The organism is Pseudomonas reactans (genome assembly GCF_013385825.1).
In the GTDB taxonomy this organism is placed as follows: Bacteria; Pseudomonadota; Gammaproteobacteria; order Pseudomonadales; family Pseudomonadaceae; genus Aquipseudomonas; species Aquipseudomonas reactans.
In genome coordinates this window covers 285,997-342,709 of the sequence record NZ_JACAPG010000018.1, presented here as the reverse complement: position 1 = coordinate 342,709, position 56,713 = coordinate 285,997, and the positions used below count along the sequence as shown (strand labels likewise).

The following is a 56,713-nucleotide window of genomic DNA, read 5'->3' as shown; positions in this document are numbered from 1 at the left end:
CTTCATCTACCAGCACCTGTGCCAGGTCTTCATCGACTTCCAACTCTTCGATGAAGTTGCGCAGGATGTCACCGGTTTCAGCTTGCTGCTTAGCCTGGATGTCCGATTCGGTCATCACGTTCAGGGTCCAGCCGGTCAGTTGGCTGGCCAGACGCACGTTCTGACCACCACGACCAATGGCCTGAGCCAGATTGTCTGCGCCAACGGCGATGTCCATTGCATGGGCATCCTCGTCAACGATAATTGCCGCCACTTCAGCCGGCGACATGGCGTTGATTACGAACTGCGCCGGGTTATCGTCCCACAGGACGATGTCCACACGCTCACCACCCAATTCGCCCGACACTGCCTGGACGCGCGAACCGCGCATACCGATGCAAGCGCCTTGCGGATCGATGCGTTTGTCCTTGGAGCGGACCGCAATCTTGGCACGCGAACCCGGATCGCGGGACGCAGCCATGACTTCGATCAGGCCTTCGGCGATTTCAGGCACTTCGATACGGAACAGCTCGATCAGCATTTCCGGCGCAGTACGCGACAGGATCAACTGAGGGCCGCGGTTCTCGGTGCGGATTTCCTTGAGCAGCGCACGCAGACGCACGCCGACACGGAAGGTTTCGCGCGAAATGATGTCTTCGCGGGCCAGCAACGCTTCGGCGTTGTTGCCCAGGTCGACGATCACGTTGTCGCGGGTGACTTTTTTCACGGTGCCGGAGATGATTTCACCCAGGCGCTCGCGATAAGCGTCAACGACTTGAGCGCGCTCAGCTTCGCGAACCTTCTGCACGATGACCTGCTTGGCGGTCTGTGCAGCAATACGGCCGAATTCGATCGATTCGATCTTTTCTTCGACGACATCACCGACCTTGGCACCAGGATGCGTTTCGGCAACCTTGCTTGGCCAGGTTTCGATGGCCGGATCATCAAGATCGGCTTCTTCGACGACCGTCCAGCGACGGAAAGTCTCATAGGCACCGGTGTGGCGGTTGATTTCCACACGCAGATCAACTTCGTCTTCAAAACGCTTTTTGGTAGCAGTGGCCAGGGCCAGCTCCAGCGCTTCAAAAATCACGTTTGCCGGTACGCCCTTTTCATTGGATACCGACTCAACAACCAGCAGTACTTCTTTGCTCATCGTACGCCTCGCCTTTCGCAAGCCATTGGATCCGCGGGATCCGCGTCTCAGTCAAAACTGGGAATAATGTTGGCCTTGTCGATCATATCGATCGGCAACAGGAACTCATGGTCTTCTACCTGCACCACGACATCCTGTTCTTCTACACCGCGCAGAAGGCCCTGAAAGTTGCGTCGCCCTTCAAAGGGAGATCGCAGCTTGATCTTCACTTGTTCACCGGCAAATTTTGCAAACTGCTCAATAGTGAACAGTGGGCGTTCCATGCCTGGCGAGGAAACTTCGAGGGTGTATTCAACGGAGATCGGATCTTCAACATCCAGCACACCGCTGATCTGACGGCTGACAATGGCACAATCGTCCACCAGCACGCCGCCCTCTTTATCGATATAAACGCGCAACATTGAGTGGCGACCTTGAGCCGAAAACTCAATACCCCAGCATTCATAGCCTAGGGCCACGACCACCGGGGCCAGCAAGGCCTGCAACTCTTCTAGCTTGCTCGACACCTGAACCCCCTCGTGCATGTATGTGCATGCTGTGCAAAATAAAAAAATGGGCGAAACGCCCATCCTTGAAACGCCGTCGAACAGCGGCGTTGAAAGTGTCCAGCTAACAAAAAGCCCCTTAAAAGGGGCTCCGCTAAAACTGGTTGCGGGGGCCGGATTTGAACCGACGACCTTCGGGTTATGAGCCCGACGAGCTACCAGACTGCTCCACCCCGCGACAAAGCTGGGGCGGAAGTATACGACCGATCCCTTACAGGGTCAATGTAACCTTCCACCTACAAGAAAGCCCGCAACAGCGGGCTCTCCTGATAATTGGTACCGAGAAGGGGACTCGAACCCCTACACCCTATGGGCACAACCACCTCAAGGTTGCGTGTCTACCAATTCCACCACCTCGGCAATACAGCGATTACAACCCTTCTTACTTCTGCTCTTGAGCTGGAGGTACGTCAGTCGCTGGAGTAGCCGACTTTTGCTCTTGAAGCACCGGGACATCATCAGAAGCCGGTTTTGCTTTTGGTACTTCCAACACTGCTGGATTTGGGAGACCTACTTGAGTCAGCACATGAGCTTTCTCTTTAGCAAAGTAACCTAACCCCAAGCTGGTTATGAAGAAACCTGCGGCAAGTATAGCAGTAAACTTACTAAGAAAGGTAGAGGAACCTTGGCTTCCGAACACAGTATTTGAAGCACCTGCACCGAAAGACGCACCAGCATCCGCACCTTTACCCTGTTGCAGCAAAACCAGAGCAACTACGCTCAGAGCAGCCAACAGATGAAAAACGACTACGACTGTTTCCAGCATTTTTTCAGTTTCCCGCGGCGCGACAGATCGCACCGAACTCATCTGCATTCAGGGAAGCTCCACCAATGAGCCCCCCATCGATATCCGGCATGCCGAACAGTTCGACCGCATTGGCCGCCTTCACGCTGCCGCCGTATAGAAGACGCACACCTTGTGCGACCTCAGAATTCTCTGCCGCCAACTGCGCGCGGATGGCTGCGTGCACATCCTGCGCCTGTTGCGGTGTAGCAGTCAGCCCGGTACCAATGGCCCAGACCGGCTCGTAAGCAATCACTGCCTTTGCAAACGCACCAACACCCAGCTCCTCGATGATGCTGCCCAGCTGACGCGAGACAACTTCAAGAGTCTTGCCCGATTCTCGCTGCTCCAGGGTCTCCCCTATGCACAACACCGGAATCAAGCCACAAGCCTGTGCCGCTGCGAACTTGCGATTGAGTGTCCCATCACGCTCGCCCATCATCTGACGGCGCTCGGAGTGCCCGACAAGCACATAAGAACAACCCGCATCGACCAGCTGACTCGGCGAGATCTCACCGGTCAACGCACCTTGCATTGGCTCCACTGCAGAGTTCTGCGCGCCGACCTGGATCGACTTGCCTTTCAAGCCATCAACCACTTGGTTGATATGCAAGCAAGGCGGGAACACCGCAACATCAACACCGCTCGGCAAGGCCAAGTGACGAAGGCCATTGATCAGCTCAGCGACACTGGCGCGGGTACCGTGCATCTTCCAGTTACCAGCTACCATAGTGCGACGCATGCTGTACCTCGTCGGTCAAAGTGGGCGCAGATGTTACCCAACCACATCATCACTGGCAAGCCGAATTCAGGCGCAAACTTCAGTTACCAGTTTTGCCAGGTCTTCGGCATGGCCGCGAACCTGTGTTTCATCATCACCTTCGACCATGACGCGCACCAGAGGCTCTGTGCCGGACTTGCGCAACAACACACGACCGCGCCCCGCCATAGCAAGGGTCACGCGCTCGCACGCCTCTTTGACAGCCGGGTGCTCGATCGGGTTTTCGCCCCCAGAGAAGCGCACGTTGAGCAGAACCTGAGGGCACTTACGCAGCGCCTGACGCGCTTGAGCCAAGCTCTCTCCGCGAGCCCGCAGAGCCATCAATACCTGCAACGCTGCAATGATCGCATCGCCGGTCGTGGTGTGCTGGAAACAAACCACGTGCCCGGAGTTCTCGCCACCGATCAGCCAATTGCGCTCAAGCAACTCTGCGATAACGTAACGATCACCTACATTGGCGCGGACAAAGGGAATGCCCAAATCCGCAAGAGCCAGTTCCAGCCCCAGGTTACTCATCAAGGTTCCGACAACACCGCCTTGCAGCCTGTCACGCTCATGCATGTCACGCGCAATGATGAACAACAACTCATCACCGTCTACGATGGCGCCCGTATGATCAACCATCAGCACCCGATCACCATCGCCATCGAAAGCAATACCCAGGTCAGCATGCTCAGCCAAGACAGCGGCCTGCAATTGCTCCATATGGGTTGAGCCGCAGTTTTCGTTGATGTTCAAACCATCAGGCTGAGCCGACAAGACAGTCACCTGGGCACCCAGCTCTTTGAACACGCTCGGCGCCACCTTGTAGGTCGCCCCATGAGCACAGTCGACCACCAGCTTCAGACCGGCAAAACTGGTACTGCTCGGAACGCTGCTTTTGCAGAATTCGATATATCGGCCTGAGGCGTCATTGATACGCGACACCTTGCCCAGCTTGCTGGACTCAACCACTGTCATCGGTGCATCCAGCAGCTCTTCGATCATCAACTCGATCTCGTCCGGCAGCTTGGTGCCTTGGCCCGAGAAGAATTTGATGCCATTGTCATCATGCGGGTTATGCGAGGCGCTGATCACGATACCGGCTTCAGCGTGGAAAGTACGCGTCAGGTAAGCGATCGCTGGCGTCGGCATGGGCCCCAGTAACATGACATCAGCGCCCGCAGCGGACAGACCCGCCTCCAGCGCAGACTCAAACATATAGCCGGAGATGCGGGTGTCCTTGCCCACCAGGATGCGGCACGCGCCCATGCTGCGGAACGCCATACCCGCCGCCCAACCAAGCTTAAGCATAAAATCAGGAGTGATCGGAAATTCGCCGACCCGACCACGGATACCGTCGGTACCAAAGTATTTTTTAGTCATAAGTGCTCCATCATTCTTATTCGGCGGATTCTACCGCGGCAATCATACGCACTACATCCACCGTCTCGGCAACATCATGCACACGTAATATTCGCGCCCCCTTGGTGACGGCAAGCGCCGCCAGCGCAAGACCACCGTACAAGCGCTCACCTACGGGTCGATTCAGGGCCATGCCAATCATGCTCTTGCGCGAAACACCGACCAACAGGGGCCGACCAAGGGCATGCAGAGAGTCCATATGTTTGAACAGGCTTAGGTTGTGCTGCAGGGTCTTGGCGAAGCCGAAACCAGGATCAAGGATGATCTTGTCCGCAGCAATTCCCGCGACAGCGCACTGAGCGACTCGCTCAGCGAGAAAACCACTCACGTCACCGACAAGATCGTCATAGTGAGGATTGTCCTGCATATTGCCGGGCTCTCCCAGCATATGCATCAGGCACACCGGCAGCCCCGTTGCTGCAGCAGCATCAAGGGCGCCGTCACGCTGAAGGGAACGCACATCGTTGATCAGCCCAGCCCCCAGGCGCGCGGTTTCGCGCATCACGGCAGGCGTCGAGGTATCAACCGAAATGATCACATCCAGTTCACGCGCGATACGCTCGACGATGGGCGCCACCCTCTCCAGCTCCTCCAAGGGAGAGACAACGCGAGCGCCAGGACGAGTCGATTCGCCACCGACATCAATCAGGGTCGCGCCCGCTGCAACCATTGCTTCAGCATGACGCAATGCTGCATCAAGCTGGCTGAAGCGGCCGCCATCGGAAAAGGAGTCGGGAGTTACATTGAGGATGCCCATGACATGCGTATGGGCCAAATCAAGAACCCGGTTGCCGCAAGGCAACCGGGTGGAGGACAACACAGAAGTCATTTCAAACCTTAGACGTCAGCTGCCGGGCCGCCGATCGGAGTTTCCGGGCGTTCATTCTGAACCACTGGCGGAGTACCAGAGGTGCCTGAACCGCCTTCCCAATCGCGAGGCTCACGAGGCGCGCGGCCGGCCATGATGTCGTCGATCTGGTCGGCATCAATGGTCTCGTACTTCATCAGCGCATCCGCCATGGCATCCAGCTTGTCGCGGTTATCCGTGAGAATCTGCTTGGCCGTGCCGTAGCACTGGTCAATGATACTGCGCACTTCGGAGTCGATCAGCTTGGCTGTCTCGCCGGAGAAGCTGGCATTTTGACCGCCACCACCACGCCCCAGGAACACTTCGCCTTCTTCCTCGGCATACATCAGCGGGCCGAGTTTTTCCGACAAGCCCCACTTGGTCACCATGTTCCGTGCAATCTGGCTGGCACGCATGATGTCGTTGGACGCACCGGTGGTCACACCGTCGAAGCCCAAGGTCATTTCTTCAGCAATCCGGCCACCGTACAGCGAGCAGATCTGACTGATCAACGCACGCTTGGAGAGGCTGTAACGATCCTCTTCCGGCAGGAACATCGTGACGCCCAGCGCCCGACCACGAGGAATGATCGACACTTTGTAGACCGGGTCGTGCTCAGGCACAACGCGACCGACAATGGCGTGACCGGCTTCGTGATAAGCCGTGTTCTGTTTCTCTTTCTCGGACATGACCATGGACTTGCGCTCGGCGCCCATCATGATCTTGTCTTTCGCCAGCTCGAACTCTTTCATTTCAACGATGCGCTTGCCGGTACGAGCCGCAAACAGCGAAGCCTCGTTGACCAGGTTGGCCAGGTCAGCACCGGAGAAGCCTGGCGTGCCACGGGCAATCACAGCCGGAGCCACATCGTCACCCATTGGCACTTTGCGCATGTGTACTTTCAAGATCTGTTCGCGACCACGGATATCCGGCAAGCCGACCACCACCTGGCGGTCGAAACGACCCGGACGCAGCAACGCAGGGTCCAGTACATCCGGACGGTTGGTTGCAGCAATCACGATGATGCCGTCGTTCATTTCGAAGCCATCCATCTCAACCAGCAACTGGTTAAGGGTCTGCTCACGCTCATCATGACCGCCGCCCATGCCGGCGCCACGATGGCGACCAACGGCGTCGATTTCGTCGATGAAGATGATGCAAGGCGCATGCTTTTTAGCCTGCTCGAACATATCGCGAACACGGCTGGCACCGACACCGACAAACATTTCGACGAAGTCAGAACCGGAAATGGTGAAGAAAGGCACCTTGGCTTCGCCGGCAATCGCCTTGGCCAGCAAGGTTTTACCAGTACCCGGAGGACCAACCATCAGTACGCCGCGAGGAATGCGGCCACCCAGGCGCTGGAACTTGCCCGGATCACGCAGGAACTCGACCAACTCGCCCACTTCTTCCTTGGCTTCGTCGCAACCGGCAACGTCAGCCAGGGTGGTTTTCACCTGATCTTCGGAGAGCAGACGTGCCTTGCTCTTGCCGAAGCTCATCGGCCCGCCCTTGCCTCCCGCACCGCCTTGCATCTGGCGCATGAAGAACATGAACACGGCGATGATCACCAGGATCGGGAAGCTGGCTACCAGCAATTGTGTCCAGATGCTCTGCTGCTCAGGCTGCTTGCCTTCGACAACCACATGGTTATCCACGAGGTCGCCGATCAGACCGTTGTCCTGGATCGCCGGACGAATGGTCTTGAAGCTGTCGCCGTCGTTGCGTTTGCCGGTGATCACGTAGCCATCAACCGCTACGCGCTCGACCTTGCCATCCTTAACTTGCTGGATGAAGTCGGAATAGTTGAGGGTCTGCGGCTCGTTAGGGCTGGAGAAGTTGTTCATCACCGTCACCAGGACAGCCGCGATGATCAACCACAGGATCAGATTCTTTGCCATATCGTTCAATTAACTACCCTCTGAAGCAAGCTCCGCTACTGGCGCGCGCTTCGCATGATATTCACCAGCCTAACTTACTACATTACCTACAACTCTGGCAGGCGCCGTCTGTAACCCTTTGTGAAACTTTGACTACACAATATTCGTAAAGCTTCGTGACGAAAGCGATATAAAAAAACCTATCGCCCTCCTCGAATTCCTCAAAAACGCTCTTCACTCGCAGCGCCTTCAACCCCGCGGAAGCCGCGGCAGAGCAGGTACTGCTCCCGAGACCTGTCTCGGGAAGAGTCAGGCTTACGCGTTTGCACCTTCTCGAACAACTTGCGGATGTTCTTGTGGTACTCATCGAAACCCTCGCCCTGGAAGACTTTCACCAGAAAATCACCACCAGGACGCAAAACCCGACCCGCCAAATCCAGCGCCAGCTCACATAGGAACATTGCGCGCGGCATATCAACGGCCGGTAATCCACTCATATTGGGGGCCATGTCGGAAATCACAAGGTCTACCTGCGAATTTCCCACAGCCTCAAGGATCTGTGCGAGTACGGCATCCTGAGTAAAGTCACCATGAACAAAGGTCACATCCGGGATACTGTCCATTTCCAGGATGTCGGAAGCGATCAAGCGGCCCTGCCCACCAATCAGACGACTGGTCACCTGGGACCAACCACCTGGGGCGGCCCCCAGATCGATAACGCTCATGCCTGGACGAATCAACTTGTCCTTGTCCTGGATCTCCAACAGCTTGTAGCTGGCCCGGGAACGGTAGCCGTCCTTTTGCGCCTTTTTGACGTAAGGATCGTTGAAATGTTCTTGTAGCCACTTAAGGCTGGTTTTGGAACGGGCCACGGGCCACCTCGAAAAATAAAACGGGTCGTGATTAACTGGGCGGTCCCGGACTCGCTCGGGTAAACTGGCCGCCGCTTTTTACAAGATCAGACGCAGGGGTCAGATTATGCCGCTCACTCAAGAGCAGAAGAAACAGTACAAATCCATTGGCCACCATCTGAAACCAGTTCTGATTGTGGCAGATAACGGTTTGACTGAAGGTGTGTTAGCCGAATTCGAACGTGCGCTGAACGATCATGAACTGATCAAGATCAAGGTCAACATCCTTGACCGCGAAGCGCGCCTGGCTGCCATTGCAGAACTGTGCAAGGTAGGCAAAGCGGACCTGGTTCAGGTCATCGGCAAGATGGCGCTGCTGTATCGCAAGAACTTCAGCGTCAACAAGCAACTGTCAAACGTACACCGCTTCAAGTAATACAAAAGGGTCACGGGCGTGCTTCGCGCGCCCTGCCACTCCATCCTGGCGCCGGCTGCATCACCAGCACCAGACCGGAAAACCCTAGCACAAGATAGCTGAATAGCTGCCAGCGCAACGCTTCCGGCAGCCAGACATGCACAATGCAATACATTGCACACGCATACAGCGCCATCAACAGCAGTTGCCCGCGAATATCCCGCCACAAACTTCCCAAGCCCTCGGCCTTGACCAGCACCAATGCCTGGAGCGTCACGCACGCCGCTGCAAAACCCACCAGCAACGCACTCAGTAATCCATCGATCTCATCGATCAGCAACGGTGCCAGGCCAATCAGGCCCAGCGCCGGCAACACGCCAATGTGCAACAACCACAGGCCACCCACCCAAAGCATCTGGGAGAGCTGCCAAAGCATGGCGCCCGCACGAAGCGGGCGCCGTCTTTCAGACGTGACGAACTTCAACAATCTCGTACTCGGTCACGCCGCCAGGCGTTTTAACAGAAACCACATCGCCCTCTTCCTTGGCAATCAAGGCGCGGGCCAGCGGAGAACCGACAGAGATCTTGCCGAGCTTAAAGTCAGCTTCGTCTTCGCCAACGATGTGGTAGACCACGCTTTCATCAGTCTCGACGTTGGCGATTTCCACGGTCGTGCCGAAAATCACCTTGCCGGTCTTCGGAATGGTCGTCACGTCGATGACCACCGAGTTCTGCAGGCGGCCTTCGATATCACGGATCCGCGCCTCGACCATACCTTGCTGCTCGCGAGCAGCGTGGTATTCGGCGTTTTCCTTCAAGTCACCCAGCTCGCGGGCCGTACCGATGTCCTGGCTCAGCTTTGGACGTACGACCTTGGTCAGGTGGGCGTGTTCCTCTTCCAGGGCCTTGAAGCCCTGGACGGTCATTGGGTATTTGGTCATGCCTTCAATCCTGCGTGTAGATCCTGCAAGCGACGCACGGTCTTTTCCGGACCGAACTTGAGCGCTTCGCAGATGGCTTCGCCAGCAGCAATGGTGGTGGTGCAGTAGATCTTGTGCTGCAAGGCGTTACGACGAATGGAGTAGGAGTCCGCGATCGACTGGCGACCCTCGGTGGTGTTGATGATCAGGGTGACTTCGTCATTCTTGATCATGTCGACCACGTGCGGACGGCCTTCCGTCACCTTGTTCACGCGACGCACTTTCAGGCCGGCAGCCTCGATCAGCTTGGCGGTCCCGGCGGTGGCCACGACTTCGAAGCCCAAGTTGATCAGATCACGGGCCACGCCTGCAACAAGTGGCTTGTCATCATCACGCACACTGATGAACGCTGTACCGCCGGTCGGCAGCACTTCGCTGGCGCCCATCTGGGCTTTGGCGAAGGCTTCGCCGAAGGTATCGCCCACACCCATGACTTCACCGGTGGACTTCATCTCTGGGCCCAGGATCGGGTCCACACCAGGGAACTTGGCGAATGGGAACACCGCCTCTTTCACGCTGTAGAAGTTAGGAATGATTTCCTTGGTGAAGCCAATTTCCTTCAGGGTCTTACCAGCCATCACGCGGGCAGCGATCATGGCCAGGGACACACCGATGCACTTGGAAACAAATGGCACGGTACGCGAAGCGCGCGGGTTGACTTCGATGACGTAGATGTCCTCGCCTTGCAGCGCCAACTGTACGTTCATCAGGCCGACCACACCCAGTTCCAGGGCCATTTTCTTGACCTGTTCGCGCATCTCGTCCTGGATGTGCGCCGGCAGCGAGTACGGCGGCAGCGAGCATGCGGAGTCACCGGAGTGAACACCCGCCTGCTCAATGTGCTGCATGATCGCGCCGATCACCACATCGGTGCCGTCGCAAACCGCGTCCACGTCCATTTCGATGGCGCAGTTGAGGAAGTGATCCAGCAGCACTGGGCTGTCGTTGGACACTTTCACCGCGTCACGCAGGTAGCGCTTCAGCTCTTCTTCTTCGTAGACAATTTCCATCGCACGGCCGCCCAGTACGTAGGACGGACGCACCACCAGCGGGTAGCCGATCTTGCTGGCTGCACGGATGGCTTCGTCTTCGCTGCGCACGGTGGCGTTTGGCGGCTGACGCAGGTTCAGGCGCTCAACCATTTGCTGGAAGCGCTCACGGTCTTCGGCACGGTCGATGGCGTCCGGGCTGGTGCCGATGATCGGCACACCAGCGGCTTCCAGGGCACGCGCCAGTTTCAACGGGGTTTGGCCGCCGTACTGGACGATCACACCTTTTGGCTTCTCGACGCGCACGATTTCCAGCACGTCTTCCAGGGTTACTGGCTCGAAGTACAGGCGATCGGAGGTGTCGTAGTCTGTGGAAACGGTTTCCGGGTTGCAGTTGACCATGATGGTCTCGTACCCGTCTTCGCGCAGGGCAAGAGCGGCGTGTACGCAGCAGTAATCGAACTCGATGCCTTGGCCGATACGGTTCGGACCGCCACCCAGGATCATGATCTTGTCGCGACCCGACGGCGCAGCTTCGCACTCTTCCTCGTAGGTGGAGTACAGGTAGGCGGTATCGGTGGAGAACTCGGCCGCGCAGGTATCAACACGCTTGTAGACCGGGAAGATCTCCAGCTTGTGGCGATGCGTACGCAGGTTCTTCTCGGTTACACCCAGCAGCTTGGCCAGACGCTGGTCGGAGAAACCTTTGCGCTTGAGGCGGAACATCATGTCGCGGTCGATGCTGGCCAGACCCAGGGTCTTGACCTTTTCTTCTTCCTTGATCAGATCTTCGATCTGTACCAGGAACCACGGGTCGATCATGTTCATGCCGAAGATGTCTTCGACGGTCATGCCGGCGCGGAAAGCATCAGCCACGTACCAGATACGCTCGGCGCCCGGCACAGTCAGCTCGCGCTTGAGCACGCTCATGCTTTCCGGGTTGCTCAGGTCGAGTTTCTCGTCCAGACCGCAAACACCTACTTCCAGGCCACGCAGGGCTTTCTGCAGGGATTCCTGGAAAGTACGGCCGATGGCCATGACTTCACCCACAGACTTCATCTGGGTGGTCAGGCGCGCGTCAGCCTTGGCGAATTTTTCGAAGGCAAAGCGTGGCAGCTTGGTGACGACGTAGTCGATCGACGGTTCGAAGGACGCCGGGGTCTTGCCGCCGGTGATGTCGTTCGACAGCTCGTCCAGGGTGTAACCCACAGCCAGCTTGGCAGCGACCTTGGCGATCGGGAAACCGGTGGCTTTCGAGGCCAGGGCCGACGAACGGGAAACGCGCGGGTTCATCTCGATCACGACCATGCGGCCGGTGTCCGGGCAGATGCCGAACTGAACGTTGGAGCCGCCGGTTTCCACGCCGATCTCGCGCAGTACCGCCAGGGAGGCGTTACGCAGGATCTGGTATTCCTTGTCGGTCAGGGTCTGTGCTGGAGCAACCGTGATCGAGTCACCGGTGTGCACGCCCATCGGGTCGAAGTTTTCGATGGAGCAGACGATGATGCAGTTATCCTTCTTATCGCGGACAACCTCCATCTCGTATTCTTTCCAGCCGATCAGGGATTCGTCGATCAGCAGCTCTTTGGTCGGCGACAGGTCCAGACCGCGGGCGCAGATTTCTTCGAACTCTTCGCGGTTGTAAGCAATACCGCCACCGGTGCCGCCCATGGTGAAGGACGGACGGATGATGCACGGGAAGCCCAGCGTCTCGAGGACCGCATTGGCTTCCTCCATGCTGTGGGCGATACCGGAACGCGGGCACGCCAGGCCGATGGACTTCATGGCCTTGTCGAAACGCGAACGGTCTTCAGCCTTGTCGATGGTGTCGGCGTTGGCGCCGATCATCTCTACGCCGAATTTTTCCAGGACGCCTTCGCGCTCCAGGTCCAGGGCGCAGTTCAGTGCAGTCTGGCCACCCATGGTTGGCAGCAGCGCGTCCGGACGCTCTTTCTCGATGATCTTGGCAACGGTCTGCCACTTGATCGGCTCGATGTAAGTGGCGTCGGCCATGGCCGGGTCGGTCATGATGGTGGCCGGGTTGGAGTTCACCAGGATGACGCGGTAGCCCTCTTCGCGCAGGGCTTTACAGGCCTGGGCGCCGGAGTAGTCGAATTCGCAGGCCTGGCCGATCACGATCGGGCCAGCGCCGAGAATCAGGATGCTTTTTATGTCTGTACGTTTTGGCATGGGTTTGTCACTCAAATCCGCAGGTCAGTCGGCAAGCCGTCTTGAACAATCTTTGATAAGCCTGCGGGGGCCACCGACATTCGGGGCCGCCCGCAGGCCGCTCAGTCAGCGTCGCTTGGCCATCTCATTGATGAAACGGTCGAACAGCGGCGCTACGTCGTTCGGGCCCGGGCTCGCTTCAGGGTGACCCTGGAAGCTGAACGCGCTCTTGTCGGTGCGCTCGATGCCCTGCAGGGAACCATCGAACAGCGACTTGTGAATGGCGCGCACGTTGCTCGGCAGGGTGGCTTCATCCACCGCAAAACCGTGGTTCTGGCTGGTGATCATCACGACGCCAGTGTCCAGGTCTTGTACCGGGTGGTTGGCACCGTGGTGGCCGTGGCCCATTTTCAGGGTCTTGGCGCCGGAGGCCAGGGCCAGCAGTTGGTGACCGAGGCAGATACCGAATACCGGAATCTCGGTTTCCAGCACGTCCTTGATCGCCTGGATGGCATAGTCGCATGGCTCAGGGTCACCTGGGCCGTTGGACAGGAATACGCCATCCGGCTGCAAGGCGAGCACGTCGCTGGCAGGCGTTTGCGCCGGCACGACGGTCACGCGGCAGCCGCGCTCGACCAGCATGCGCAGGATGTTGTACTTGACGCCGTAGTCGTAGGCCACAACGTGATAAGGCAGGTCAGCAGCTTCGATGGTCGCATGGCTGTCGGTCTTCAAGTCCCAGACAGTCGAGCGCCATTCGTACTTCTCTTTGACGCTGACGACTTTCGCCAGGTCCATGCCTTTCAGGCCTGGAAAACCCTGCGCTGCGGCAATCGCCGCCTCTTCGGAGATATTGTCACCGACCATGATGCAGCCGTTCTGCGAGCCTTTTTCACGCAGGATGCGCGTGAGGCGGCGGGTATCGATACCGGCGATCGCCACAACATTGTTGGCTTTCAGGTAATCGGACAGCGACATCGTGTTACGCCAGTTGCTCGCAACCAGTGGCAGGTCACGAATCACCAGACCGGCCGACCAGACACGATCAGACTCGACGTCTTCCGGTGTAGTACCGGTGTTGCCGATGTGCGGATAGGTCAGGGTAACGATCTGTTGGGCGTAGGAAGGATCGGTAAGGATTTCCTGATAGCCGGTCATGGCAGTGTTAAACACTACCTCTCCAACGGTCTGACCGTCGGCTCCAATGGCTTCGCCGCGAAAAATGCTGCCATCAGCAAGGGCGAGTATGGCTGGCTTAGTCAAGAAGACCTCCCGTAAATAAAGCCTGAAAGGGCGATCGCAGGTTGTAAAAAAGCGGAGTGACGTATGGACACGTCACCCCGCTTCTTCACTGAATTATTCTGCGCGCTTTTAGTGGACACACTAAAGCTGTAGCTTACAGAAAAAGGCTTTTTTGGTCCACCGCTAAAGAGCCTTAAAGGCAGGGGAATGCGACAGGACGTCGCTTAGCGGGTAAAAACGGGGCCTAAGCATAAGCTTGAGGCCCCGTTTTAGCTACTGATTAGTGCAGATCCAGCACATCGCGCATGTCGTACAGACCAGGCGTACGACCTTCCAACCACAGCGCAGCACGTACCGCGCCTTTGGCAAACGTCATGCGGCTGGAGGCTTTGTGCGTGATTTCCAGGCGCTCACCTTCAGTGGCGAACAACACGGTGTGATCACCCACGACATCGCCACCGCGCACGGTCGCAAAACCAATGGTGTCACGCGCCCGCGCACCGGTATGGCCTTCGCGGCCGTACACCGCCACTTTCGACAGGTCACGACCCAGCGCATCGGCAATCGCCTCACCCATGCGTAGCGCAGTGCCCGACGGCGCGTCGATCTTGTGACGATGGTGAGTCTCGATGATCTCGATATCCGCCTCATCGCCCAGCACGCGCGCCGCCAGATCCAGCAGTTTGAGCGACAGGTTCACACCGACGCTGAAGTTGGCGGCGAAGACGATCGGGATATCCTTGCCCGCTTCTACCAGCAACTGCTTCTGCTCAGCCGTCAAGCCGGTGGTGCCGATCACCATGGCCTTGCCCGCCTTGCGGCAGAAGGCCAGGTTTTTCAGCATTACGTCCGGCAGCGTGAAGTCGATCAGCACGTCAAACTCGTCCGCCACCTGCTCCAGGTTGCCGGACAACGACACACCGATACGCCCCAGCGAGGCCAACTCACCCGCGTCCGCACCAATCAAGGTGCTGCCCGGACGAACGATCGCCGCGGTCAGCCCGGAGGCCGGCGAACGCTGCTGCACCGCTTCGACCAGCGTCTTGCCCATGCGCCCGGCAGCGCCCATTACGGCTATACGTCGCATACTCAATTCCTTACAGGTCGCCGAAGAAACGCTTCACACCATCGAAAAAGCCCGCGGTTTTCGGCGAGTGAGAGTCATCACCTTCCATCGAGCTGCGGAACTCTTCAAGCAGTTCGCGCTGACGGCGATTCAGGTTGACCGGTGTTTCCACCGCCACACGGCACATCAGGTCGCCAGCACCGCCACCACGCACCGGCGCAACGCCTTTGCCACGGATACGGAACTGCTTGCCGGTCTGGGTACCCTCAGGAATCTTGAGCTTGACCCGACCGTCGAGAGTCGGAATCTCAAGCTCGCCGCCCAAGGCAGCATCGACAAAGCTGATCGGCACTTCGCAGAACAGGTGCTTGCCGTCACGCTGGAAGATCGAGTGCTCGCGCACATTGATCACCACGTACAGGTCACCCGTCGGACCGCCCTGAGTACCGGCCTCGCCTTCACCCGACAGACGAATGCGATCACCGGTATCCACGCCCGCCGGCACTTTCACCGACAAGGTCTTGTACTCTTCGACGCGACCTTCACCGTGGCAGGAATCGCACGGGTCGGAAATGATCTTGCCCTGGCCATGGCAGCGCGGGCAGGTCTGCTGCACCGAGAAGAAGCCCTGCTGCATACGGACCTGGCCGATACCGCCACAGGTCGGACAGGTGATCGGCGAGGAACCTTTCTTGGCACCCGAGCCATCACACGGCTTGCAGTTGACCAGCGTCGGCACACGGATATTGACGCTGGTACCGCGCACGGCTTCTTCCAGATTCAATTCCAGGGTGTAGCGCAAATCGCTGCCACGCTGGGCGCCGCCACGCTGACCGCCCCGGCCACCGCCGAAGAAGTCGCTGAACACGTCACCGAAAATATCGGAGAAGTTCTGACCACCAAACCCCGCACCGCCGCCACCCATGCTCGGGTCGACACCGGCATGGCCATACTGGTCGTAGGCCGCACGCTTGTTGGGATCAGACAGACATTCGTAGGCCTCATTGGCCTCTTTGAACATTTCTTCGGATTCTTTGCTATCCGGATTACGGTCCGGGTGGTGCTTCATCGCCAAGCGACGGTAGGCCTTCTTCAGGTCCGCCTCGCTGGAACCGCGCTCCACACCCAATACTTCGTAATAGTCACGCTTTGCCATAAGTCTTTGCACTCTTAAGGACGTTCAGCCAGACCCTCCTGAGCCTTGCCAAACTCGTTGAGCCCCAATACAGGCCCGGACCCAACTCACGTCAATTCAACGATCCTGGTCATTACTACTTTTTAGCCAGGGACCCGGCCAAAAGTGCGGTATTTACTGCTCGGAAAGCAGGAGCATTCCCGATCACACCGCCAGCATCCGAACGCTGTCGCATGCTGTAAAAATTCGCATACCCCAGACACGCCAACGCGGGAGCAAGCTCCCGCGCGGCGACATCCTACCAGTCACCGCTTGATAGCGGTCAACCGGGCGACCAACTTACTTCTGGTCTTTGACTTCTTCGAACTCGGCATCGACAACGTCGTCATGCTTGGCTTCAGGCTCAGCCTGTTGCGCAGCACCGTCAGCTGGCTGACCTTGTTCGGCATACATTTTCTGCGCCACTGGAGCGGAGACTTTCGACAGCTCTTCGATCTTGGCTTCGATAGCGGCCTTGTCGTCGCCTTTGACAGCTGCTTCCAGGGCAACCACAGCAGCTTCGATTGCAGTCTTCTCTTCAGCAGTCACTTTATCGCCGGCATCAGCGACCATTTTGCGTGTCGAGTGAACCAGTGCATCACCCTGGTTACGGGCGCCAGCCAGTTCAGCAAACTTGGCATCCGCATCAGCGTTGGCTTCAGCATCACGAATCATCTGTTGAATTTCTTCATCAGACAGACCGGAGTTGGCCTTGATGGTGATCTTCTGCTCTTTGCCAGTCGCCTTGTCCTTCGCACCGACGTGCAGGATGCCGTTGGCGTCGATATCGAAGGTTACTTCGATTTGCGGCACGCCACGTGGTGCTGGTGGAATCTCGGCCAGGTCGAACTTGCCAAGGGACTTGTTCTGAGCAGCCTGCTTACGCTCACCTTGCAACACGTGAATGGTCACGGCGCCTTGGTTGTCATCGGCAGTCGAGAACACTTGCGATTTCTTGGTAGGAATCGTGGTGTTTTTCTCGATCAGCGCAGTCATTACGCCGCCCATGGTTTCGATACCCAGGGTCAGCGGGCTGACGTCCAGCAGCAGCACGTCTTTCACATCACCGGCCAATACCGCGCCCTGGATGGCAGCACCCATGGCAACCGCTTCGTCCGGGTTCACGTCTTTACGTGCTTCTTTACCGAAGAACTCGGTCACTTTCTGCTGAACCAGTGGCATACGGGTCTGACCGCCCACCAGGATCACGTCGTTGATGGCGCCAACGTCAATACCGGCGTCTTTCAGAGCGATGCGGCAAGGCTCGATGGTGCGCTGAACCAGGTCTTCAACCAGCGCTTCCAGCTTGGAGCGAGAAATCTTCACATTCAAGTGCTTAGGACCGGTAGCATCTGCTGTGATGTACGGCAGGTTCACGTCGGTCGACAGGCTCGAAGACAGCTCGATCTTGGCTTTCTCAGCAGCTTCTTTCAGGCGCTGCATCGCCAGCGGGTCACCCTTGAGGTTCATGCCGCTTTCTTTCTTGAATTCGTCAACGAGGTAGTCGATCAGACGAATGTCAAAGTCTTCACCACCCAGGAAGGTGTCGCCATTGGTGGCCAACACTTCGAACTGGTGCTCGCCGTCAACTTCAGCGATCTCGATGACCGACACGTCGAAAGTACCACCACCCAGGTCATAAACGATCACAGTGTGATCGCCCTTGGCCTTGTCCATACCGTAAGCCAGAGCAGCTGCGGTTGGTTCGTTGATGATACGTTTTACGTCCAGGCCCGCGATGCGGCCGGCGTCTTTGGTCGCCTGGCGCTGGCTGTCGTTGAAGTAGGCCGGAACGGTGATCACCGCTTCGGTCACGGTTTCACCCAGATAGTCTTCGGCGGTCTTCTTCATCTTTTTCAAGACTTCAGCCGAGATCTGCGGTGCCGACATTTTGTTGCCATTTACTTCAACCCAGGCGTCACCGTTGTCAGCCTTGGCGATTTTGTAAGGCACCATCTTGATGTCTTTCTGTACGACTTCTTCGTCGAACTTACGACCGATCAGACGCTTTACCGCGTACAGGGTGTTGTGCGGGTTGGTCACAGCCTGGCGCTTGGCCGACTGACCAACGAGGATCTCGCCATCATTTGCGTAAGCAATGATCGACGGCGTGGTACGCGCGCCTTCGGCGTTTTCAATAACTTTGGCTTTGCCGTTTTCCATGACGGAGACACAGGAGTTGGTGGTCCCCAGGTCGATACCGATAATTTTGCCCATGATTTACTCTCCCGAAACTTGAATTTGGTTGCCGCAGCAGTGGTGGCTAACTGCGGTAGCACTTAAACGCTTGACTTATAGATGGGGGCTTTGCAGCGTATTTCAAGCCTGCTCATCAATAGAAGGCGAAACCGGTGCAGGCGCCTTGCTCACGACGACCATCGCCGGGCGCAGCAGGCGACCATTGAGCAGATAACCCTTCTGGAACGTTTTGAGCACGCTGTTCGGCTCTAGGTCATGGCTTTCCTGCATGGCCATGGCTTGGTGATGCTCAGCGTTGAACGGCTCGCCGCCTTGTGGATCGATCGCTTCCAGCTGATAACGCTTCAGGGTGTCCTGGAACATTTTCAGGGTCAGTTCGATCCCTTCGCGCATCGGGCGGATGTTTTCGTCGTCCGGGTTGGACAATTCAAGGCCACGCTCCAGGCTGTCGATAATCGGCAGCAAGTCATTGGCGAATTTTTCCAGCGCGAATTTGTGAGCCTTTTCTACATCCTGCTCGGCACGGCGGCGGACGTTCTGCAGATCAGCGGCAACACGCAAAGACTGGTCCTGCGCAGCGGCCAATTGCTCTTCGAGCACTTGCACACGAGTCGCCAGCTCATCGCCGACAGCCGAATTGGCGTCTGGAGTTTGCGTATCCTGCGTCTGTTCGTCAGCCATAGTTTTCTCCTTTCAAAATCATGCGCGAACTCAACTCGCGCTTCTGTTCCGGTATATGGGGCCACAATTTCCAGGTTCAAGGGCGCAGGCGTTACCAAAAGTCTTTCGACTGACCTTCATCAATTCCTGCCTGGTCATTCCTGATTGCGCTTAAAAATATCCAGATTCAAGCAAATCGAGCTAAGCGTCAGGATTGTCAGCGCCGAACAAAACACTGTATAAATAACCAGACCTAAAGCCTGGGAGCGGCCGTCATGCTCGTGCACCTGTCCGTACATAACTACGCCATCGTTGAACACCTGGATCTCGAACTGGATCGCGGGATGAGCGTAATCACAGGCGAAACCGGCGCCGGCAAGTCGATCATGCTCGATGCCCTGGGCCTGACCCTGGGTGATCGCGCCGACAGCGGCGTGGTGCGCCCCGGCGCGGACAAAGCCGATATCCTGGCCACCTTCGACCTGGCGGATATTCCCGAGGCCGAGGCCTGGCTGGCCGAGCGCGACCTTAATAATGAAGGGCCGTGCATCCTTCGGCGGGTCATCACGGCAGAAGGTCGGTCCCGCGGCTACATCAATGGCACCCCCTGCCCGCTTGGCGACCTAAAAGCCCTGGGCGAACTGCTGATCGATATCCACAGCCAGCATGAACACCAGTCCCTGCTGAAAACCGATACCCATCGCCGCCTGCTCGACGAGTACGCGGGCGCCACAGACCTGGCCCGCCAAGTGCAACTCGCCGCCCAGCGCTGGCGCCAGACTCGCCAGGAGCTGGAGCGACTCTCCAACTCCGGCGATGAGCAACGTGCTCGCCACCAATTGCTCAGCTACCAACTCGAAGAGCTGGAAAGCCTCGGCCTGGGCGAGACTGAACTGGAGCAGCTTGAGCAGGAACACAAGAACCTCACCAACGCGGAAACCCTGCTGGGCATTTGCCGCCAGGTGGTGGAGCAATGCAGTGAGAGTGACTCCGGCAATGTGCTCAACGCACTGACTGCCAGCCTCAATCGCCTCTCTAGCGTGAACAGCGCCTCCGGCTCGTTGAGCGAGGCCACGACCTTGCTGACCAGCGCACAGATTCAAGTTGAAGAAGCCGTCGGCGAGTTGAATCGCTTTCTGGATCACTTCGATGCCGACCCGGCGCGCCTGCAGGAGATAGAAGAACGCCTCGACACCATCTATACCCTGGCGCGCAAACATCGCATCCAGCCCACCGAAGTGGCGACAATGCAGCAAAAGCTGCTGGATGAAATCGAGACCCTGAACGCCAACGATGAATCCATCGAGCGCCTGGGCGACGAGCTCGCCTCTTTTGCTCGCCACTATCAGGAGAAGGCGCGCGAACTCAGCGACTTGCGGCAGCAAGCAGCGACGGGCCTGGCCAGCGCAGTGGAGTTGGAGATCCAACGCCTGGGCATGCCTGGCGGGCGCTTCACTATTGAATTGCGCACCAACGCAAGTAACGAACTGCAGCCCCACGGGTTGGAGCAGGTGGAGCTACTGGTCAGCGCCAACCCCGGGCAACCGCTCAAGGCACTGGCGAAAGTAGCCTCCGGCGGCGAACTGTCGCGAATCAGCCTGGCCATCCAGGTGATCACTGCGCAAACCTCTCGGGTGCCGACATTGGTATTCGACGAAGTCGATGTCGGGATTGGCGGGCCGACGGCAGAAATTGTTGGCCAGTTGTTGCGACGCCTGGGGGATAGAGGCCAGGTACTGACAGTAACGCACTTGCCGCAAGTGGCGGCCCAGGGGCATCAGCACCTGTTTGTGCACAAGGTCCGCGGCAGCGATGCAACACACACAGCCGTGTCCAAGCTGAATAAGTCGGAACGCGTTGAAGAAGTGGCGCGCATGCTCGGCGGGATCGATTTGACCAAGGAGTCTTTGGCGCACGCGAAGAAAATGGTCGTGGCGGCAAAGGCCTGAGCGGATAGTTTTCGCTTCTATAGAAAGCACGAAGGCAACCCTGAGGTCGCCTTCGATCGTTTTGCAGCGTGAATCCGCAGCGCTTGTTACTTTTTCTTACGGATGTACAGGACCAGATTATGGTCAACCAGATCGAAGCCATGCTCCTCAGCAATCTTGTGCTGCAGCGCTTCGATTTCCGGGCTGGTGAACTCGATAACCTCATTGGTATCCAGGTCCACCATGTGGTCGTGATGACCACCATCAGCCAGTTCAAATACTGCATGACCGCCGTCGAAATTATGACGAACCACCAGCCCTGCGGCTTCAAACTGGGTCAGTACACGGTAAACCGTGGCCAGGCCGACGTCCTCGTTAGACTCCATCAGCGCCTTGTAGACATCCTCGGCACTCATGTGACGCTGCTCAGCAGAATCGAGCATTTGTAGAATCTTGACTCGTGGCAGAGTCACTTTGAGACCGGCTTTGCGTAGTTCGCTATTTTCAACCATGGTTAGCTTTCTCGCGGATGCTGCTTCGCAGCTTCTCTTAATACGGGTATGATCGGCGTTTACGTTGTCCCAGCCAAGATAGTGGAAGTCGCCCACCGATGCAAAACACCAAGCTCTTGCTAACCAGTTTCACCTTTGTGGGACTGCTCGCACTCGCCGGTTGTTCATTCCCCGGGGTTTACAAAATCGACATCCAGCAGGGCAATGTCGTCACGCAGGACATGATAGACCAGTTACGCCCCGGAATGACCCGACGGCAAGTACGGTTTATCATGGGTAACCCCCTGCTGACCGACACTTTCCATGCCGATCGCTGGGATTATCTCTACAGCCTGCAGCCTGGTGGCGGTGAACGCCAACAGGAGCGCGTCAGTGTCATTTTCAATGGCAATGACCAGCTTGTCAGCCTATCGGGGGACTTCATGCCCGGCGTAAGCCGTGATGAAGCCTTGCTCGGCAAGGACAACGGCACCAACGTCACTGCGCCAGCGCAGGAAGGCGAGAAGCCGAAGTCCGAAGTGCCGGCCAAGCCAGGCTCTCTGCTCGACAAGATCCAGAAAGACGTCGATGGCGTGGAAACGGTTCCCGTCCCAACGCCACAACCTCTGGACACCAGCCCGCAGTAATTTTGCGGCGCTCAACAAAAAGCCCGGCATGCCGGGCTTTTTGTTGCCTGCCATTTGGCCGCCCTAGGAGTTCTGCTGCTTGGCCAGCGCCGCCTTGGCTGCGCGCAACCTGCGAATTTCTTTTGGGTCTGCCAGCAAGGGGCGGTAAATCTCAATACGATCACCTGCCTGCACACTACGCACTTCTGCGTCCGCGACCACTTTGCCGAATATACCCAGAACGCAGTCAGCCAGATTCAACTCGGGGAATTGCTGAGCAATGCCTGACGCTTGCGCCGCCGAGCGCAGACTGGTGCCAGCCGGCACCGTCACCGTCAGCAGAACTTGACGATCCACAGCGGCGTACACCACTTCAATCTCAACCATGCAGTTGCTTGGCTCGCTGACAGAATGCATCCACCAGCGTATTGGCGGCCTGATTGAACAAAGGCCCCAAGGTCGCGCGCACGATAGGCCCGGCGTAATCAAAGGAAAGGTCCAGGCTGATCTTGCAGGCTTTGTCCGTCAGCGCCTTGAATACCCATACACCATGCAACTGGGTAAACGGCCCTTCCTGCAAATTCATTTCAATGGATTTCCCAGGCACCAGCACATTGCGCGTCACAAAGTGCTGGCTAAGCCCGCCCTTCGCCACCCCAACACTGGCAACCATGTGCTCATCACTGCTTTCCAGCACTTCGGCCGCCGAGCACCACGGCAGGAATTCCGGGTAACGCGCCACGTCGTTGACCAGGTCATAGAGCGCCTGCGCCGGATAAGGCAGCAGGGCCGAACGTTGAATATGCGTCGTCATGTGAGCGTTACTTCCACTGCTGAGGCAAACATCGCGAAAGAACAGCCCGATCCGCGAGAGAAAAAAACGTGAGAACTGCGGGTATTGTCCGGGATTCGTCCAACACGCTCAAGCACGCAGGTTGACCGTAGCCGACAGCCTCGCAACTCCCTATAATGCCGCCCCTATGGCTAAACAAAAGAAACACCCTACAGGGACCATCGCGCAAAATAAAAAGGCGCGACACGATTACTTCATCGAACATCGGTTCGAGGCTGGTCTGGTCCTGGCCGGCTGGGAAGTAAAGAGTCTGCGTGCCAGCAAGCTGCAACTGGTCGACAGTTATGTGCTGCTCAAGGATGGCGAGGCGTGGCTGCTCGGCAGTCATATCACCCCGCTGACCACTGCGAGTACGCACGTGATTGCCGACCCGGTGCGCACGCGCAAGCTGCTGCTCAATGCCCGCGAACTGGAAAAGCTCGCTGCCGCCGTACAGCAGAAGGGCTACGCCTGCGTCTGCCTGTCCTGGTACTGGAGCAAGCACCTGGTCAAGTGCGAGATCGCCTTGGGCAAGGGCAAGAAGGAATACGACAAGCGTGATACCGAACGCGAGCGCGACTCCAATCGCGAGCTGCATCGCGCTGTACGCAACAAGGGTAAGGAAGACTGATCCTTGCTGTGATGTAGCCTTGGGAGGTCCCCTCGGCTACGTCCCCTTGCGCCGCTCCGCACGCGCTACACGCTGAACTTCCTGACGCACTTCTTCCAACACTTCCTGCACATACAACAGGTGACGTGTTGAGACTTCCCGTGCCTGCTCGGCGCGCCCTTCGATAATCGCCAGGTACAGATCCCGATGCTGGCTGATCAGCATGTCGCGGGTTTCCGTTCGCTGCTGATACATGCCGCCGATGTTGGTCACCACATTACGTTTGAGCAGGTCGAACAGACCACGGATGGTGTGCAGCAACACGGCGTTGTGGCTGGCCTCGGCGATCGCCAAGTGAAACCGCGCATCCGCCGCACCCTCTTCGGCCCGACTCACTTCATCGGACCGGGTGTAGCAATCCTGTAGCGCTTCGAAGGCAGCCGTAAGACGCTCTCGATCAACCTCTGTCGCGCGCAACGCGGCGTAGTAGGCGCAGGAGGCTTCAAGGGTCTGACGAAACTCCAGCAGATCACGCTGAGCCTCGGGGTTGTTCTCCAACAGGTGCAACAGCGGATCACTGAACGTGGAGCCTAAAGATTCGGCCACATAGTTACCACCGCCCTGGCGGCTGACGAGCAAACCTTTGGCTGACAGTTTCTGGATTGCCTCCCGCAAAGAAGGGCGCGACACCCCGAATTGCTCTGCCAACGCGCGCTCGGCCGGCAAGCGCTCGCCCGACTTCAGCGTGCCCTCAAGGATCATGCCCTCAAGCTGCTCGACGATGTCATCGGACAAACGGCGCTGACGCACCTGATCAAACCCCATCACTCACTCTCCACCATCCCGACCACGCGCCGGGCCTCTATTCTCGCCTATCGCAGCGCTTGCAGCACCTATCAGAACACCCTCGTTTCAGCCGATCAGCACACCCTGCCCACCCACTTACGACCAAAGTTTCGCGGGCGGCAAATTGACACACCCCTGCCAAGGCTTTTACTCTAGCCCACAGCGATTGTAAATTGGTATTACCAATTATCCAAGCTGACCAAACAACAACAATCAGGGGCCACCCCACTATGCAAACCTGGCAACAGCTCTACAGCCCGCTCGGCAGCCTCGGCCTGTCCGCACTGGCAGCCGTCATTCCGATCGTATTCTTCTTCCTGGCCTTGGCTGTGTTCCGCCTCAAAGGCCACGTGGCGGGCAGCATCACCTTGGCGTTGTCGATACTGGTGGCGATCTTCGCCTTCCAGATGCCGGTAGACATGGCACTGGCCGCCGCCGGCTACGGCTTTGCCTACGGCCTGTGGCCCATTGCATGGATCATTGTCGCGGCGGTATTCCTCTATAAACTCACCGTCAAGAGCGGTCAGTTCGAGATCATCCGCAGCTCGGTCCTGTCGATCACCGACGACCAACGCCTGCAGGTGCTGCTGATCGGTTTTTGCTTCGGCGCCTTCCTGGAAGGTGCGGCCGGTTTCGGCGCGCCCGTGGCGATCACTGCTGCGCTGCTGGTCGGCCTGGGCTTCAACCCACTGTACGCCGCCGGCCTGTGCCTGATCGCCAATACCGCGCCCGTGGCCTTCGGCGCACTGGGCATTCCGATCATTGTTGCAGGCCAAGTGACCGGCATTGACGCGTTCAAGATCGGCGCCATGACCGGTCGCCAACTGCCACTGCTGTCGTTGTTCGTGCCGTTCTGGCTGGTGTTCATGATGGACGGCGTGCGCGGTGTGCGTGAAACCTGGCCAGCCGCTCTGGTCGCAGGCTTGAGCTTTGCCATCACCCAGTACTTCACGTCCAATTTTATCGGCCCGGAACTGCCGGACATCACCTCGGCTTTGGCCAGCCTGATTTCGCTGACGTTGTTCCTGAAAGTCTGGCAGCCAAAACGCACCGCAGGCGCACAAATCGCCGGCGCAACCTCCAGCGCAGCGGTCACCGCCAGTGCCGGCGGCTTCGGCCTGCCACGCAACACCATCGTCTCGCCCTACAGCCTCGGGCAGATTTTCAAGGCCTGGTCGCCCTTCCTGATTCTCACCGTGCTGGTCACCATCTGGACCCTCAAGCCATTCAAGGCGATGTTCGCCGCCGGCGGCTCGATGTACAGCTGGGTGTTCAACTTCGCAATCCCGCACCTGGATCAACTGGTGATCAAGGTCGCGCCAATCGTGACCAACCCCACCGCGATCCCGGCCGTGTTCAAACTGGACCCGATCTCGGCGACCGGCACTGCAATTTTCTTCTCCGCGTTGATCTCGATGCTGGTACTGAAAATCGACATCAAGACTGGTCTTACCACTTTAAAAGAGACTTTCTACGAACTGCGCTGGCCGATCCTGTCGATCGGGATGGTGCTGGCCTTCGCCTTCGTCACCAACTACTCCGGCATGTCTTCGACCATGGCATTGGTATTAGCTGGCACTGGCGCAGCCTTCCCGTTCTTCTCGCCGTTCCTGGGATGGCTGGGGGTTTTCCTGACGGGCTCCGACACTTCGTCCAACGCCCTGTTCAGCTCGTTGCAGGCCACCACCGCGCACCAGATCGGCGTCAATGACACTCTGCTGGTCGCTGCCAACACCAGCGGCGGCGTCACCGGCAAGATGATCTCGCCTCAATCCATCGCCGTGGCGTGCGCCGCTACCGGCCTGGTGGGCAAGGAGTCCGACCTGTTCCGCTTTACCCTCAAGCACAGCTTGTTCTTTGCCACTATCGTCGGGTTGATCACCCTGGCCCAGGCCTACTGGTTCACCGGTATGCTGGTGCACTAAGACCTGCACGTAATGCCGCCGGATTCGATTCCGGCGTCAGCTATTTCTGGAGGACCGATGAGCCTGCCTGCTGCTTTCCTGAGCGACGTCGCACAACTGATCCCGAAAGATCGGCGTTTCGACGACCCACTTTCCACCCTCGCTTTCGGCACTGACGCCAGTTTTTACCGACTGATCCCACAACTGGTGATCCGCGTGGAGTCAGAAGACGAAGTCGTCGCGTTGCTGCAACTGGCTCAACGCGACCACATACCGGTGACCTTCCGCGCCGCTGGCACCAGCCTGTCCGGGCAAGCCATCAGCGATTCGGTACTGATCGTGCTGGGCGACAACTGGAATGGCCGCGAGATTCGCGGGCAAGGCACGCAAATCCGCCTGCAACCCGGTGTGATCGGCGCCCAGGCCAATGCCTGGCTGGCGCCGTTCGGGCGCAAGATCGGGCCGGACCCGGCGTCAATCAACGCCTGCAAGATCGGCGGCATCGTCGCCAACAATGCCAGCGGCATGTGCTGCGGCACCGCGCAGAACACCTACCACACCCTGGCCGGCATACGCCTGGTACTGGCTGACGGCAGCCGGCTAGATACTGAAGACGCCACCAGCGTTATGGCGTTTCGTGAACAACACGGCGCGCTACTTGAGCGGCTGGCGACATTGGGTCGCGAGACGCGGGCCAATGCCGAATTAGCGGCCAGGATTCGCCACAAATACCGTCTGAAAAACACCACCGGGCTGTCGCTCAACGCCCTGGTGGATTTCGATGAGCCGTTGGATATCCTCAGCCATCTGCTGGTGGGTTCCGAGGGCACCCTTGGATTTATCAGCGCGGTCACCTACGACACGGTGATCGACCACCCGAACAAAGCCTCGGCGTTGATTGTGTTTCCCGATGTCGAGACCTGCTGTAACGCGGTCACCGTGCTCAAAACCCAGCCAGTCTCGGCCGTCGAGCTGTTGGACCGACGCAGCATGCGCTCGGTACAAAACAAGCCAGGCATGCCGGCTTTCGTACAGCAACTTTCGGAAAATGCCTGCGCCCTGTTGATCGAGTCCCGCGCGGCATCATCGACTTTGCTGCATGAGCAACTGGCGCTGATCATGGCGTCCCTGGCCCCATTTCCGGTAGAGAAACAGGTCGACTTCACCGAAGACCCTGTGGAAAACGCCCGCCTGTGGGCGATCCGTAAAGACACCTTCCCTGCCGTCGGCGCCGTGCGCAAAACCGGCACCACCGTGATCATCGAAGACGTGACCTTCCCGGTTGAACAACTGGCAATCGGCGTCAATCGCCTGATTGAGCTATTCGACAAACATCACTACGACGAAGCAATCCTTTTCGGACACGCGCTGGAAGGCAATCTGCACTTCGTGTTCACCCAAGGCTTCAACAGCGCGGAAGAAGTCACACGCTATCAAGCGTTCATGGACGACGTGGCGCAATTGGTGGCGGTGGAGTTTGGAGGCTCGCTTAAAGCTGAACACGGCACCGGGCGCAATATGGCGCCGTTCGTGGAACTGGAATGGGGCAGCGACGCCTATCAATTGATGTGGCAACTCAAACGCCTGCTCGACCCCAACGGCATTCTCAACCCGGACGTGGTGCTCAGCGAAGACCCGCAAATCCACCTCAAGCACCTCAAGCCGCTACCCGCCGCTGATGAGCTTGTGGATAAGTGCATCGAATGCGGCTTCTGCGAACCGGTGTGCCCGTCGAAAGGCCTGACCTTGAGCCCGCGCCAGCGCATCGTGATCTGGCGCGACATCCAGGCGAAGAAACGCGCAGGTGTTGACACCACGGAGTTGGAAGCCGCGTATCACTACCAGGGCATCGACACCTGCGCCGCGACCGGCCTTTGCGCCCAGCGCTGCCCTGTCGGAATCAATACCGGCGACCTGGTGAAAAAACTCCGCAGCCGTGACGCCAACAGCACGAAAACCGCCGAATGGCTCGCCACCCATTTCTCCACCGCGCTGCAAGGCGCGCGCTTTACCCTGCATGTGGCCAATGGTGCTCGGATGCTGCTCGGCGCACCGCGCCTGGCGAAGCTATCGGCCCGCGTGACCCAGCTGTCCAAGGGGCAAATCCCGCAGTGGACCAACGCCATGCCGCAGCCGGAAAAAGCCATCCGTTTCAGCCCGGTGGTGACGGACGAACGACCACGGGTGGTCTACCTGGCCGCCTGCGTTTCACGCGCCATGGGTCCGTCAGCGGGGGATAAAGAACAAATGTCGCTGTACGACAAAACCCGCGGCCTGCTGGAAAAAGCCGGTTACCAAGTCGTGCTCCCCGACAATCAGGACAGCCTGTGCTGCGGCCAGCCCTTCGCCTCCAAAGGCTACGCCGAACAGGCCGAACACAAGCGCCAGGAGCTGATCGGCGCCCTGCTCCACGCCAGCCGTGGCGGGCTCGACCCGATCTACTGCGACACCAGCCCCTGCACCCTGCGCCTGGTGCAGGACCTGGGCGAAACGCGCCTGGACCTTTACGACCCCGTACGTTTTATCCGCACCCACCTGATGGACCGCCTCGACTTCACGCCCCAGGAAGCGCCCATTGCGGTGCATGTCACCTGCAGCACCCAACACCTGGGCGAAAGCCAGGCCCTGATCGACCTGGCCCGACGTTGCTCCAACACCGTGGTGATCCCGGAAGGCATTCATTGCTGCGGGTTTGCCGGTGACAAGGGCTTCACTACGCCGGAACTCAACGCCCACTCACTGCGCACCCTCAAAGACGCGGTGCAATATTGCAGCGAAGGCATCTCCACCAGCCGCACTTGCGAGATCGGCCTGAGCCAGCACGGCGGCATTGATTATCACGGGTTGGTCTACCTGGTGGACCGCGTCACCCAAGCCCGCGCTCATTAAAGCTGCAAAAAAACAGAACCCCTGCGCGCCGGCGTAGTCATCTGCATAGGCCTCGACAAACGAGGCTCATCAGTGATGTCGCTGGCAGCCGTTGAACGCCAGCAGCGTCGAGCCCTTTTGCGCAAGGAGATACCCTATGAAGCGTTCCGCTCTTGCTGGCTTGTTCATTACCGCTGCGATGCTGGCTTCCCCTGCTTTTGCGGCGGGCGATAAAGACCTGTGCCAGATCAATCTGGACAAAATCAACAACGGTAAAGCGCTGCTCGCCACTGACACCAGCGGCAAAAGCGGCGAGATAGACACTGCCGTGTCCTCGGCCAAGGCTGCCCACGCGGCAGGCGACGAGAAGAAGTGCATCGAGATCACCTCAAAGGCACTGCAAGACCTGCAGAACAGCGAAAAAGGCGGCCAATAGGCTGCTCAATCACGGAAGGTCTACCTTCGGGTTGGCCTTCCGTGACGGTTTGGCGTACACTGCAAAGGCTTGTCACTCACTATGAAACAACGAGTTACAAGCACGGGGCCGTTTAGGATTCGACGCCGGTTGCGAAACTTTAGGTGCATGCCGAGTTGGTAACAGAACTCGTAAATCCACTGTTGCAACTTCTTATAGTTGCCAATGACGAAAACTACGGCCAGGAATTCGCTCTCGCTGCGTAAGCAGCCTTAGCCCTGAGCTTCTGGTACCTTCGGGTCCAGCAATCACCAGGGGATGTCTGTAAACCCAAAGTGATTGTCATATAGAACAGAATCGCCGTGCAGTACGTTGTGGACGAAGCGGCTAAAACTTACACAACTCGCCCAAAGCACCCTGCCCTTCGGGTCGCTGAGGGTTAACTTAATAGAAACGGCTACGCATGTAGTACCGACAGCGGAGTACTGGCGGACGGGGGTTCAAATCCCCCCGGCTCCACCATTTTGTCTTCCCAGGAAGACTCAGAAAAGCCGTAAAGCCTAGAGAAATCAAAGCTTTATGGCTTTTTTATTGCCCGCGTTTTCCCACCTAATCCCAAGGCATCCCACGGTTGACGGGGGCATATATGGGGGCATAAAACGCTCATCAGCTCGCTCGGAGAGGATGTGCCCCCAATGCCCTTGAAAGACACCAACTGCCGCAACGCCAAGCCACAGGACAAGCCGTACCGCCTGTATGACGAACAGGGCTTGTACCTGGAAGTGCAGCCCAACGGAGGCCGTTACTGGCGCTTGAAGTACCGTTTTCTGGGAAAGGAAAAACGCCTGGCGCTTGGTGTTTATCCAGAGGTCGGCTTGCAGGAGGCCCGGCGCAAACGTGACGATGCTCGTGTCCAGCTTGCAGGTGGCCAAGACCCTTCGCTGCAAAGACGCATGGCCAAGGTGGTCAGCCAGCTTGATCACCAGCACACCTTTGAATCGGTCGCTAAGCAATGGCTCACTATTCGCGAGTCATCCTGGGATCCGGAGTACACCCGCACTGTACGGCAGCGCCTAGAGCTCAATGCCTACCCCTGGCTGGGAAAGCTACCAGTCAGCAGCATCAGCACGCCCATGCTGGTCGAAAACCTCCAGCGCATCATCAAGCGCGGTGCTCGCGAGACAGCACGTCGTGTAGCCCAAATCTACAAACAGATTTTCGAGTTCGCCGAAGCTGCCGGTATCACCTCACCCAACCAGATTGGCAATCTCTCACGTACGCTCCCCGCCAAGCGGGTGAAACATTTTGCTGCCGTGACCGATCCTGAAAAACTCGGCGCACTGCTCAAAGCACTGGATAGCTACAGCGGAACAATGCCTGTCTGTTGTGCCTTAAAACTGGCCCCGTTGCTGTTCTGCCGGCCCGGAGACCTTCGACATATGGAATGGTCGGAGATCAATCTGGATGCTGGCGAGTGGTTGATTCCTGGTCACAAGATGAAAGGGCTAACTGCTACCAAACAGGATCGCCCAGATCACCTGGTTCCCCTCAGCCAACAAGCAGTCGCTGTTCTACGCGAACTGAAACCGCTCACCGGCAGGCATCGGTATACCTTCCCCTCGGCCCGAGGAGGCGACCGACCGATGTCCAACAATGCCGTTCTCAGCGCGTTACGCCGCATGGACATCAGCGGCGACGAAATGACTGGGCACGGCTTTCGTGCGACCGCGAGAACAATAGGTGCTGAGGTGCTGGGGTTTCGCCCAGATCTCCTGGAGCATCAGCTTGCCCACACGGTAAAAAATCCGCTGGGACGTGCGTACGATCGAACCACCTTTTTGCCGGAGCGCCGTGAAATGATGCAGACATGGGCCGACTATTTGGACTCGATAAAGAGCTAAATGCTCAGTCAACTGTGCCCTCGGTCGGGCCAATACCTACCCAACCAAGGAGAGGAACATGCGAGTTGCTATCGAACATGCTCGCATGTTAAAAATCGTTCGTCCCAAGCGATCCCTATCGATCCGCAACGGTCCGCCACGTCGCCCTGGTAACGACGTCAAAAACTTTCGCCTCGTTCGCATCCGCTGAACGGGCCGCATCAGCTGCCATTGGTTGATTTGCGTATCTGGCCAGAACACTCCCAGCTCGTTCTGCCACCAGGAGCCTTAGGGCCCTAGAACTTCTGTAGCCCACAACGACGACCTCCGACGCTACCGAACATTAATCTCGGAAACGCGCATATACCTATGCGCGTGGCAAATGCCCCGGCTCGCTATATAGCCAGCCGATATCCGTCTTTTACCCTTTTAGCAGTAGTGCCGGAGGACGCTGCCCCACGCTTCAGAACCTAGGACTCAAAACCTATGGCAATGCACGTTAGCAACTTTGATGACGTCGGCGACGATGACAAAATTCTTCGTTTGCGCGATGTCGAAGCAATCGTCGGCCTTAAACGTTCAACGATCTATCGGAAAATATCGGAAGGCATTTTCCCGCGACAGCGCCTTTTGTGCGGCTCCAGCGTCGGTTGGCGTAACAGCGAAGTCCAGGCTTGGATTCGGCAAAGGGAGGCGCTGTAATGCAGCGCCGAACACCTCAACAGCCGGGCTGGATGGTAGAACTCACAGCAGCGATCGATATTCCAGTGGAAAAAATCCAATGGATTTGGCCAGGCTGGCTGCCAAGGGCAAAGCTGTCAATTCTTGCCGGCGCTGGTGGATGTGGTAAAACCACGCTGGCGATCTGGCTGGCCGCAACGCTCAGCAGAGGTGGCGACTGGCCGGACGGCAGCAAATGTGAGGCTGCAGGCAACATCGTAATCTGGAGCGGCGAGGATGGTATAGCTGACACGATCATTCCTCGCCTTACGGCTGCAGATGCCGACCTAACCCGCGTGCATATCATCGAGGGGCTCAGTGATCAGCGTGGGAACAGGCGACAGTTTGACCCTGCAGCCAACTTTGCCCTTTTGAATGAGGCAGCCGCACAGATTGACGGCGTGTCGTTGCTGATTTTCGACCCACTGATCAATCTCATTCGTGGGGACATGCACCGAGCCAACGAAGTTCGGCAGGGACTACAGATGGTGGTGGATTTTGCCGAACAGCATTGCTGCTCTGTGCTCGGTATATCTCACCTCAGCAAAAGCGCCTCTCAGTCCTCTGTAGCTGATCGAGTCATCGGCAGCCAGGCATTCTCAGCACTGGCTCGCACGGTACTGGTGGCCGGGAAAGCTAATAATTCTGAAGCTCGGGTGCTTGTCCGGGCCAAGTCGAACGTTTCGATCGATATAGGCGGGATAGAGTATTTCGTTGAGCCCATGGTGATAGACGAGCAGCTGGAAACAACCTGCATCCGGTGGGGAGAGGCCGTCGAAGGAAGTGCTGAAACTATTTTGGCGGATATCGAGCGAACGGGTAGAGCGAGACCAGCATCAGCGACTCAGGAAGCTTGCAGCTTTCTTGAAACCACGCTGCAAGCAGGCCCTGTCTCGATCACTGCGCTACAGTCTTTAGCTGAGGAGTCATGCATCTCTTGGGCATCAATTCGTAGAGCGCAGAAACAGCTAGGTATACGTTCACACAAAACAGGTATGCAGGGCGGATGGGCATGGGAGCTGCCCGCCTCTACCTGAAGATGCTCACTTCACTCGAAGGTGCTCAAAGAATATTGAGCACCTTCGTATTTTTGAACGCCTTCGCTTTCCGATACCTCACAGATCATCCGAGGACGGTTCATGGCCTTATGAACCTCACGTCTGCCTAGCAGACGCTTCTGACTTTAATACTGCGATGGCCTAGCCTATATCAGTCCCTTTTCCTCGCTTCCTAGCGACCTTTTTTGACGCTGCTTTCGTATCCACGCCGCGCTTGGTCAGATCGACCCCAATCACCTTAATTTCTTCGACACCTGGGAACTGTGGCGCGAGGATAGTCCAATGGTTTTGAAGCGCTTCTATCAGGGCACCGAAACTCTCAGCACGTTTACCATTCGGCAGATCCCAACTGGCCTTGACTCCATGAAAAACGAGCGCAAATATCCCGCGGCTAGATCGCCGATCTCGAAGATAGTCGCCACAAAGTTGTACCTCAAGGCGCTCAAAGAGATGCGGCCCGGTCCATTTGTCGCCGAGCTTGAGCTCTACCGGCACCGGCCCATCGAAACCAACGCCATGAAAGCGCAGGTCAGGCCTTTTGGCGTCGGCGAGCTCCTCCTCTTGGGGAATCACATATCGGCCACCTGAGCGCTCTCGGCACCAGTTTCCGATATATTTTCGGATCTCCGTTTCCCGATCTACTGGCTGCAGGATTGATGCGATGCTCGCATCGCCTTCCTCAAGATCATGCTTGAGATCAAGCATACGATCGACGGCAAGACTCCAGAGATCACGATGATTGGTCGGTGTACGTTCCAGCCGATCGTGGAAGTCGCGTACTTGCAGTGGCGACCAAGCATGAGCATCTGCATCAAGAGTCGCTTTGGCCTTGGCATAAAACGCCATCCAAGGGCGCGACTTTTCGGCGGGATGCGCGCGTGAAATATCCATCAATGCAAGAAAAGCCTCTTTGCCTGGAGTCTCCCTAATAAACGAAAATAGCGCATCGCGTGCATCCTGAGCATCATCGCGCAGGCCCGGTGAGTACACACCATTTCCTGCGCGCTCGATGTCATCCTCCTGACGCACATAGTTGTGCGTCAGGAGGTAAAGCGCTTTCATGTGCTCGACCGTGCGGAAGGCTTGGCGGGTACTACTGTTTTGACGGCGATCACCAATTAGCGCCGTGATAAAACACATCGCAAAAAGTGTTTGGTTATCGGTACCCTTAATCTCGGCAAGCCGCGCAGCGAGCGCCGGAATAGCAACCCCTGGATCAACTCCCACCCACATCGCAAACCAAAGCGGCGCAGCTCTAAGGTTTTTGGTCGTTTTAGCCTTTTGTGCTGCGAGTTTCGCGATAGCCACATCGTCGACCGATGAACCTTGCACGACGCTGAGCATATAGCGCAGGTTGCCGATATTCTTCGGCTGCTTGCGTAACCGAGCGATTATTAGTGGTGCAAGCCGATCCCACATCCAACTGCCGCTCCAGCTAGCGTCATAGAGCACATAGTGGCTTGAGCTATCAGAACTCTCTGTTGTGAGCTCATAGTCAATCTCGGTGATCACAACATCGATGACTGCTTCGGGATAGGCCACATAGAGGCCCGGCAACCAGCTAGGAAAACCGTTGAGCTCGTGGAGCGCGAAGCGGGTTGCAATATTTGCTTCCGCGATAGAGATGTCCTTGAGCCAGCCAGGGTGCTCTCGTGTCTCGATCGACAAACCTGTAAGCCCAAAGATGACGCTGAAGGGGGTGACATTAGGCTTAGCCCCCTCGGAAAGTAATGTCGGACGATGGCAGCGCCAAAAGTTAACCGCACCGTCGCGGAACGCTCGCGCAATCGACTGACCGAACTCTGGGATGAGCGAGCGCCAGTCTCCCTCACTCCATTGGTTGGAACTATCGGTGTTCTCGCGCATTCGCTGGTGCAGATAATATTGGGCGTTAGTGATAACCCCCTGAGCGCCTGGATCGCGCAGCGCCTCGATATTAGCGTCGAGATGCTCCTTCCATTTGCGCTTATTCGTTTCTCGGTTCGCTACGTCCTTCGCCGCCTGCTTCTTCCAGCGCGCCTCGCGCTGCTTCCAGATTTGCCGGCCATGGGCCGGTGGACGTAGTAACGCGTCCAGTGTTGACCTCAGCTCGTCCTCGCACTTGGCAAGGTCTTTCAAGCGAGCTCGCCACGCAGCGGGACGACCACTCTCTCGGTAGATAGAAAAGGCTGAAGTGAGTGCGACAAGTTTGTCGTCTAACAGTGTCCGGGCAGCGATGTCATCACACACGGTATCGAAGCTGTCGGCACCTACCATCCAGAGATGACCAAATATGCCGACCTGCCAATAATCGATGAGACGTTCGTCTTTCTTAACCTCAAGGGCAGCGCGTGTTTCGGCAACATCGTGCCAGAACAGCGCATGATTGAGTTCGGGCCATTCGACGACACGTTTCGAAAGATCACTACTTAAGTCGCGAAACTCGTATTCGCCATATCCCAGGGCAATAGGTAGCGTGCGCAGGATCGACAACGCAGCGGGCTCGAGTGCACTCAGATCACGAGCGTCTATAAGGCGGCGAACAGTCTGAGCTGCGGCTTGCGCCAGCCAGCTGTATCGCGTCGATATCTCGCAAAAGCGCTGTTCGATGACCGGCGGCCTTTTCAGGAGGGCATGGAAGCCGGCAAGCAGTCTGGGGAGAAGCAGCAACGGCCACTCAGTGGCCAGTTGCGACAAAGAGCGCATCAGGCTGTCAACTGAGAACTGTTCCTTGGCTGGCGTGCGCTCCAGCGCCGCGAGCAGCCATTCGACGGAGTTATCGCTCTCGGGAAGCCCGGAAATCAGCTCGACGAGCCAATCGCGTCTAATCTCTTCGCTCTCGTGAAGTAAGGCGCACCGTACCTCATCATGATCAGCGGCTGATCCGACTGCCGCCAGCGCGCGAAAAGCCGCGATTCGCGTGTATTTGTTACGCGAAACCAGAGCGAAACTCTTGGCTTCGTAGGCGGCCCCCCTGATCTCCCCTTGCCAGACCATACGGAGCAAGAACGAGGAGATATCATCGTCCTCAGCATATTGGACGAGCAGCGCCTTGATATCGTCAGTGAGATCGATATTCGCAAAGCGCTGAACTGCTGAGTAATCAGTAAGTGATCGGCCATGCGCAGGCTGTGCCAGTTGCTCGCAGGCTTGACGCAGGATATCGCTCCGCGTTTCGCGCGGCAGTTGGCTCGGATCACCACCCTCGAAGAGAATTTCAGGTGCGAGACGACGGACTCGGGCGAGGATACGTCCGTCTAGGATGGCGAGCCAGGGCAGTACCGGCCGCATCGTAGGGACGATCACCTCGATGCCATACTGCGACCGGAAGAACAAACTCTCAATCCGCTCACGCGAGCCTTCGTCGACGATAAGCGTATGTAGCCACTCGGCAGTGAGATATTCGCGCACCGATCGGTGATGAAAACGAACCGTACCGTAGATGCCCTCGTCAAATATTGGCCGGCTGAGTAAAGTCGCGCAATCGGTGTCGTTCCAATCGGTAAGAACCTCCCGGATAGCGATACCCTTCGCGTTGTTGACCCCATCAGGGACTCGAATCGCCGACTCCTGGGTTAGCGTAGTCGCCGCTGCCACCAAGCGCGCTCCGAGACGCAACCTATCGCTCGAGATCGGACGCGCCTCAGAACGATCTTGGTCACGCTCCGCTAAGCGGCGAGCAATACTGCTCTGCATAAGCTCAAACCGTGAACCGATCCGCTGATGGTCATTCCAAAACTCAACGAGTTCGGCCAGATCCTGCGGGCGGGTGGTCAGCGACCAAGCATCCTTTCGATCCAGAGCATCGCGGAAAGCCTTGACGTTCTCCACATTCTTGCCATGCAAAAAAGTGTCGATCTGTGCACCGTGAAGATCATCGAGCGCGACGATTTTAAATGGGGCAGTAAGGTTTGTATCGACCGCCACTGTGTGGGTGGCGATATCCCGCTCCTCCTCCGCTGACGCGTTCTCATCAGCAGCATTCTCGCCTGAGCGATAGGGAAGCGAGTTACTGCACAGCAGCAAATCGGTCTTCGCTCGCCATGCTGTCGTTCGTCCCGTGATGACGATATGTGCCTGCTGTGATACTGGTGCGAGCAACCGGCCGAGCTTCCTGATTGCACGTTCAAAGTCTTTGGGATCGCGCAACCTGGCTTCGTCCACCGAGTCGAGAAGCAACCACCCTTCTTCTCCTGACGCCGCCCAAGCACTGAACTCTTCGAAACTGCCTTCTTCGAAGGCATCCTCGAAATCCTGACTAACGTGCTCAATCCGAACAAAGAAAGCAGGCTTTCCTTCTTGTCGAAGCTTGCGGGCGGTATTGCGGATTTCCTCCGTTTTACCCGAGCCAGCCTCCGACAGCAGAATTACGCGATACTCGCTTAAAAGATTGGGCCAACGAAGGCTTTCGCGCTGCCCCAGACGGCGAGTCAGATCGACATCGTCGTTCGCGCCCGACTCGAGTGCTAGCTCATGGAAAGTCCGATCGAGCGGGATGTATTCGTCTAGAGGGGCAGTCATGGAAGTCCTTTTAAAACTGTTTCCCGAGATTGAGCAGCAAGGCTATTCAAAGCTGTAGGCCGTTAAGATGCCTTCGCCTGCTGCTGGACCTGAGTCGACTACCGAAGCTAACAAACGGCCACTTCTGCGTCCATCGAACACTTTTTGCTGAAGTCGCCTCTGCATCTCAGCCTACAGTGGCCTGACCGCTTGGGGCTATGGATCAGTGTACGTTCAAAGAAATGACCGGGCGTATCCGAAAAATCAGTCACGGAAAACTATCGTGAATGCTTTTCCGCAGGTAACGATACAACGTTGTCCTCGAAACCCCGTACCGTATTGCCACATTAGCAACTTGAATTTCTGGATCCTTTAGCAAGGCCTTAATTTCACGGACCTGCAACTCAGCCAGAGCCGGCTTGCGCCCACCTTTCCTTCCACGGGCACGGGCTGCAGCCAGTCCTGCGCGGGTCCGCTCGCGAATGAGGTTGCGCTCGAACTCTGCCAGCGCAGCGAATACATGAAAAATCAGCTTGCCGGCAGCGCTGGTAGTTTCGATTCGTTCGTTGATGGACTCGAAGGCCGCGCCCTCCTGCTCCAAACGACTTACAATCCCAACCAGGTCAGGCAGAGAACGCCCGAGACGATCCAGTCGCCACACGACCAAAGTATCTCCGCTGCGCAAAGCCTTGAGGCAATGCCCCAGCTCCGGCCTGTCCGCTGACTTGCCGCTCATTGTCTCTTCGTAAACCACGGAGCACCCAGCCAGGGCAAGTGCATCTCGCTGCAGGTCGAGATTCTGATCATCAGTCGACACTCGGGCGTACCCAATCCGCTTTCCCATACGTTTTTCTCACACTGATTTCGGTACGAGAAAAGTGACAGGAAAGCGGGAAATCCCAAGCCCAGAAGTTCGTCTGGAATAGGTGTGCCATAAACGACCGTTTACGGGACGGATGCGCTCGTCAATTTCAGACGCTGAAAGCGACCGAAAACGAACCCCAGAATATTTTTCCTCGCTCAACATTTCCTTCAGCAGCTCAGCACCTGAGCTGAATGGAGGAATGACCATGAAGCAGAGTTTCCACGGACATTTTGATCGGGACTTGACCAAGGCCGGCTCGGCAATTCTCAGGGAGGCAGTCCGACGCGGGCTTCTCAGTCAGCACGAGGCCATGATCCACGACCAGCAATGGGCGCAGTTTAGTGTTTATGCCAACGAGTCTCATGAGGTAGATATCCTGGAATTCGTCAATAAAAAATTGGTGAGGGAGTACGGGGAAGAGCTATATATCCAGGCATACCAAGGAAATCTCCCGCTGGAAAGCGTGTCAGGCCTGCTTGAGACTGTATATGCAGTGATGGGCTTCGCAACTAATGGGCGCTGGAAAGGCGCAGCGGCTAACGTCGGTAGCCGTCTTGGCTTTCCAAGCCATGCACGGATTACCGTACCGCGCAGTCTTGACCGAACTAAGTTTGAAGCCGCGATGGTGGATATTCAGGCTCTCTACTCAGAGCAGCTAGCAACATTAATCAGGTCAGTTCGATACCTTGGCATGTCATTGCTTGAGGCTTTTTTCTTCGACGCAGAAGATGCTCACAAGGACGCCGAAGAAGAAAGCATCTTTTATGTGTTCAGCAAAGATAAACATGAGCATCGGATCATTAATATTTCTGCCCCTGAGCAAATTGTAATTTTGGAGAAGGCCGCGGCATTTCAAAAACTTCAGGGCAGCAGTCACGCGACACCAGCAGCTTGGCGTACATGGAAATTAAAGAACCTACCTGCCGCGCAAGAGCTTTTACTTTCTCACGGACTAAATATTGATGATTGTCGCGCGGCATATGCCTGCGAGCTCTACCGGCGATTGTCTGGTCACCACGCCCCGATTCTAGAGGGAAAAGCTCCCCACGATGAGGATCTGGAGGCCCGGAATCACGTCGCCTACGAGCTCGGGAATATGCGTGTCTGGGAAACTGATGCGTACGTCGGTGCCCGATCCAACCTGAGGAAGGAAGCCGCCGGTACCAATCGCTAAGCCATCACACAGCAGATTTGGGTTTAGATCAGACGCCCTTAACCTTGGCAGACCTCGAAACAAAGGAGTCAGGGTATGGATCGTTTTGAATTGCTTGTATATGCCGTGCTTGCCGTCATCAGTGCACTGACGATCGCAGGTGTAATTGGCTATATGGTCGCAGCGTACCTGGACAAGAAGCACAGCGACGATTGAGCCTTCAGCGGAGCGACCAGATACCTGCAACAAACTGCCCGCTGCCCCTTGGCAGCGGGCGCTTACCCAATCCATCGACAAGACCCCTACCGCGGCGATAAGCAGTATTTCCTCAAGCCTATGAAGTCATGGGATGACTTCGGAAGGGCTGTTAATCTCCGCACCAAAGCGAAAGTGACCGGAGCGCCGAGGCGTTTAGATCAGCGACATGCACGCCCTCCGTGTGGCGAGCTAGCTTGCCGAGTACGCTAAAACCCGTGCGCGGACTCATGGGCAGCATCTCATCTTGGGTTTTCCGAAAGCTACCGGAGAGTGTTTAGCGACCTCATCTAACCGGAGCAGCACCATGGAATTTCGTCACCTTGGTAACGGGCAGTACTTCCCACCTATTGCACCAAACGGTCGGATTTACGCTGTACCTCTTGGGCAGGAAACCCAGGTAGAAATTTTCTGCCTGGCCCCAGTAGGCATCATGGGCGCGGGCATCCAATTACGCTGGTCAGAAATCGTTGGTTGTTACTACGACGACGAATCATGGGAGATCATCCCGCGCAATTACTCGGGACGAGGAATGCGCTTCCGCAGAGGCCTATCCTGCATCATGGTGATCGCAGGCAATGAGGCCCTCACGACACACATCCAGGGCTACCCCATCCCCATATGCGTAATTAACCGCATTGCATTCGAGCAGCAGCGTGGCAGTGAGAGATAGCGCGTTACCGCCACCACCCACTACGCGACACAGGTACCAGCTGGAACGGCACCTACCAATGTTTATTTTATGAAAGTGAAGCCTTTCACTACTAATACAAACGAAAGCTGGCCGGCTGACTTGGTCGTAAGCGTCACTGCTAATAGCAAATACGGCCTCCGCCCCCGCCTGCATGGGCCTGCTGGCTGACAACGAGTAGATTTAGCGCCCTACACTGCTTATAGCCCGAACCCGTCGCCTTCCATGATCAAGCGCAGCAATATATCTCGCCATAGTTCACTGCTGATACGAGAAAGCCCCGCCAGACCAAGCTGCACGGGGCTTTCGGGATTTACAATCGGGTCAAATCTTTTCGGCACTGCTTATAGGTACTCAGCCGCTACCCTGCCGAATAGAGGTCGCCATGATTAAGCGCTTGGTATCTAGACAGCTTCTTCTCATAAGCGACCAACGTCCGACGTAGCTGACGATTCTCGCTCGCAACTCTGCGAATCTCAGCAAGCCGCCCCTCAACTTGCAGAACGAGGTGCCGGTATGGGTATTCAACAAACTCAAACGAGGAAGCCGGGTATTTATGTTTGCCATTCCCCTTGGCAATAGTCAGGGGCGCGAATTTGTTTTTTTGTCCCTGCAGCGGCACCAGTTTGCACCAGTAGATCGAATACGCATTCGGGCTCACCTGCTTGATTGATACGCCGGCCACAACAGATTTGACCCCGGTCTTTTTGTACAGTTTCATGGACGCATCCACATAGCTTGCTACCAAGCATCTCGCGTCCGCAAGCAGCTGCTCGTACTGCTGATCCAGCAGGGTGACTATCGTTTGTGCTTCTTTACTCATGGCCAAGGCTCTCCTCGCTGTAAGAGCCAAAATGGTGACCGATCTCTGAGCACCCGGAATTCGATTTCAGACCGTTCTACCGTCGGAAATCTACCGAAAGTGGGTAGTCTGGCTCAGGCTGTCACCCTACCTCGCGCCAGATGATCAACGGATGACGACATGTCAGTCGCAGAAAAACATAACGTGCAAAGGATGCACAATAGATGACGACGGCAGCCTTGACCCTGAGCGGAACAAGATCAACATGTTAGAAGCACATGATATCGAGCGCGCGCGTATTCCTGCCTGTCTTAACTGGCCGGTTTTTGCCAGTTAAGACAGGCAGAAATCGGCCGATTCTGTTGAAAACAGTCGGCCATCGTTTCCACGGTAGAAAAGTACGTGTCTGAGCTTGAAATCTTTGCTTTGAGCAGAGGGTTTCGAGTTCAGATTTCGCGTAGATGCGCGCAAAAAAGGCATTTTCAGCAGTCAGTACATACGCAGCCTGGAAGGACCGACTTTTTCAACACAATCGGCCAAAAGGAGCCAGTCAAAGGCGTCTAGGAAATCAGGGGCGATTCATCATAATTTTCGCCACGAACGGCATTCACCCAAAAATTTATTGAGAATGACATGCTCAGCGAGCTGACTTCGTGGAACCAGCCCTCAGGTAAATACAACATATCGCCAGGTCGTAAATGGAGGCGAAAGAACTCCACCTGTTTCGCCTTAGGAAACCTGTCGAAGTCGGAAGAGGAAGGACTGAAGTCACAACCCTCCAGCCCCCCCTGAGGTGAAGTTGACCAAAGCACAGCGTGAAGCTGGGAGGAAGGCATGAGTAAGTACGCAGATCTGGAGATGCTGGCGAATAAGGCCACGCCAGAGCCGTGGTGGATCGACAGCCACGGTATGACGATGATGTCGCTGCCAGACCTTCAGGTCGTATTCAATCACCCCCAGCAATCCGTCGCGGTGCGCAACGAAGAGACCGGCAACCTATCTCACTGGCGCAACGACTGGGATGCTTCATTCATCGCTACCGCAAACCCGCAAACCCGCAAACGATCTTGGAACTGCTGGCCGAGTACAAATCACTGCGCGTGGCTCTTGATAGTTGCGCTGAAGAGTTGGCCGCAGAAGTCATCTGCAAGCATGGCGGTCAGAAACTCGAAGACATGCACCCAGTAACTCGCCGCCTTTATGAGCGAGACATGGCGCCGGTTGTTGAGGCACGCGCCGTCCTGGCCAAAGGAGTCACCCCATGACCACGCACCGAATCAAAGACAACGCCGGCCGATGGCACCGCGTGTCGAAGTCAACCGCCAAGTCAGGGAGCTACGTCAGCTTCTACCGTGGCGAGACAATAAACCCCTACAGTGGTCATCGAGAGTTTGTATTCTCAGCAGATAGAAACCCACGAACTCACTGCAACAGCCAGACGGCAAGTATGGCCTTGAAACGGATGGGCTTTGAGGGTCGATTAGTGAGTCATGGTATGCGCTCCATGGCCAGCACCATCCTTAACGAACAGGGATGGGATCCTGAACTGATCGAGGTAGCACTTGCACATGTGGACAAAGACGAAGTACGTAGCGCCTACAATCGTGCGGACTACATTGAGAGAAGACGCCCAATGATGACTTGGTGGAGCGAGCATATTCAGCATGCGGCTACCGGGAGCTTGTCGATCTCAGCCGTCCAGGGGACAAGGGGTCTCAAACTAATATCGACCCGGTAACTTCCACTACCAAAATCAGTATCGCTTTAATCGTCGAGCGGTGGAACTCCCTCGGTCTGGATCATTTCCAGTGTCGATGACAACCACATCTAAAGAATCCATCGGACTGGCAATAGCCCCACCCACGCGAGCGACGCGTCCCGGCACCATCCCTCCGGCCGCCAAACCTGTTCTAAAACTTTTTATTTAGCCTCGACCAATAGCGGATGCTCCGGAAACCAATCAACGAATTCACAGTTGCCGAACCAAGGCGGCTGCGACGATGCCAGCAGCAATAGCTGGCAAAGGCTTTTTGATAATTAGCATGACGACTGCTGTTGTAAGAAGAGCCCACCGTGCACCGTTATCACCTGCAATTGCCAAGGGTGCAAGCAGTGCCACCAAAACAGACCCCGACATAGCGCTGATAAATAGTTGCACGCGGTAGTTGATGGGTACGAAAGACATTACGAAAACGCCGCCCCAGCGCGTTGCGAGAGTGACCACTGCCATTAACAACACAATGATCAGGGTGCCGTAATCTGTGGTTTCAATGTTCATTTTTTTTCTCTATCCACACCGCACCTAACACACCGCCCGCCAGGGCTCCGACTACCACATGACTGTTTTCAGGCAGACACCAATACGCCCAAAGCGAGGAACATGCAGCGACAATCCAGATAATCAACATACGCAGGCTTTTCTGCCCGCCGACAACCATGGCGAGCAGGAAGCACCCCATCACCATGTCCAGCCCCCAACTGACCGGATCATGAATCGCGCTACCGAAATAGATTCCCATCCAACTTCCCAGCGACCATGACGACCAAAGCGCAATACCTCCGCCGAACAGAAGACCTAGTCCTGGCTCACCGCGGCTAAATGCTTGCATCGACATTGCCCAGTTCGCATCGGACACAACCAGCATCACCCCATAGCGTTTCGCGCGAGGCAGTTCGCGTAGCCACGGATACAGAGTGGCGCCCATCAAAAGGTGCCTAGCGTTGATGGCAAATACAGTGATGATGAGAGGAATCAGGGGCACGTGCTCACCCCACAATTTAAGCACCGCAAACTGCGCGGCCCCGGCAAATACCAACGTGCTCATGGCAACAATTGAAATTTCGCCAAGCCCCGTCTGCACTGCAGCAAGACCAAAGGCCACCCCAAAAACAACGACAAAGGAAGAGATGGGCAACAACGTTTTGAAGCCCTCCCAGACGTCGGTGGACTCAAGTCTAGATAACAACCTCTCTGCCGATGACAAAACATAACCTCCGTTGTGCGTGGCGTGCGCGCAATACCCGAGCAAGCACACAGGATGTGCTGAAGCCTTTTCTATAGCCTTCCTGGTATCAGCACTCTGCGAGTACTATCGCCCGGACCTAAAAGCCCGAAAAGCGCATAATCCTCATAAATCGTATCCGCTAATCGAATACAGAGTTCTCTATGAATCCGCAGAATCTTCAGATTGATTGGCTCAAATGTCTCATCGCGGTTGTCGATACCGGCTCACTTTCCAACGCGGCACCAGAGGTTTATCGCTCCCAATCGGCAGTGAGCATGCAACTCAAAAAGCTTGAAGCTGCGGTCGGTCGGCAATTATTAGTGCGAAACGCCCACCACCTTCATCTGACATCCGATGGCCAGGTCTTTCTTGGGTATGCACGGCGGATACTGGACCTGCACGCAGATGCCCAGACAGCTTTTAGCAAGAACGAACTGGCCGGGCGAATTCGCCTGGGAGTTCCGGACGACTATGCAGCCAAGTACCTGACGCCTGTGCTCAAGCGTTTTGCGCCCCGCCATGGCGCAGTTGAGATTGAACTCGATTGCGAGCAATCCACTTCACTGATCCCCCGAGTTGAAAAAGGTGATCTCGACCTAGCGCTGATATCACGAGACCACTCTCGACGAGGAACCTTGTTGTTCCATGAACCAATGGTCTGGGTGGGATCACCGCAGTTCGATATATGGAGGCGCGATCCACTCCCTATCGCGACATACGAGGAGACCAGTCTAGCCAGGCGCAGCGCTATCAACTCCTTGGCTTTGCAAGGGCGTCAGTACAAGGTGATTTACAATAGTTCAAGCCTGGCTGGCCAATTGGCTGCAGTTGAAAGCGGCTTGGCCGTCGCCGTTTTGACTCGATGCAGTGCACCAGATCATCTTGAAATTCTAGGCGCCGAACACGGGCTCGGCCCGCTTGAGCCGATGGAGGTCTCCGTCTATCGCAGCCGTGCCTCGTTGGCGTCCAAGCCGGTCGATAGTCTGTACAGCATGCTGATCAAGACGCTGAGAATCTCGGCAACTTGAATATTTGGACACTAGCCGTTGAACAGATAGGCGATAGCAAGCAGGTTCTGCTGCGGTGCATGGTTAGTGCGCCTTTCCTCCTCTATTTCTACCGCAGGTTAGTCATTTTCCGCCTTCTCCCTCTTGTGCTTACGATAACGGGAAAGCGAAATCCCCGTTTGGCGCTTGAAATAGCGACACAAGTAAGATGCGTCGGCGAAGTTCAGTTCGTCGGCCACACGGCCAATAGCCAAGTCACTGTATGAAAGGAGAGCCTTGATTTCCAAGGTTACCTGCCGATCTATCAGGCCCTTGGGAGTGTCATTGAAAAACGCTTTGGTCAACTGCGACAGGTAGAACGGCGTGATACTCAGTGCGTCGGCGTAGAACTTCACATCTCGGTGGCGGATGCAGTGTTTGCCTATCAATTCCCAGAAGCGCCAACTGAGCATTTCCTTCCTGCTGAATCCCTTGTTCTCTATTTGGTTGGCTGGAAGTTGCTCGGCTATTTTTAAAAAGAGGTTCTGCAGTTGATTACGCAACATGATGCGTTGGTAGGTGGGGCAGGTCTGCGCAATGTTCCGCATCTGCGTCACCCACCCCTCTATCAGCGGCATGTCGTCCTTGGATGGGACGCAATGAGGATGGTCATGCAGAAATACGAACAAGGTATTTGGCAGTGGGTAGGCAACCTCCGCTGCAAAGTTTTTCGGCATAAGGCAGAAAAACACCTTGAAGCGGCGCGAGCGACGTTTGAGCAAGGCAATCGTGTCTTCAGCCAGCAGCATCACACCACCGCGCCTGACCGCATGCTCTTTGAAGTTTAGAGTGAAGTGGGCACTACCGCAGAGGCATACCAGCAGCGTCAAGTAAGCATGACCGAAGGAGAGCGGTAAACCTAGCCCTTGCGCGAGCGTGGTTTCTCCCATCCGCATCGAATCGTCAGGAACAAGAAGTTTCGGAATGTGATGCATAGTGCCCCAGCTCTACAACAACCAAAGGCCACCATCGTATCACCGCTTGGCGCGATTGTTTCTAAAAGTACCGAAGAAGCCGAGGTACTGGCGTGTACCGATGATCTGTCTCCCAATACTCTATCTCGAACGCACCAATCCACTACGAGTACAGGATATGACACTTGTAACAGAACGACTCTCGCTGCGCCCCTGGCTGGACACAGACGCCGCCGATCTATACGAATATGCCAAAGACGCCCGAGTTGGTCCCATCGCTGGCTGGCCCCCGCACACCAGTGTGGAGAACAGTGCCGACATCATCCGCACAGTCTTCAATCACCCAGAGGTGTACGCGGTCGAATTGAAGGAAAATCGCCGTGCTGTTGGTTGTGTAGGCATTCTCATAGGTAGCAACAGCAATTTTGAAATCAGTGAGCAGGAAGGGGAAATAGCCTACTGGATCGGCGTGCCTTACTGGGGCAAAGGCCTGATTCCGGAAGCAGTGCGTGAAGTGATGCGACACGCTTTTGAAAACCTGAACCTCAAAGCACTTTGGTGTGGTTACTTCGCCGACAACATCCAATCCCATGCTGCTCAATCGAAGTGTGGCTTTCGATTTCATCACACCGAAGAAAACAAATATAACCAGTTCCTCGAAGACTATCGGACAGAACACATCAGCCGCATCACCTACCAAGAATGGCTGGAACATACGAAAGAGTAAGGGCGCAAAGTAAACATACCGGCATGAGGAGGCAGCGACCGGCGGACGCAGTCTGGTTACAATGTATACCGCACGAACGCCGGAGAGGGGTGCAAACCTTACTTGGGGCTGTACGGAGAACTAGCCGGATTTCCCTTCCGCCGTAGCACTGCCGCGAACTACAACGGCTCATGGCGACCTATGTGACACCAATGTCTTCGTTGACGCCCATGACCAGTTGCATTTCATCGATCTGGGGCGGGGCGGTATCGCGGATCGCTGGCTGGACATCGCGTTTGCTCATCGAAACCTGCGCGAAGATATTTCGGACAATGCAGCAAACAACTTTCTTCGGGGGCTTGGCGAGCCCGACCAGTCTGCGAAGCGTGTGTATTTCGAGCAGCTGATCGATCTGGACACCTGGATGGTCGACTCCACCGCGGTAAACGCAACCCGAGCCTCTTCCGGCGCCGGGAAACTGTCACCGGTGGCTTGACGCTGGTTTTCTCTGCTGGCCTTTAGTGTTAAAGGCCACACTCCATTTGTTTCAGAAACGCCGCACCCCTACAGAATTCACAAACACATAAGAGCGACGTTCTTCTGGGTGGAAGTTATTTCATAGTCTGTCCCCTCGAACAAACTTTCACAAAGCATTTCTTGATAGCTCCAGCCAGTTACCATTCAATACTTCCAGCAGTCAGTCGCAACTCAGGCACTCTACACACCAATAAACACCCATAACAGTAAATTGAGCCCGATCATCACCAAAATGCAGGATACTCTATGGAAATCTCACTCACCCAAATAACGCAACAAAACTATGAGGCAATTTGCGAGCTGGAGGTCACTGAAGAGCAGGAGGACTACGTGTCCAGTAATACTTGGTCGCTCGTTGAGGCTGCATACAACCCGGGTTACTTCACACGCGCCATCATTGCAGATGAAGAGCCAGTAGGTTTTTTTATGTGGGTGCAGGAATCCGAAGAAAAAGTCTCTATCTGGCGCTTTATGGTGGATAAAGAACATCAGCAGAAATCCATCGGTAGAGTCGCGCTGGGTCTCGCCCTACGTGAAATAAAACAGATCAAAAACTTGAAAGAAATTGAAATTTGCTATAATCCCAACAACGTCGTAGCTAAAGGGTTTTATTCCAGTTTCGGGTTTGTCGAGGTTGGCATGGATGCAGACGGCGAAGATATGCTGGCGAGGATCATAATTTGAACTTCGCCAAATACAACCCGAGCTGCACAATAGCTCTAATTACCTTCAGCTCTCCCTGAATTCAGAAGTGCGAGCCTTCTGGCATCGTTTGCAGGCTATTGTCGTCCTGAACAATGCCCCGATATCTTCAAATTTTAACATCAGCTGCGGCGCAACTCGAGGCCGCAGCTGTTAGGCGATCGGGCCGCCCGGCTTGCAACTTGCGCATCGCCCTGGTCTTTACTCCATTGCAGCCTGGAGGATCATATGAGATTCTCGGAATCCGTGCTCTTTGGGGCGAATAGTTCGCGAGTAACGAGAGGTCCTTCAAAGCACAAGAAAAACTCGGGCTCCTCAATCAACTCACTGAGGAAATAAATTCTTGGAGATTACAGAACCGAGCATATCAGTCGAATGACCAAGGAAGAATGACTTGCACTGGAAGTAACCACTACTCGACCGACTATGGCATTAAATTAAAGCCGTGATAGTCGCTCCTTAGGACCTGCTTGGGGCGGAGGAATATGCAAAGTGCACACGGATACTCCGAAGCCATACTCATTCTCCCTCGACACACGGGACTCTTCAAAGCGGATTTTCTGCAGAAGATGCGCCCGACGCTGCGAGGATAAAAGCATTAGCGGCGGAGGAAACTCAATGATTCCCAACGTTCTGAGCATCGCGGGTACGGACCCAACCGGCGGCGCAGGCATTCAAGCTGACTTGAAGACGTTTTCTGCGCTTGGCGCCTACGGAATGAGCGTAATAACTGCAGTTGTGTCGCAGAACACGCAAGGAGTTCGTAGCTTCGTTGCACTGGAGCCAGAATTCGTAGCCGACCAAATCGAGGCTGTGTTCGACGACGTGCGGGTGGACGCGGTCAAAATCGGCATGATTGCCAACGCAGCCATTGCCGACGCGATCGCTACCCGACTAGAGCGACATGCTAACTGCCCCATAGTCTTGGATCCCGTCATGGTCGCCACCAGTGGACACCGCCTGCTTCCTCCAGATGCAGTTTCTATCGTTCGTGAACGGCTGATTCCACTTTGCACGTTGATCACCCCCAACTTGCTCGAAGCAGGCGACCTACTCGACTCACCCCACCCCACATCTATAGAAGAGATGCATACGACGTTGGAGGGGCTTCATCAGTTGGGTTCAAGCTGGGTATTACTCAAGGGCGGCCATTTAGACGGTCAACACAGTATTGATCTACTCCACGGTAATGGAGAAACCTGCACCTTGGCCGCACCGCGAGTGCTTACATGCAATTCACATGGTACCGGCTGCACTCTATCTGCTGCGATCACGGCGTTTCTACCATCAATGGATATGCTGTGCGCAGTGAAACTGGCAAAGAATTACCTAACGCATGCACTGGCGGCAGCCGACCGGTTGCAAATTGGGACCGGCCATGGGCCAGTTCATCACTTCCATGCAATTTGGAAGTAGATGGTTCCGTAGCCCAGATAGCTCGGTAGCACACTCCTACCCGCATAGCAGTGATACATAACGCCCGTATACACTCTACTGCCACCAGGAGTTCACTTGAGATAGCTCTTTGGCCGACTCGCTCACCTGATCGGCCGATTCGAATGGCGCTAAGAGTCATGTGTAGCCCAATTGTCGCGAGAAGTAGAAATGATCGAGCAAAATAAATTTGTTAAAACCCTTGAGAAAGACTTTACAACAGCCGTCCCTATCTCTGATGGAGTAGTGACTATCCGGCTTATGTCCAATCTCGATGCAGATGCCTATGCAACCGGAGCAGACGACGCTCTAGTCAAGCGTTTCGCTCACCTTCCGCTGGGAAAATATACACCACAGGTTGTTCGCGACATGATCCGAGGCGTAATCGCGGACGGGTTGCGCGATAGAACACTGGCAGTTTTAGCGATCGCCGACACACGATCAGACTCCTTTCTTGGGAGTTTAGTAATCTTTGATATAAAGAAGGATGAAGCAGAGATTGGCTATTGGGTTGCACCTACGCATAGAGGTCGTGGTGTATCCAGGCGAGCTCTCATTCTGAGCACAGAGATTGCGCGCATTTTGGGTTTAAAAAAACTGCGCGCTCGCACTGTTAGAGAAAACCCTGCATCAGAGAAAAGCCTTATCAAAGCTGGATTCTCTCAAGTCAGCGAGCCACAGCTTGAGGAAACACCATCTGGAAAACTTGAGATGGGCATATGTTATTGCCTTGAAGTATGAAATATCAGCCAACCCACCGAAGTCTGTGTGCGTGATCAACTGCCGCGTACGACTCCAGACTGAACCCCATGCCGTAATCCAGCATCGCGTAGCGCGCCAGCATCATGCGCTGCCCTCGGCTCTCGGCCAGCCCCTGTTTGGCGAGCAAGTGAGCGCGCTGCTGCATTGCCTACTTGGCCTCGCCACCTCATCATCGAGTGCGAATCCGCACTCAAGGTCGCCCAGGAAAAAGTAGACTGCCGTTGCGACCCCGGCGATATGATCGAAACCTTGAAACGCACCATTAGGTGTCACCGAGACGGCAGTTGCGATACCAACCCCCGCGAGCCACATTGGGGGAATAAAGCCCAGTACCGAAGTCGGCACCAGAACTTCGCCCACGCAGTGCAAGAGCGCTCCTGCCAGCAGACACCCCATTCCCATCCGCAGCGTGTTCAGGATTCCCCAGCAGGTAATCAGTCGCTTCATGATTCTTGCGGTAGCCATCATCGCGAAAGCTACTGTCGCAAATAGCAAGCTGAACTGAAGCTGTTACAACGGTCGCGGTAGGGACGGCAGTTACCTGCCGCCCCCCCCGCACAGATCCGTACATGCGGAACTACCGCATACGGCTCCTGCCTCGGGTAACCAAGCACGCATTGCACTCGATTGGCGGCTAGTAAGAAGCTGAACGCCAGACGCGAGACTTGAGCGATGAGGATCGCTGGCGAATACGTCAGGAAAAGGCGGCACCGATATCAAAACGCTGCATGACTGGATGTTGGCCCAGCGCGATCTGGTGCCCAATGGATCAGCGACGGTCAAGGCCCTGGACTACAGCCTTAAACGCTGCACGGCGCTGACGCGCTACTTGGACGACGGGGCTGCGCGCATCGACAACAATCTAGTAGAGAATCAGATCCGACCGTGGGCACTTGGGCGCTCGAACTGGTTGTTTACCGATTCGCTACACAGTGGTAGATGGGCAGCTGCGAGCATGAGCTTGATCCAGGCTGTGCGCATCAATGGGCACGATCCGTACACCTAACTAAAGGACGTTCTAACTCGTTTACCAACGCAACGAGCAAGTGAGATAGGCCATCTGCTGCCATATCAGTGGACTCTTGCCTAACTTGCGGAGGTCAGTTAAGCAGACGCTTACATTGGCTGGTCGATGCCACCGCCGGTGTTCAATCGTTTTCCTCTGCGATTGATGGGGGATCACCGCGACGCCTGTAGTTACCTGCCCATTACGCGTACAGAATGCACTATCACGAGTGCTAGGCCATATAGCTATCTGAAACTGCACCAATCGTCTGAAACGATGCTGACGAGTGTATCATCACCGTGCTTCACTGAGTGATTTAGCAGCTCAATAGCATCGACGACTGATCAAGATTGCTAGGCGCCTGTAGAAGGCCATGACCAGTTTCGTAAAAAAAGCACTTATTAAATCAATACAGTCACCTGCTTGCCGACTGCAACGCAGGAGAGATCAATATGTCATTGCGCGCGCTTCGTACCTTAATCGCTATCGTTCACCACGGTTCGTTTACGCGAGCCGCAGACACCGTTCATCTCACACAATCGGCTGTGAGCCTGCACATAAAGTCGCTTGAAGAGGAGTTCAATGCTGCGTTGTTTGACCGCTCGCGTCGCTTGCCCGTGTTAACCGACGCAGGCTATTTGGCGGTGGAGCGGGCGCGCGAGATCGTTGCACTTTACGACAGCATTGCTGTGGACATTGGTAGTGATAACGAGCTTCGCGGTCGACTGAAAATTGGTGCCATCCAGACGGCACTGGCCGGTGCTTTACCTCTTGCCCTGGCCGCCTTAGCTGCCGAGCACCCACATCTACGCATAAACGTAGCCTCGGGTATGTCTGCCGAATTGGCCACGCGCGTAGAGGCTGGCGAGTTGGATGTCGCGATCACTACAGAGCCTGTGAAACCGCACCCCTACGGCTTGGTTAGTACATCACTTTACGAAGAAGGCTTTTGGATCATTGCCCCGAGCTCATGCGCAGGTCTAGATTTTCGGCAGATCCTTCAAAAACTACCTTTCATCCGCTTCGACCGCCGGGCTTGGGCTGGGCGTACCATTGATCGGGAGCTTCGTCGATTGCGATTGCGCGTGCAAACCAGTATGGAATTGGACAGCCAGGATGCGATCATCCAGATGGTCGCCAGCGGTTTGGGGGTGTCAGTGGTTCCGCTATCCAACCAAAATCTTGAACACCTCAAGCACCTAGAAGTCCAGCCGTTTGGATCACCGCAAAAATCGCGTCGCGTTGTGATCTTGGAGCAGGAAGAACGGCCATGCGGACGACTGGCAGCAGCCCTGGCGCAGGCGGTAAAAAGGCATGCTCCTACCTAACGACAAATGAGTAAAACTTGTCGAATCGTGAATTTTAAATCGTTTTTACTTTAGGTATCGACTCCTTATCGTAGTGCCCATACAAACGTACTCCGTGAAGGCACCATGCACAGCAATGAAACTCCAACCAGCGCTTTCCAATCGCCGATTCTACTCATGGCAAAACGTGCTGCCGCCATGCGCGCTGAGGGGCGAGACATAGTTGACCTAACACTCGGCGAACCTGATTTCAATGCCCCTAAGCACGTGCTGGACGCAGCGCATCTAGCGCTAGGTAGCCGCCTAACCTATTCCCCGTCAAACGGTATTGAGCCCCTTCGCAGTGCTATCCGTATGCGGGCTCGAGAAGACCGGGGATTAGATTTCGATGACGATCAAATCACGGTTGGTTGTGGCGCAAAACAGATCATCTTTAACGCCTTTCAAGCTACCCTCAAGCCGGGTGATGAGGTTATTGTCCCGGCCCCTTACTGGGCCAGCTATCCAGGGATGATTAAGATGTGCGGTGCCCAACCGATCATCCTTCCGACCGCCGCTTCGGAAGGATTCCGATTGACAGCGGAGCACTTGGCAGCAGGTTTCCGCCTGGCAAAATCGCCCAAGTGGGTGATTCTCAATGCACCTGGTAATCCGTCCGGTTCACTGTACTCCGAAACCGATTTGCAAGCATTGGCTGAAGTTCTGCGCCAGTACCCAGAGGTGATGATACTGTCTGACGATATCTACGCAGAAATCCGATTCAATCAAGAGCCTTATCAGACATTAGCGTCGGTAGCACCAGACCTAGCAGAACGTATCCTTATCGTCGACGGTGTATCCAAAGCATACGCCATGACAGGTTGGCGCGTAGGATGGGGTTGCGGGTCGAGATCGCTGATTTCGGCAATGACTACAGTGCAATCTCAAAACTGTACGCAGACCAGTACCTTGAGCCAGCTCGCTGCGGTCGCTGCGCTTGAGGGGCCACGAGATTTTCTTGCTGAGCGCAATGCGATCTATCGTCAGCGCCGAGATGCCGCACTTCATGTTCTCCAGGCGAGCGATAAAATGGAAGTATCGCGCCCGGAGGGTGCGTTCTATCTACTTCCTCAGATCAAAACGAGTATTGACGATCAATCGCTCGCACTTGATCTGCTCGAAGTCGGTGTTGCAACGGTTCCCGGAAGTGCTTTTGGTCTGCCTAGGCATCTGCGCCTTTCCTTCGCCACCGACGAAGCTACCTTAGTTGAAGGATGTACGCGGTTGGTTCGTGCGCTAGAGGCGTACTCGTGACTGCCGAACTTTTGATTGCACTCACGCCTATTGCCCTGCTGATTGTCATGGGCGCCGGGCTCAAGCGCAGTCAGTTTTTTGAAGACACCTTCTGGGCACAGGCAGAACGCCTAGGCTACTACCTTCTCCTGCCCGCGCTGTTTTTGCATGGTCTGGCGACCGCCAAGTTGGACAACGTGCCAGTCCAAGGGATGATCATGGCGCTTGTACTCTCGACGGTCATGGTCGCAGTGCTGATGGTCGGCGCCCGTAGGATTATTAAAGGTAACGACGCGGCGTTCACTTCCGTCTTCCAAGGAGGGCTGCGGTATAACAATTATGTGGGTGTCTCGGTGGTGGCCGGCTTGTTCGGTGCCCAGGGGATCGCTCTGGCTGCCGTAGCCAATGCGGCCATAGTGCCGACAGTGAATATTTTGTGTGTCCTGGTGTTCGCGCGCTACGGCACAGGAGGCAAGATGTCTGCGGGCAAGGTTGCCAAGCTGTTGGCACTTAACCCTTTGGTACTCGCTTGCTTCGGGGGAATACTGCTTCAGACTCTAGGATTAGGCCTGCCTGCTGGCATCGAGCCGGTTATCAAGGCATTAGGGCAAGCGTCCTTACCACTGGGCCTGCTTTGCGTAGGGGCAGCCCTTGAGCTGGGCTCAGTGCAGAGTTGGATTCGCCCCGTGGCGTATTCATCGGTGGTCAAGTTCATGATTATGCCGCTGACCACGCTGTGTGCATGTCATTTATTTGGATTGGACGGCAGAGCAGCAATCGCGGCGTTGCTTTTCCAGGCACTGCCTACAGCTTCTTCATCCTACATCATGGCGCGACAGTTAGGCGGGGACGCACCTCTTATGGCGGGGATAATTGCCAGTCAAACCTTACTTGCAGCACTGGCACTACCAATCGCAGTGATCGTTTTGATTCCTTGGATTTGATGATCATGATCCATCATCAGTCGGGAAGGCTGGATTTGATGCGAAAACTCGTCTACAAATTTAACGCGCCCTATAAATTTGTACGCATGAGTCGGAGTGGTCGCGGTGAAGAGATAGCCATTTGCTAATGGCATCGGCATCCTGACATTGAACGGAAAAAAGCCTACTCAACACAGACTGATACCACCCTCTCGGATGCCAGAGCAGCAAAATTGTGTTCACTGGACGTTTACGTTCTACCTGAATTCGAGGGGCGCGGGTTGGGGGGCGGGCTAATGGATAAAGCAGAGACTAGCCAAGCGAGTGGCTTCTATAAAGCCCTCGGCTGACAGCCCGTGGAGCACTTACCAGAAGGTGATGTTTAGTTTGAAAAGTGCTAGAAATAATTGTTAAAAATTGTGCTGACTAGAGAATTACGCTTAGGTGCGCATCCGCTTGATAACGCAAGATGTGTTCGTCGAATGGTTAAGATGCTGAGACGTCCACCATTTGATATGCAGATTAAGTCGTTGTTCTGCAGCGTGGTCGCGTCGTTAAGAACAAGAACGCATACGGAATTGAAGAACCTGAACGGTGTTTATGCTGCGCTTACAAAATCGAGGCTTTGAGCCACTCCTTCAAACGCTCACTAGCGTCCTTGTTTTCGTACGACTCTCGCCTCGCAAAGAAACATCCGCGAAAATTTGTAGTACGGGCCCTTGCCGGCCCCATACCTATCTATTGACGCAACTGCAGGGTCATATCCCAACAATCCATGCCTGGTCCATGACCATCAGGCGTGACCTTTACAGGAACGAAACCGAATCTGCCATAGAAGCGTTGTGTGTGTTGACTCGTACTTATACACACCATTTTGATTGACGGCAGAGCTCGTATTGCCGAGAGTCGGGCCTCAATCAATGCGCGCCCCAAACCTTGGCCATGTAGTTTTTGGTCGACCATTCCCCAGCAAAGACTAGCCACATTATCGCCGTGCCCAAGAGCATACCCCCCACAAGCGAGGATCTTCTCGCACCGCTCAACGACGTAGAATGTTTGACTCGAAGTGCGCAGAAAATCACAGAATGCTGTGCGCTCTGTTGCGTCGAAGAAATCTGGTGTGTTGCCATCAAACAGACGCAGGCACTCATCAAAGTCACTTAACTGATAGAGACGTATTTTTGTCATAGCTTTACTCTCTCAAAGATTTACGGGAATAAAAGACAAGATCTCCGTGCTTCGCCTTCATCGCACGATAGGTATGGTGCATTGCTTCAAGATGTCCTTTGCTAATCGCTCAACAACTACCATGGCATCGGGCTCATCGGCAAGCTGGGCGAAACGCTCACTCATTTCGCGCCGATCGTGCTCCGCAATGGCCTCAATCATTGCCTGTTTATTGGGAAAATAATGAAACAGGTTGCCAGGACTCATCCTTCAGCGGCACAGATCTCATTGGTCGACGTGCCGCGAAAGCCTTTTTCGGAAAAGCACATGACGGCAGCTTCGAGGATATGGCGCAGCTTTGCCTGATGCTACTCAGAATCAACCTTTC

At 55.9% G+C, this 56,713-nt stretch carries 51 protein-coding genes, 2 tRNA genes, 1 other RNA gene and 4 pseudogenes (1 of these 58 cut by a window edge); 26 read left to right on the top strand and 32 right to left on the bottom strand.

Translation table 11 applies throughout. The annotated features are described in order from the left end of the window. The 10 genes from nusA to rlmE form a co-directional block, all read right to left on the bottom strand. A protein-coding gene (nusA, locus tag HX868_RS21950) for a transcription termination factor NusA (RefSeq protein WP_025857112.1) crosses the window boundary here: on the bottom strand, positions 1-1,135 show its 5' portion. Its footprint begins 347 nt before the window's first position; the window shows 1,135 of its 1,482 coding nt (coding positions 1-1,135); the start codon lies at positions 1,133-1,135; the stop codon falls past the left edge of the window. Between the two features lie 47 nt (positions 1,136-1,182). Continuing rightward, complete coding sequence (gene rimP / locus HX868_RS21945) at positions 1,183-1,641, bottom strand: ribosome maturation factor RimP (protein WP_038843818.1); 459 nt, start codon at positions 1,639-1,641, stop codon at positions 1,183-1,185. Positions 1,642-1,781: 140 nt separating this feature from the next. Continuing rightward, positions 1,782-1,858 (bottom strand) — tRNA-Met (locus HX868_RS21940). 96 nt (positions 1,859-1,954) lie between these two features. Next, positions 1,955-2,040: transfer RNA gene (locus HX868_RS21935), tRNA-Leu, on the bottom strand. 22 nt (positions 2,041-2,062) lie between these two features. Further along, complete coding sequence (gene secG / locus HX868_RS21930) at positions 2,063-2,446, bottom strand: preprotein translocase subunit SecG (protein WP_003194191.1); 384 nt, start codon at positions 2,444-2,446, stop codon at positions 2,063-2,065. Between the two features lie 4 nt (positions 2,447-2,450). After that, positions 2,451-3,206 (bottom strand): triose-phosphate isomerase, encoded by a 756-nt coding sequence (tpiA, locus tag HX868_RS21925; RefSeq protein ID WP_003194193.1) that lies wholly within the window; start codon positions 3,204-3,206, stop codon positions 2,451-2,453. 66 nt (positions 3,207-3,272) lie between these two features. Next, positions 3,273-4,610 (bottom strand): phosphoglucosamine mutase, encoded by a 1,338-nt coding sequence (gene glmM / locus HX868_RS21920; RefSeq protein WP_016976822.1) that lies wholly within the window; start codon positions 4,608-4,610, stop codon positions 3,273-3,275. Positions 4,611-4,626: 16 nt separating this feature from the next. Beyond that, entirely contained in the window at positions 4,627-5,478 is an 852-nt protein-coding gene (folP, locus tag HX868_RS21915; RefSeq protein ID WP_177004338.1) for a dihydropteroate synthase, read from the bottom strand. A gap of 8 nt (positions 5,479-5,486) precedes the next feature. Continuing rightward, on the bottom strand, positions 5,487-7,397 hold the full coding sequence (gene ftsH, locus HX868_RS21910) for an ATP-dependent zinc metalloprotease FtsH (RefSeq protein ID WP_016976820.1): 1,911 nt from the start codon (positions 7,395-7,397) through the stop codon (positions 5,487-5,489). Between the two features lie 200 nt (positions 7,398-7,597). After that, positions 7,598-8,248 (bottom strand): 23S rRNA (uridine(2552)-2'-O)-methyltransferase RlmE, encoded by a 651-nt coding sequence (rlmE, locus tag HX868_RS21905; RefSeq protein WP_016976819.1) that lies wholly within the window; start codon positions 8,246-8,248, stop codon positions 7,598-7,600. 106 nt (positions 8,249-8,354) lie between these two features. Between rlmE and HX868_RS21900 the strand changes: the two genes are divergently transcribed. Continuing rightward, positions 8,355-8,663, top strand: coding sequence for a YhbY family RNA-binding protein (locus HX868_RS21900; RefSeq protein WP_010206607.1), 309 nt, complete (start codon positions 8,355-8,357; stop codon positions 8,661-8,663). 10 nt (positions 8,664-8,673) lie between these two features. Here HX868_RS21900 and HX868_RS21895 read toward each other — a convergent pair whose 3' ends face one another. The 8 genes from HX868_RS21895 to grpE all read right to left on the bottom strand — a co-directional run bounded on the left by HX868_RS21895 (position 8,674) and on the right by grpE (position 19,142). Then, entirely contained in the window at positions 8,674-9,078 is a 405-nt protein-coding gene (locus tag HX868_RS21895; protein ID WP_025999772.1) for a hypothetical protein, read from the bottom strand. Between the two features lie 28 nt (positions 9,079-9,106). Further along, a complete protein-coding gene (greA, locus tag HX868_RS21890) occupies positions 9,107-9,583 on the bottom strand; it encodes a transcription elongation factor GreA (RefSeq protein ID WP_010206609.1) in 477 nt (158 codons plus the stop codon). Beyond that, entirely contained in the window at positions 9,580-12,801 is a 3,222-nt protein-coding gene (gene carB / locus HX868_RS21885; protein WP_016976817.1) for a carbamoyl-phosphate synthase large subunit, read from the bottom strand. Before carB ends, greA begins: the two co-directional genes overlap by 4 nt. 105 nt (positions 12,802-12,906) lie before the next feature. Continuing rightward, on the bottom strand, positions 12,907-14,043 hold the full coding sequence (gene carA, locus HX868_RS21880; protein WP_038843802.1) for a glutamine-hydrolyzing carbamoyl-phosphate synthase small subunit: 1,137 nt from the start codon (positions 14,041-14,043) through the stop codon (positions 12,907-12,909). A gap of 259 nt (positions 14,044-14,302) precedes the next feature. Continuing rightward, complete coding sequence (gene dapB, locus HX868_RS21875) at positions 14,303-15,109, bottom strand: 4-hydroxy-tetrahydrodipicolinate reductase (RefSeq protein WP_177004337.1); 807 nt, start codon at positions 15,107-15,109, stop codon at positions 14,303-14,305. Positions 15,110-15,119: 10 nt separating this feature from the next. Further along, positions 15,120-16,244 (bottom strand): molecular chaperone DnaJ, encoded by a 1,125-nt coding sequence (dnaJ, locus tag HX868_RS21870; RefSeq protein WP_016976814.1) that lies wholly within the window; start codon positions 16,242-16,244, stop codon positions 15,120-15,122. Between the two features lie 318 nt (positions 16,245-16,562). Continuing rightward, positions 16,563-18,479, bottom strand: coding sequence for a molecular chaperone DnaK (gene dnaK / locus HX868_RS21865; protein WP_177004336.1), 1,917 nt, complete (start codon positions 18,477-18,479; stop codon positions 16,563-16,565). Positions 18,480-18,581: 102 nt separating this feature from the next. Then, the gene (gene grpE / locus HX868_RS21860; protein WP_016976812.1) at positions 18,582-19,142 is read right to left on the bottom strand and encodes a nucleotide exchange factor GrpE; all 561 of its coding nucleotides are present in this window, start codon (positions 19,140-19,142) and stop codon (positions 18,582-18,584) included. 254 nt (positions 19,143-19,396) lie between these two features. Between grpE and recN the strand changes: the two genes are divergently transcribed. Beyond that, on the top strand, positions 19,397-21,070 hold the full coding sequence (gene recN, locus HX868_RS21855) for a DNA repair protein RecN (RefSeq protein ID WP_033898255.1): 1,674 nt from the start codon (positions 19,397-19,399) through the stop codon (positions 21,068-21,070). Positions 21,071-21,156: 86 nt separating this feature from the next. On the opposite strand, the gene fur is transcribed toward recN, so the two are convergent. Then, positions 21,157-21,561 (bottom strand): ferric iron uptake transcriptional regulator, encoded by a 405-nt coding sequence (fur, locus tag HX868_RS21850; protein ID WP_003194220.1) that lies wholly within the window; start codon positions 21,559-21,561, stop codon positions 21,157-21,159. Between the two features lie 98 nt (positions 21,562-21,659). Between fur and HX868_RS21845 the strand changes: the two genes are divergently transcribed. Beyond that, positions 21,660-22,187, top strand: a complete 528-nt coding sequence (locus HX868_RS21845) for an outer membrane protein assembly factor BamE (protein ID WP_016976810.1) — start codon at positions 21,660-21,662, stop codon at positions 22,185-22,187. Between the two features lie 63 nt (positions 22,188-22,250). Here the strand turns inward: HX868_RS21845 and HX868_RS21840 are convergent, their stop codons facing one another. Beyond that, entirely contained in the window at positions 22,251-22,553 is a 303-nt protein-coding gene (locus tag HX868_RS21840) for an RnfH family protein (protein WP_177004335.1), read from the bottom strand. Continuing rightward, the gene (locus HX868_RS21835; RefSeq protein ID WP_016973780.1) at positions 22,546-22,980 is read right to left on the bottom strand and encodes a type II toxin-antitoxin system RatA family toxin; all 435 of its coding nucleotides are present in this window, start codon (positions 22,978-22,980) and stop codon (positions 22,546-22,548) included. The genes HX868_RS21840 and HX868_RS21835 overlap by 8 nt, the downstream gene beginning before the upstream one ends. A gap of 166 nt (positions 22,981-23,146) precedes the next feature. On the opposite strand from HX868_RS21835, the gene smpB reads away from it, so the two are divergent. Beyond that, on the top strand, positions 23,147-23,629 hold the full coding sequence (smpB, locus tag HX868_RS21830) for an SsrA-binding protein SmpB (protein ID WP_005791513.1): 483 nt from the start codon (positions 23,147-23,149) through the stop codon (positions 23,627-23,629). Positions 23,630-23,665: 36 nt separating this feature from the next. Here the strand turns inward: smpB and HX868_RS21825 are convergent, their stop codons facing one another. After that, positions 23,666-24,433, bottom strand: coding sequence for a GntR family transcriptional regulator (locus HX868_RS21825; RefSeq protein ID WP_016976808.1), 768 nt, complete (start codon positions 24,431-24,433; stop codon positions 23,666-23,668). Positions 24,434-24,684: 251 nt separating this feature from the next. On the opposite strand from HX868_RS21825, the gene HX868_RS21820 reads away from it, so the two are divergent. The 7 genes from HX868_RS21820 (at position 24,685) to HX868_RS21790 (ending at position 33,278) form a co-directional block, all read left to right on the top strand. Further along, complete coding sequence (locus tag HX868_RS21820) at positions 24,685-26,379, top strand: lactate permease LctP family transporter (protein WP_122728078.1); 1,695 nt, start codon at positions 24,685-24,687, stop codon at positions 26,377-26,379. Positions 26,380-26,436: 57 nt separating this feature from the next. After that, positions 26,437-29,247 carry an FAD-binding and (Fe-S)-binding domain-containing protein gene (locus HX868_RS21815; RefSeq protein WP_177004334.1) on the top strand — a complete coding sequence of 937 codons (2,811 nt, stop codon included), beginning with the start codon at positions 26,437-26,439 and terminating at the stop codon, positions 29,245-29,247. Between the two features lie 136 nt (positions 29,248-29,383). Then, entirely contained in the window at positions 29,384-29,662 is a 279-nt protein-coding gene (locus HX868_RS21810) for a hypothetical protein (RefSeq protein WP_016976805.1), read from the top strand. Between the two features lie 104 nt (positions 29,663-29,766). Then, positions 29,767-30,163, top strand: a transfer-messenger RNA (tmRNA) gene (gene ssrA, locus HX868_RS21805). A gap of 173 nt (positions 30,164-30,336) precedes the next feature. Further along, positions 30,337-31,542 (top strand): tyrosine-type recombinase/integrase, encoded by a 1,206-nt coding sequence (locus HX868_RS21800; RefSeq protein WP_056845755.1) that lies wholly within the window; start codon positions 30,337-30,339, stop codon positions 31,540-31,542. A gap of 465 nt (positions 31,543-32,007) precedes the next feature. Next, positions 32,008-32,223 carry a helix-turn-helix transcriptional regulator gene (locus HX868_RS21795; RefSeq protein ID WP_056845756.1) on the top strand — a complete coding sequence of 72 codons (216 nt, stop codon included), beginning with the start codon at positions 32,008-32,010 and terminating at the stop codon, positions 32,221-32,223. After that, on the top strand, positions 32,223-33,278 hold the full coding sequence (locus HX868_RS21790; protein WP_177004333.1) for an AAA family ATPase: 1,056 nt from the start codon (positions 32,223-32,225) through the stop codon (positions 33,276-33,278). Before HX868_RS21795 ends, HX868_RS21790 begins: the two co-directional genes overlap by 1 nt. Positions 33,279-33,440: 162 nt before the next feature. On the opposite strand, the gene HX868_RS21785 is transcribed toward HX868_RS21790, so the two are convergent. Together HX868_RS21785 and HX868_RS21780 are read right to left on the bottom strand one after the other, a co-directional pair. Continuing rightward, positions 33,441-37,799, bottom strand: a complete 4,359-nt coding sequence (locus HX868_RS21785; RefSeq protein ID WP_177004332.1) for an NACHT domain-containing protein — start codon at positions 37,797-37,799, stop codon at positions 33,441-33,443. Positions 37,800-38,046: 247 nt separating this feature from the next. Then, entirely contained in the window at positions 38,047-38,622 is a 576-nt protein-coding gene (locus HX868_RS21780; protein WP_177004331.1) for a recombinase family protein, read from the bottom strand. A 226-nt stretch (positions 38,623-38,848) separates the two neighbouring features. Between HX868_RS21780 and HX868_RS21775 the strand changes: the two genes are divergently transcribed. Both HX868_RS21775 and HX868_RS21770 read left to right on the top strand, forming a co-directional pair. After that, positions 38,849-39,817, top strand: coding sequence for a hypothetical protein (locus tag HX868_RS21775; RefSeq protein WP_056845759.1), 969 nt, complete (start codon positions 38,849-38,851; stop codon positions 39,815-39,817). A 541-nt stretch (positions 39,818-40,358) separates the two neighbouring features. Next, positions 40,359-40,724: a hypothetical protein gene (locus tag HX868_RS21770; RefSeq protein WP_056845760.1), complete on the top strand. Its 366-nt coding sequence runs from the start codon at positions 40,359-40,361 to the stop codon at positions 40,722-40,724. 379 nt (positions 40,725-41,103) lie between these two features. On the opposite strand, the gene mobI is transcribed toward HX868_RS21770, so the two are convergent. Further along, entirely contained in the window at positions 41,104-41,565 is a 462-nt protein-coding gene (mobI, locus tag HX868_RS21765; protein WP_056845761.1) for a conjugative transfer protein MobI(A/C), read from the bottom strand. Between the two features lie 539 nt (positions 41,566-42,104). Beyond that, positions 42,105-42,380, bottom strand: a complete 276-nt coding sequence (locus tag HX868_RS21760; protein ID WP_177004330.1) for a cupin-like domain-containing protein — start codon at positions 42,378-42,380, stop codon at positions 42,105-42,107. On the opposite strand from HX868_RS21760, the gene HX868_RS21755 reads away from it, so the two are divergent. Further along, the gene (locus tag HX868_RS21755) at positions 42,379-42,732 is read left to right on the top strand and encodes a hypothetical protein (RefSeq protein ID WP_177004329.1); all 354 of its coding nucleotides are present in this window, start codon (positions 42,379-42,381) and stop codon (positions 42,730-42,732) included. The genes HX868_RS21760 and HX868_RS21755 overlap by 2 nt on opposite strands. Before the next feature lie 73 nt (positions 42,733-42,805). Then, a complete protein-coding gene (locus tag HX868_RS21750) occupies positions 42,806-43,282 on the top strand; it encodes a tyrosine-type recombinase/integrase (protein WP_425504237.1) in 477 nt (158 codons plus the stop codon). Between the two features lie 231 nt (positions 43,283-43,513). Here HX868_RS21750 and HX868_RS21745 read toward each other — a convergent pair whose 3' ends face one another. Together HX868_RS21745 and HX868_RS21740 are read right to left on the bottom strand one after the other, a co-directional pair. Beyond that, positions 43,514-43,822 (bottom strand): AzlD family protein, encoded by a 309-nt coding sequence (locus HX868_RS21745; RefSeq protein ID WP_032879432.1) that lies wholly within the window; start codon positions 43,820-43,822, stop codon positions 43,514-43,516. Further along, complete coding sequence (locus HX868_RS21740; RefSeq protein WP_056845764.1) at positions 43,812-44,528, bottom strand: AzlC family ABC transporter permease; 717 nt, start codon at positions 44,526-44,528, stop codon at positions 43,812-43,814. The genes HX868_RS21745 and HX868_RS21740 overlap by 11 nt, the downstream gene beginning before the upstream one ends. Positions 44,529-44,710: 182 nt before the next feature. Here HX868_RS21740 and HX868_RS21735 point away from each other — a divergent pair, with 182 nt between their 5' ends. Further along, positions 44,711-45,577, top strand: coding sequence for a LysR family transcriptional regulator (locus HX868_RS21735; RefSeq protein WP_032879430.1), 867 nt, complete (start codon positions 44,711-44,713; stop codon positions 45,575-45,577). A gap of 98 nt (positions 45,578-45,675) precedes the next feature. Here the strand turns inward: HX868_RS21735 and HX868_RS21730 are convergent, their stop codons facing one another. Then, positions 45,676-46,530, bottom strand: a complete 855-nt coding sequence (locus HX868_RS21730; RefSeq protein WP_032879429.1) for a helix-turn-helix domain-containing protein — start codon at positions 46,528-46,530, stop codon at positions 45,676-45,678. A 157-nt stretch (positions 46,531-46,687) separates the two neighbouring features. Here HX868_RS21730 and HX868_RS21725 point away from each other — a divergent pair, with 157 nt between their 5' ends. The 6 genes and pseudogenes from HX868_RS21725 (at position 46,688) to HX868_RS21705 (ending at position 50,629) form a co-directional block, all read left to right on the top strand. Then, entirely contained in the window at positions 46,688-47,236 is a 549-nt protein-coding gene (locus HX868_RS21725) for a GNAT family N-acetyltransferase (protein ID WP_032879428.1), read from the top strand. A 148-nt stretch (positions 47,237-47,384) separates the two neighbouring features. Then, positions 47,385-47,576 (top strand): annotated as a pseudogene (locus HX868_RS30590) (phosphotransferase); the annotation flags it as partial. A 24-nt stretch (positions 47,577-47,600) separates the two neighbouring features. Continuing rightward, a pseudogene (locus HX868_RS31330) lies at positions 47,601-47,693 on the top strand (IS5/IS1182 family transposase); the annotation flags it as partial. 305 nt (positions 47,694-47,998) lie between these two features. Next, complete coding sequence (locus tag HX868_RS21715; RefSeq protein ID WP_032879426.1) at positions 47,999-48,436, top strand: GNAT family N-acetyltransferase; 438 nt, start codon at positions 47,999-48,001, stop codon at positions 48,434-48,436. 636 nt (positions 48,437-49,072) lie between these two features. Next, complete coding sequence (gene thiD, locus HX868_RS21710; protein WP_056845766.1) at positions 49,073-49,870, top strand: bifunctional hydroxymethylpyrimidine kinase/phosphomethylpyrimidine kinase; 798 nt, start codon at positions 49,073-49,075, stop codon at positions 49,868-49,870. A gap of 189 nt (positions 49,871-50,059) precedes the next feature. After that, positions 50,060-50,629 (top strand): GNAT family N-acetyltransferase, encoded by a 570-nt coding sequence (locus HX868_RS21705; protein ID WP_177004328.1) that lies wholly within the window; start codon positions 50,060-50,062, stop codon positions 50,627-50,629. A 204-nt stretch (positions 50,630-50,833) separates the two neighbouring features. Here the strand turns inward: HX868_RS21705 and HX868_RS21700 are convergent. Beyond that, positions 50,834-51,160, bottom strand: a pseudogene (locus HX868_RS21700) (hypothetical protein); the annotation flags it as partial. Between the two features lie 131 nt (positions 51,161-51,291). Here HX868_RS21700 and HX868_RS21695 point away from each other — a divergent pair. The 4 genes and pseudogenes from HX868_RS21695 to HX868_RS21680 form a co-directional block, all read left to right on the top strand. Further along, a pseudogene (locus tag HX868_RS21695) lies at positions 51,292-51,740 on the top strand (IS66 family transposase); the annotation flags it as partial. A 368-nt stretch (positions 51,741-52,108) separates the two neighbouring features. After that, positions 52,109-52,984 carry a LysR family transcriptional regulator gene (locus tag HX868_RS21690; protein ID WP_177004327.1) on the top strand — a complete coding sequence of 292 codons (876 nt, stop codon included), beginning with the start codon at positions 52,109-52,111 and terminating at the stop codon, positions 52,982-52,984. Between the two features lie 105 nt (positions 52,985-53,089). Then, the gene (locus tag HX868_RS21685) at positions 53,090-54,256 is read left to right on the top strand and encodes a pyridoxal phosphate-dependent aminotransferase (protein WP_177004326.1); all 1,167 of its coding nucleotides are present in this window, start codon (positions 53,090-53,092) and stop codon (positions 54,254-54,256) included. After that, the gene (locus HX868_RS21680) at positions 54,253-55,179 is read left to right on the top strand and encodes an AEC family transporter (RefSeq protein WP_177004325.1); all 927 of its coding nucleotides are present in this window, start codon (positions 54,253-54,255) and stop codon (positions 55,177-55,179) included. Before HX868_RS21685 ends, HX868_RS21680 begins: the two co-directional genes overlap by 4 nt. 717 nt (positions 55,180-55,896) lie before the next feature. On the opposite strand, the gene HX868_RS21675 is transcribed toward HX868_RS21680, so the two are convergent. Both HX868_RS21675 and HX868_RS30880 read right to left on the bottom strand, forming a co-directional pair. After that, positions 55,897-56,346, bottom strand: a complete 450-nt coding sequence (locus HX868_RS21675; RefSeq protein ID WP_177004324.1) for a GNAT family N-acetyltransferase — start codon at positions 56,344-56,346, stop codon at positions 55,897-55,899. 242 nt (positions 56,347-56,588) lie between these two features. Next, complete coding sequence (locus HX868_RS30880) at positions 56,589-56,654, bottom strand: hypothetical protein (protein ID WP_236648095.1); 66 nt, start codon at positions 56,652-56,654, stop codon at positions 56,589-56,591. Positions 56,655-56,713: the final 59 nt, after the last annotated feature.

What these genes read in the sequence shown, in the direction of transcription:
- secG (WP_003194191.1), bottom strand. Translation starts at nt 2,446, where the DNA reads ATGCTGGAAACAGTCGTAGTCGTTTTTCATCTGTTGGCTGCTCTGAGC.
- tpiA (WP_003194193.1), bottom strand. Translation starts at nt 3,206, where the DNA reads ATGCGTCGCACTATGGTAGCTGGTAACTGGAAGATGCACGGTACCCGC.
- glmM (WP_016976822.1), bottom strand. Translation starts at nt 4,610, where the DNA reads ATGACTAAAAAATACTTTGGTACCGACGGTATCCGTGGTCGGGTCGGC.
- folP (WP_177004338.1), bottom strand. Translation starts at nt 5,478, where the DNA reads ATGACTTCTGTGTTGTCCTCCACCCGGTTGCCTTGCGGCAACCGGGTT.
- ftsH (WP_016976820.1), bottom strand. Translation starts at nt 7,397, where the DNA reads ATGGCAAAGAATCTGATCCTGTGGTTGATCATCGCGGCTGTCCTGGTG.
- HX868_RS21900 (WP_010206607.1), top strand. Translation starts at nt 8,355, where the DNA reads ATGCCGCTCACTCAAGAGCAGAAGAAACAGTACAAATCCATTGGCCAC.
- HX868_RS21895 (WP_025999772.1), bottom strand. Translation starts at nt 9,078, where the DNA reads ATGCTTTGGCAGCTCTCCCAGATGCTTTGGGTGGGTGGCCTGTGGTTG.
- greA (WP_010206609.1), bottom strand. Translation starts at nt 9,583, where the DNA reads ATGACCAAATACCCAATGACCGTCCAGGGCTTCAAGGCCCTGGAAGAG.
- carB (WP_016976817.1), bottom strand. Translation starts at nt 12,801, where the DNA reads ATGCCAAAACGTACAGACATAAAAAGCATCCTGATTCTCGGCGCTGGC.
- dapB (WP_177004337.1), bottom strand. Translation starts at nt 15,109, where the DNA reads ATGCGACGTATAGCCGTAATGGGCGCTGCCGGGCGCATGGGCAAGACG.
- dnaJ (WP_016976814.1), bottom strand. Translation starts at nt 16,244, where the DNA reads ATGGCAAAGCGTGACTATTACGAAGTATTGGGTGTGGAGCGCGGTTCC.
- dnaK (WP_177004336.1), bottom strand. Translation starts at nt 18,479, where the DNA reads ATGGGCAAAATTATCGGTATCGACCTGGGGACCACCAACTCCTGTGTC.
- grpE (WP_016976812.1), bottom strand. Translation starts at nt 19,142, where the DNA reads ATGGCTGACGAACAGACGCAGGATACGCAAACTCCAGACGCCAATTCG.
- recN (WP_033898255.1), top strand. Translation starts at nt 19,397, where the DNA reads ATGCTCGTGCACCTGTCCGTACATAACTACGCCATCGTTGAACACCTG.
- fur (WP_003194220.1), bottom strand. Translation starts at nt 21,561, where the DNA reads ATGGTTGAAAATAGCGAACTACGCAAAGCCGGTCTCAAAGTGACTCTG.
- HX868_RS21845 (WP_016976810.1), top strand. Translation starts at nt 21,660, where the DNA reads ATGCAAAACACCAAGCTCTTGCTAACCAGTTTCACCTTTGTGGGACTG.
- HX868_RS21840 (WP_177004335.1), bottom strand. Translation starts at nt 22,553, where the DNA reads ATGGTTGAGATTGAAGTGGTGTACGCCGCTGTGGATCGTCAAGTTCTG.
- HX868_RS21835 (WP_016973780.1), bottom strand. Translation starts at nt 22,980, where the DNA reads ATGACGACGCATATTCAACGTTCGGCCCTGCTGCCTTATCCGGCGCAG.
- smpB (WP_005791513.1), top strand. Translation starts at nt 23,147, where the DNA reads ATGGCTAAACAAAAGAAACACCCTACAGGGACCATCGCGCAAAATAAA.
- HX868_RS21825 (WP_016976808.1), bottom strand. Translation starts at nt 24,433, where the DNA reads ATGGGGTTTGATCAGGTGCGTCAGCGCCGTTTGTCCGATGACATCGTC.
- HX868_RS21820 (WP_122728078.1), top strand. Translation starts at nt 24,685, where the DNA reads ATGCAAACCTGGCAACAGCTCTACAGCCCGCTCGGCAGCCTCGGCCTG.
- HX868_RS21815 (WP_177004334.1), top strand. Translation starts at nt 26,437, where the DNA reads ATGAGCCTGCCTGCTGCTTTCCTGAGCGACGTCGCACAACTGATCCCG.
- HX868_RS21810 (WP_016976805.1), top strand. Translation starts at nt 29,384, where the DNA reads ATGAAGCGTTCCGCTCTTGCTGGCTTGTTCATTACCGCTGCGATGCTG.
- HX868_RS21800 (WP_056845755.1), top strand. Translation starts at nt 30,337, where the DNA reads ATGCCCTTGAAAGACACCAACTGCCGCAACGCCAAGCCACAGGACAAG.
- HX868_RS21795 (WP_056845756.1), top strand. Translation starts at nt 32,008, where the DNA reads ATGGCAATGCACGTTAGCAACTTTGATGACGTCGGCGACGATGACAAA.
- HX868_RS21790 (WP_177004333.1), top strand. Translation starts at nt 32,223, where the DNA reads ATGCAGCGCCGAACACCTCAACAGCCGGGCTGGATGGTAGAACTCACA.
- HX868_RS21785 (WP_177004332.1), bottom strand. Translation starts at nt 37,799, where the DNA reads ATGACTGCCCCTCTAGACGAATACATCCCGCTCGATCGGACTTTCCAT.
- HX868_RS21780 (WP_177004331.1), bottom strand. Translation starts at nt 38,622, where the DNA reads ATGGGAAAGCGGATTGGGTACGCCCGAGTGTCGACTGATGATCAGAAT.
- HX868_RS21775 (WP_056845759.1), top strand. Translation starts at nt 38,849, where the DNA reads ATGAAGCAGAGTTTCCACGGACATTTTGATCGGGACTTGACCAAGGCC.
- HX868_RS21770 (WP_056845760.1), top strand. Translation starts at nt 40,359, where the DNA reads ATGGAATTTCGTCACCTTGGTAACGGGCAGTACTTCCCACCTATTGCA.
- mobI (WP_056845761.1), bottom strand. Translation starts at nt 41,565, where the DNA reads ATGAGTAAAGAAGCACAAACGATAGTCACCCTGCTGGATCAGCAGTAC.
- HX868_RS21755 (WP_177004329.1), top strand. Translation starts at nt 42,379, where the DNA reads ATGAGTAAGTACGCAGATCTGGAGATGCTGGCGAATAAGGCCACGCCA.
- HX868_RS21760 (WP_177004330.1), bottom strand. Translation starts at nt 42,380, where the DNA reads ATGCCTTCCTCCCAGCTTCACGCTGTGCTTTGGTCAACTTCACCTCAG.
- HX868_RS21750 (WP_425504237.1), top strand. Translation starts at nt 42,806, where the DNA reads ATGACCACGCACCGAATCAAAGACAACGCCGGCCGATGGCACCGCGTG.
- HX868_RS21745 (WP_032879432.1), bottom strand. Translation starts at nt 43,822, where the DNA reads ATGAACATTGAAACCACAGATTACGGCACCCTGATCATTGTGTTGTTA.
- HX868_RS21735 (WP_032879430.1), top strand. Translation starts at nt 44,711, where the DNA reads ATGAATCCGCAGAATCTTCAGATTGATTGGCTCAAATGTCTCATCGCG.
- HX868_RS21730 (WP_032879429.1), bottom strand. Translation starts at nt 46,530, where the DNA reads ATGCATCACATTCCGAAACTTCTTGTTCCTGACGATTCGATGCGGATG.
- HX868_RS21725 (WP_032879428.1), top strand. Translation starts at nt 46,688, where the DNA reads ATGACACTTGTAACAGAACGACTCTCGCTGCGCCCCTGGCTGGACACA.
- HX868_RS21715 (WP_032879426.1), top strand. Translation starts at nt 47,999, where the DNA reads ATGGAAATCTCACTCACCCAAATAACGCAACAAAACTATGAGGCAATT.
- thiD (WP_056845766.1), top strand. Translation starts at nt 49,073, where the DNA reads ATGATTCCCAACGTTCTGAGCATCGCGGGTACGGACCCAACCGGCGGC.
- HX868_RS21705 (WP_177004328.1), top strand. Translation starts at nt 50,060, where the DNA reads ATGATCGAGCAAAATAAATTTGTTAAAACCCTTGAGAAAGACTTTACA.
- HX868_RS21690 (WP_177004327.1), top strand. Translation starts at nt 52,109, where the DNA reads ATGTCATTGCGCGCGCTTCGTACCTTAATCGCTATCGTTCACCACGGT.
- HX868_RS21685 (WP_177004326.1), top strand. Translation starts at nt 53,090, where the DNA reads ATGCACAGCAATGAAACTCCAACCAGCGCTTTCCAATCGCCGATTCTA.
- HX868_RS21675 (WP_177004324.1), bottom strand. Translation starts at nt 56,346, where the DNA reads ATGACAAAAATACGTCTCTATCAGTTAAGTGACTTTGATGAGTGCCTG.